The sequence below is a fragment of the Fibrobacter sp. UWOV1 genome, from assembly GCF_900142495.1.
In the GTDB taxonomy this organism is placed as follows: Bacteria; Fibrobacterota; Fibrobacteria; order Fibrobacterales; family Fibrobacteraceae; genus Fibrobacter.
Genome location: NZ_FRBA01000006.1, coordinates 1 through 57671 on the forward strand (window position 1 = coordinate 1; position 57671 = coordinate 57671).

Genomic DNA, 57671 nt, shown 5'->3' on the forward strand with positions numbered 1-57671 from the left:
ACACACGCTTCGCTCGACGCATTCTGTAAAAAATTCAGCGAACGGATACAAGACCGCTACCTGATATACACCAAGGACCTGGGCCACAACGAACAAGTGCAGCATATCCCGACCTGTTTTACCATGTTCATTTAACAAAACAATCGAGTTTATCGAGAGATTCAGTAGCGTGCAAGTGAGTGTCGCGACAAAAGGATGCAAGGCGAGATAGCGCAAAAAACTTGTTTTTGCATTATCAAGTCGCAGCTACGGATGTCGTAGACGTCAAAACGTTTGCGTTTGGGCATGACCGAACGCAGCCGTAGACGCCTTTAGGCGTCCATTTTGTAGTTCTTGCGAACGGAATTTTTCTTGTTGTTCTTGATGTTGTTGACGCCTTCGGCGTCCGCGGCGTCACTCGGTCATAGAACCAAACAAGTTTGATTCTGCGACACTCGTTTAGCACGCTTTTCTTGGACATAATAACCCTCAATGGCATTCTGTACGGAATGCCTAGTTTTTGATTTTTTGTTTAAAATTTTACAGTTTAAAAGTGGTGGTTATTCAACCATTACACAACGGACAGAAAACCCCTGAGTCTTATACAATTGTCCCCTCCGGCTATTGACAGGGGAGTTCAATTTATATATATTAGTGTTCAAATGAGCAAAAATAGTAAAAAAATCAATCCCGTGTCTATCCGCAGTTCTGCTGCCGAATACTTGACTTATGTGGCTGCCGTGGGCGGTTCCGAACAGAGCGTCGAAATGCGTTACGAAGACGAAAACGTATGGCTTACGCAAAAAATGATGGCAGAACTGTACGGGGTCGATGTGCGTACGGTTAATGACCATATTTCAAAAATTCTGGCAGATGGTGAATTGCCCAAAAATCCAACTATCCGAAATTTTCGGATAGTTCAAACAGAAGGTTCACGACAGGTTTCCCGTGAAATAATGCACTACAACCTCCAGATGATTATTGCTGTGGGGTTCAAGGTCAACAACGAGCGGGCGGTGCAGTTCCGCAAGTGGGCGGGGCAAATTGTCAAGGATTACACCATCCAGGGCTGGGTCATGGACAAGGAGCGGCTCAAGAATTTCGGGACAATCCTTACCGAAGACTATTTCGAGCGGCAATTGGAAGCCATTCGAGAAATCCGCATGTCGGAGCGGCGCTTTTACCAGAAGGTGACTGATATCTATTCGACTGCGTTAGATTACGATCCCTCTGCAAAAATCACCCGGGATTTTTTCAAGAAGGTCCAAAACAAACTCCATTGGGCGATTCACGGCCATACGGCGGCGGAACTCATTGTAGAACGGGCTGACAGCCAAAAGGAGCACATGGGGTTAAAGACCTGGGCTGCATCTCCAAAGGGCAAAATTCTTCAGTCCGACGTAATTGTCGCAAAGAATTATCTTGAAGAAGATGAACTCAAGGCCCTGGAGCTGATTGTCTCGGGTTATCTGGATTTTGCAGAAATGCAGGCCGCAAGGCACATTCCCATGACGATGGAAGACTGGGCGAGGCACCTTGACCGCATTCTTGAGGCTACGGAGCACGAACTTTTGACGAATGCGGGTAAGATTTCGATGGAAGTGGCCCAGGCCCACGCCATTACGGAATGGGAAAAATATCGCGTGGTTCAAGATAAGCTTTTCCACAGCGATTTCGACTACTTTTTGGAATTGCACGAAAAAATGGCACAGTACAAAGCGTAACTGTGCCTAAATAGCGGGGGAGTGTCGCGCGGAGATCCTTCGACTTCGCTGTGCTTCGCTCAGGATGACACTTCGTGTCATTTCCCGGAAGAGACGATGACCTTCGCGGTTTTGAGAATCTTGTTTTTGAGCTTGTAGCCCTTCTGGAACACGGTGACCACGTGGCCTTCGGGCACGGTCTCGCTGGGCTGCTGCATCAGGGCTTCGTGCATGTTCGGGTCGAATTCCGCGCCAGTCGGGTCGATTTGCTCGAGGCCTGCATCGGTGAGAATCTTTGCGAACTGGTTGTAAATCATCTGCATGCCTTTCTCGAAGGCTTCCAAATCCTGGGCCTTGTTTTCGCTCGCGAAGGCGCGCTCGAAGTTGTCCTGCACTTCAGAGAGCTTTTCAAGGAGTTTGCCGTTCGCCGTCTCGATGAGTTCGAGCTGTTCCTTGGCGGTACGGCGGCGGTAGTTGTCGAATTCGGCCATCAGGCGCAGGTTGCGGTCGTTTGCATCGGCGAGGGCGGCCTTGAGCGCGGCAGTCGGGTCTTCGGCAGCGGGTTCCGCAGGCTGTTCAGCAGATTCGGTTGATGCTTCTTTTTGGATTGCTTCGTCGCCTTGCTCCTCGCAATGACGTTCTGCGGCATCAGCCTTGTTGGCCTCGGCTTCCATCTTCATCGCGTCTTCGGCGGCCTTGAGCACGTCTGCTTCGAATTTTGCCTTTTCTTCTGCGGTCGGTTCCTGCTGATTCAAATCTTCTGCCATTTCTAAATAATCCTTTAAAAATGCCTCACATTGATATGTCGGGGCTCTGTTTTACATTTTCCGTGCCATATTTAGCAATTTTCATGCCAAGTGCAAAGATTAGAAAGTTGTTTTGTTTTGAAACATACAACGACTTTTTTACAATTATTTGAACAAAAATGCTTTTTCATGAAAAAAGAGTATATCTTTGTAAACAAAAGTTATAAGAAGGAGTCCTTATGAATACCGAAAACCAGAATCGCGGCTCGAATCCGGCTCAAATGAAGGCTGTCGGCCTCCGAATTTCGTTTATGATGGCTCTGTGGATGAGCTTTACACTCAGTATTTTTGGTACCGCGACGGCGGAACGCCCTGCCGGAATGCCACTTGCCCCGATTATTATCGGCTGGTTCGGCAGTTTTTTGCTCAGTTTTGTGGTCAGTTTTGGCATCGGGTTTGTGGTGCCCATGGGCAAGGTGAACGCCGCTCTTGGCCAAAAATTGCACCTGACGCCGCATAAAATCACGACTCACGCCATCGAAACCTTCGTTTCTAACCTGATTTACACGCCGCTCATGACGGCTGTCATGGTGACTTTTGCGTTCTTTGTGCTCATGCCGCCCGACCATAAGCCGCCCTTTATGCCCATGTTCGTGGGCTCTCAAATTGCCTGTTTTGTATTCGGCTATATCATGATTTTTATCGCAATGCCCTTTATCGCCAAAAAAGCCTTCAAATCGGCTGGAATCGGCATGCCGCCCAAGCCGTAAGTTGTTGTTAAACTTTTGGTTACAATCTAAACTTTTAAATAGATTATTTCGGAAAACCCCTAGTGAATCCAACTAGGGATTTTTTTAAATTATCCTGGTAATAACTTCATCCTTTTTAGAAGGTATTGTATGTGGAAAACTAAGGGTACGATTCGATATTTCTTGTCGATCCTTGCGATGACCTTTGTACAAATGGGCGTGTTTATTTATGCCCAGAAGATTTTGTCCGGATCGTTTGTGAACGAGGATTCGGGACAGACCTGGCAAGCGTTCATGCTGCAAATCTTCTTCCTCGCTCCCTACATTCTAATGGTGTTCTTTGCGGGGTTCTTTACCAATAGGTTTTCCAAGAACAAGGTGCTTGCCTGGTCGTCACTCATGATGACGGTCTTTGTGATTGCTCAGGCGATTCTTGTGACCTGCAATACCCCGCGTGTGGCGTTCTGGCTGTCTATTGGCTTGAGTTGCGGTTTCGCTATCCATAGTGCCGCAAAATACGGTATTCTTAAAGAGATGTTTGGCGTTCGCAACTTGAGTTTTGCGAATGCTTTTTTGCAGATTTTTGGCCTTGGCGGCATCATTTGTGCGTCTTGGCTTGCAGTGGTGGGGGTGAACCTCATTAACCTGGAATCGCTCAAGTCGTATGCGGCCGTTCACCGTATTACTTCGGAATCGCTCGTGATTCCCTGGATTTTGGCGGGTGTCGGTGTGCTTGGAACAGTGGCTAGCTTTATGGTGCCCAAGGTCAAGTACGAAAACCCGAACGTGAATATCGAGAACGTGAAAAAGCACTTGAGCCTCGGTTGGCGAGTGCCGACATTGCGCGCTTCGATTATCGCCCTTTCGATGTTCTGGGCCTTGGCTCAGGTGTTCGTGCTTATGTATCAGGATGTGTCAGGCTCCTATGCAATCGACACTATTCAGAATTACCTAGCATTCGCCTTTGTTGGCCTTATGATTGGTTCCATTATTGCGGCCACCAAGTCCCGTGACTTTATCGAGACCGGCTTTATCCCCATGGGCATGATTGGTGTATCCATCTGTATGTTCCTGGTGCCGTTCTTTGTGAACCCCATAGCCCTGGTGATTCTTTATTCCTTGACCGGTTTGTTCGGCGGTCTCTTCCTGGTGCCGGTGAACGCCTTATTGCAATACAATACGCGCCCAAACAATTCCGGTTCGGTGCTGGCCTTGGCAAACATGATCCAGGCAATCGTGCTGATCGCCTTCTTGTTCCTATTCTCCTTAATGGTCCATTACACCAACATCCGTCCGCAACTGTACTTCCTCGGAATCGCCATCGTATCGCTGGTGGTGTTTGTATGGACCATTTCGAACTTGCCGCAGGCGTTGCTCCGCACGCTTCTTAAGCTGGTGTTCAACCGCTACCGCATTCGCGTGCTTGGCGTGCAGAATATTCCGAACGAAGGTCCCGTGCTTTTGGTGGGTAACCACCACAGCTTTATCGACTGGGCCATGTTGCAGATGGCATCCCCCCGTCCGCTTTGCATTGCAAGCAACAAGGACCACTTTGAAAAGTGGTACCTGCGCGCAGTCCTCAAGCGTTTGGGCATGATCCGTATTGACAACAATAACCCCAAAGAGGCCATGGACAAAATCCATCAGGATCTTCTGGAGGGTAAAGCCGTGGTCATATTCCCCACAGGCGAGGTGTCCAAGTCCCCGCACGTGGAACCCTTTACCATTGACTATTCTTCGGCTGTCGACGAGACCGATGCAGTGATTGTCCCGTTCTACATTCAGGGCCTTTGGGGCTCCAACTACAGCTATAGCGGCTCCAACATGTACGGCGCGTCTTCGGACCGTTCCGTGACGGTTGCCTTTGGCGAGGCCATTCCTGCAACGACGCCTCCTAACGAGATTCGCGCCATTGTCCGCAAAATTTCGATTGATGCCTGGAAGTACGCTGTCAAGTTCGTGCACCCGATTGCCTCGTCTTGGATTCGTACCTGTAAGCGTTACGTGAAGCATGGTCCTGCCATTTACAGCCCCGACGGCAAGCACTTTTCGGGTTACAAGCTCATGGGTGCCGTTATGGCATTCCGCGGTCTTTTAAAGAAAAAGCTTGGCAATGATGAACAGAATATCGGTATCATGCTCCCGCCGAGCCCCGCTGGCGTCATCGTGAACCTGGTACTCTGGGTCATGGGCAAGACGAATGTGAACTTGAACTACACCTCGTCGGTCGAAAACGTCAAGTACTGTTGCGAACGCGCCGACGTGACGACGGTCATTTCGAGCAGGCAATTTATTCAGAAACTGAAGGGGAGAGGGAACGACTACTCTGAAATTGCCTCGGACAAACTTCGCATTCTTTACGCCGAAGACTTGATGAAAGAGATTCCGAAGGCAAAGATTGCCGCCCTCCTGTTCCTCTGCATTATTATGCCGAGCTGGCTCATCCGCTTTATTTTCTGCAAGCGTACCAAGATCGACGATACGGCTGTCATTGTGTTCAGTTCCGGTTCCGAGGGAACTCCGAAGGGCGTGATGCTCAGCCACAGGAACTTGATGGGTAACATTCAGCAGCTAGCCTGCATTATTAACGTAAGCCGCGGCGACGTGATGCTTTCGGAACTCCCGCTGTTCCATAGCTTTGGCCTTACGGTTACGACCCTCTTGAACTTGACCGAAGGCTGCCCGATTGTGGCAGTGGCAGACCCCACCGACGTTAAAACCATGGCCCGCGTTTGCGCCGAATTCCATGTAACCTGCCTGGTGGCGACCCCGACCTTCTTGCGTGCCTTTACGGTGAGCCGCTATGTGCACCCGTTGGTGTTCAAGTACGTGCGCATGATTATTGCCGGTGCCGAAGCCTTGCGCCCGGAACTTGCAACGGCATTCCGCCTCAAGTTCGGTAAAGAAATCTACGAAGGTTACGGCTGCACCGAAACGGCTCCGGTGGCCTCGGTGAATACCGAAAACACTCTGCATAACGACTACACGACGCTCCAGATAAATAATAAGCCGGGTACCGTGGGTCCTGCGCTTCCGGGAACACAGTTCCTGATTGTAGACCCCGAAACGAACATTCCGCTCCCGACAGGCGAAGCGGGTATGATTCTGATTGGCGGCTGCCAGGTGATGCAGGGCTACCTCAAGGACCCGGACCGCACGAACAGCGTGATTGTTAAAATCAACGGAATCCGTTACTACCGCACCGGCGACAAGGGTTACTTGGACGAAGACGGTTTCCTCACGATTGTGGACCGCTACAGCCGATTCGCAAAGCTTGGCGGCGAAATGGTGAGCCTCGGTGCCGTCGAAAAGAAGATTCAAGACACCCCGGTTCTGGAAGGCTGTGACTACCTCATGACGACCATTCCAGATTCGGCCAAGGGCGAAAAGATTGTTCTTTTGTACCAAGGCGAAAAAGACCCGAAGGACGTGATTTCGGAATTGCGTGCAAGCAACTTCCCGCCGATTATGTTGCCGTCGCTCGCATTCCAGGTCGAAAAAGTGCCTAAGCTCGGTACGGGTAAGGCTGACTTTACCACCGCGAAAAAACTCGCCAAGGAACTGGCAGGAGTAAAATAATGCGAACAAATGTGAAATGTGGAATGAGTAATTACACATCACACATTTCACACTACACATTGCAAACTAAGAAGGGCCTATGACTGAAGAAAAAGAGATCCAGGGACTGACTCCGATACGTACTGCACGAGTAATTTCGGCGCTAATCGCCCTAATGGGCATGGTGTTCTTGTTCCTGGAACGGGCGCTTGCTGCCGTGCTGCAAATGGCATCCGAAGGCGTTCAGCTTGGCTTGACTCGCTATGACAGCTTTACGGGGCGTATGGCACTTCAGAACTTCGCCGAAGATCGTCAGCTGTTCAAGATGCTTCAAGACGTTCAAGGGTTACTTCCTTCAGCAGAATCGGCCTTGACGGTTCTCTTGTTTATTGCAATCGTGTTGTTGGCTATTGCCGTGGTGGGGCTTGCTTTACCTAGGTTCTTTGTGCATATTCTTGTGACCCTCAAGCTCCTTAAATGGGAAACTGACGGTACCGAAGAAGAAGGCGAAGAAACCTCTTTTCGTGAAATAATTGCAAACATCGGGGAAATTCCGCTTAAAAAACTTGCTATCCCAGCTGCTGCGATTGTCGTTTTGGTGGGCGGTTTCGCAGGGATTCGTAGTTGCCAGGAATCGGCCAAGCTTGCTTCTGTTGATTCTGCAGTCGAAGATTTGGAACAGCATACCCTGGACTATATCAAGGCACAAAAGGCCTATTTTGGCAGGACAAAGACTGTTGGAGGGCCAAAGGCCTTGCAATTGCCGGATACTTCGTCTTCGGACTACTTTGAATACAAAGTGACTGGTGCGCGCTTTACCGCCATTTCGAGAGTGCCTATCGAGAATTGCCCTGCAGGCACCAAATGGAGCGTGTATTCCGAAGCAAAGGGCGTTTTTACCAAGGAATTGGCACTTTACAGGCAACCTCCCAAGGTTCCGGCCTGCATAAGCATTACGCCGAACTACAAGAATATTGGCCGCCCCGAAAAGAAAAAGGCCGAAGATTCGAAGGCAAAAGACCAGAAAACCAAGGATTCGACTGCCAAAGACCAAAAGACAAAAGAGCCCGAAAAAAAGTAGTTTTGCCTGTTGAACAAAATACAGCGACAGATTGTTTAATTTCGTATACAAAGGCTCGTTTTAGCTAAACGAGCTTATATTTATTTATATCGCCCGTGTGGGTGTGTTGTTTGGGAAAAATGTATGAAAATCAATCATGGTATAAATATTGCCATGGCGGTATTTTGCGCAGGTGCAGTAAGCGCGAACGCCGCCATTGAATGGGTAAATCAGTGTGCCAGTAATGGCTTTACACTGATTGCGGAATCGGATCACTTTGAAGTTTGCAAGAAGCCGACGACGGACGACGGCCAGGCGAACAACGTCTCGATTCCGAATGCGGATGCGCAGGGCGTTCTCACATCGCTTGAAAAAGTTTATTCATTCTATATCGATTCGCTCGGCTGGATGTTGCCCTTCCCGAGTAGCCCCGATAAAAAACTCAAGAGCAACATTTATGTGTTCGACAATTCCGTCATGGCGGCGCTCTACGGCGGGCAGGACTACGTGAAGGGCCTGAACAATGAATTCGGCCCCGGTATGTGGATTGGCGTGGGCTCCCTCAAGGATTACTGGGGCACATCGCACGAGTTCGCACACGGCCTGCAAGGCGTTGCGGGTTGGATGGGCAACAACAGCCATTCGGGCTGGTTCGCCGAAAGCCACGCGAACTGGATGGCGCACCAGTACAATCCGAACGATGCTCATTGCTCGGAATACCTGATTAATTATCCGTACCTGTATTACGGTTCTACGCGCGACCGCTATTGCAATTGGCAGTTCTTGGAGCACCTCAAGGAAGAATTCGGCGGCGGCCACAAGGGTGCCCACGAAGTCAACCGTATTTGGATGGAATCGATCCGCGATGGCGAAGACGGCCGCATGGAGCAGACTCCGTTTACCGCCATGATGATGGTTTACGGTTGGACGCTCGATAGCCTGAATCAGCAGTTCGGCAAGTTCGCGATGAAGAACGCGACGCTCGAGTATGCACCCGCAAAGAAGGCTTTGTATAAAAAATCCTATGGCGATTATGAATTCAAGACGCGTCGTGACGCTAGCTGGGGCGACAATTACCGCAGACACACGCGCGTGACCATGCTGAACAAGATGGAATGCGCGGCGGGCGAGAAGTGCGCGGACCGCTACATTTCGCCGAGTTATTGGGCTCCGCAGCGCTGGGGCTACAACCTGGTGCGAATCTATCCGGATTCAGCCGGAAAGGTCACCGTCAAGTTCCGCGGAATCGTGCAGGACAAGCCGACTGTGAGCGGGTATAAATGCTTTGGCGACAACACCGACCACTACATGGGAAAATCATACAACTGGTGCAATTACGCGCCCGACAAGCTGCCGGACCCGGCCTCGGGCTGGACGGTCGGGCTAGTCGCGGAGGGCGCGGACGGAACGCCCCGCTACAGCGAGATGAAGCATGGTACCGGATTCAATCTTGAAATCGAAACGAAGGCAAGCGACAAGGCATTGTGGCTTGCCGTGACGGCGACGCCGACCGAGATGCAGACGATTTTGTGGGACCAGTTCTACTACAGCGTTTACCGTTACCCGTACATGATCGAGGTCGTGAATGGCGCTCCCGAGGGCTACAATAAGGACTTCTGGAAGCCCACAAACGCCAGCGGATACACTAAGCACAGCAACGGCGGCGGTCTCGTGAGCAGCAAGGCGAAGGTTGACGCCTCCGTGTATGTGGGCCCCGACGCTGTCGTGAACGGCGGCACCGTTTCTGGAAACGCCCGCATCGAGGATTTCGCGGTCGTAGACGGCGGAACCATTAGCGGGAATGCCGTTGTCCGCGGCCGCGCGCTCGTAACCGCAGGTACCATCGGCGACGATGCCGTGCTCGAAGAAGACGCGTGGCTCGTGAGCGGAAGCATTACCGGCAAGGCGAAAGTCGGCGCGCTTTCGATTATCGTGAATACGACCGTGACCGACAACGCTCAAGTCTACGGCGTGATGTGGGCATTAAACGGCAAAAAGCTCTCTGGCACGGCGCAGTTGCGCGGCGACCTCGAAAACAACTTCGACAAGGAACTCACGAAGGGGATCTTCTACGGCATGGTCGACAACGGAATGCTTAACAATGCAAACTACGGCGCAAACCTCACGACTCCGCCTACCGATGCGACCGCAAGCCTCGACAAGGCCGTATGGTATGCCGTGGCCGACGATTCGACTGAAACGGGTCCTTCTAAATTAATCAATACTCAACGCCTGCGCTTGAATCTCGAGGACAATGCTTTCGATGTGTTCAATTTGAACGGCAAGCACCTGGGTGTCGTTAAAAATGGAACTCAAGGTCAAATTTCGCTGCAAGAATCTTTGCGCAAGGCGGGCCTGAACGCGGGCACATACCTTATTCGCGGCAAGGAATCTAATAAAATGCTCCGCGTGAACTTGCGTTAAACGGGGTTTTAGGGGTGTCCCCTAGGAGAGGAGGTAGCGAACAACGCCGTGTGAGCGAGGGGGAGACTTCCCCCTTTGTTCATTTTTTGTTATAATAATGGTTAGCATAAGAAGGGGAGCGTCGAATGCTAAAAACTGCCCTCATAGCACTGGCCTTGTTCAGTGCGGCGAGTCTTGCGCAGGATCCGAACCTGCACATTTATCTCGCGTATGGACAATCCAACATGCAAGGTGTTGCCCCGTATATCGACGCTGATTTTGAAACAAACCCCCGCTTTTTGGTACTTCGCGCCGCCGATTTTTCGGATCAGAAGGTAGGCGAGTTTTATCTGGCCAAGCCTCCAATGGGAAACAGCCAATCCATGGTCGGAATTTCGGATTTCTTCGGTCGCAAGATGGTCGAAGAACTTCCGGATTCTATCACCGTTGCCGTCGCAAATGTCGCTATTGGCGGGCAGAGCATTGACTTGTTCGACAAGGACCGTAATACGGCTTATCTGGAGAGAATGAGAAGTCACGGAACAACCTGGTGGTGGATTCCGCTTTTGAACGAATATGGGGGCGACGTTTACAGGCGTCTTGTCGAAGTGGGTAAAATTGCTAGAAAGAAAGGCGTCATCAAAGGGATCCTGTTCCACCAGGGCGAAGCGGATTACAACATGCCCGATTGGCCGCAACGGGTCAAAAAAGTTTATTACGACCTTCTTTACGATTTAAATCTGGACCCTAAAAAGACGCCCATTTTGATTGGCGAACTTGCACCCACAGGCGATTTTGGATGGCGGAATATTGCTGTAAAAATCGCGGCAGGAATGATTCCGAACGGGCATTTGATTTCTGCAGAAGGTTGCTCCGTCCAAAAAGAAACTGACCCCGTAACGCATGAAACCTTCCTATTGCATTATACCCGCGAAGGTTACAAAATTCTGGGTGAACGCTACGCTGAAAAAATGCTAGAACTTCTGAGGGAACAGACCGTAGCCGATTCTCTTGATAAGATGTACCATAAGGAATTCGTGAAACCGAAACTGTACTACGATGTCTGGAAGCAAGCTCTCTTTATCCATCTAAAGAAACACGGGAAAACATACAGCTACCAGCTAACGGGGCGTAGAAAGAACGAATAAATGCATTTTTGTACAAATGCAAACTCCATTTTTCATTTGCATTTGTTATCTTGGTATTGTTTGGTGTGGAAAAAAGGAGGTTTACATGTTTGGAAAATCCCTATTTTTAACGACGGCGCTTTGTGTCGCCGCCTTGGCTCAAGACCCTAATCTGCATATCTACCTGGCCTACGGACAATCGAATATGTCGGGGCAGGCGACCGTGACCGATTCAGATCGTCAAACGAATCCGCGCTTCCTAGTGTTGCGCGCCGGAAATCATTCAAACCAGAAGGTGGGAGAGTTTTACCCGGCGGCACCCCCGATGGGGCATAGCCAATCCAAGGTCGGCATTGTCGACTTTTTCGGTCGCAAAATGATCAAGGAATTGCCGGATAGCATAACGGTGGCCGTCGCGAACGTGGCGATTGGTGGGCAGAGCATTGACCTGTTCGATAAGGACCGCAACAAGAGCTACGTGCAGAATGCCAAGAACAAAGGCGACACCTGGTGGATTCAGTACCTAGATGAATACGGCGGCGATGCCTACAAGCGCATTGTCGAGATGGGTAAAATCGCAAAGCAGAAGGGCGTTATCAAGGGGTTCCTCTTCCATCAGGGCGAAGCGGATTACCAGATGAACGACTGGCCGAAACGAGTGAAAAAGGTCTACGACGACTTGATTGCCGAGCTGGAACTCGACCCGGAAAAGACTCCGATTCTAATCGGTGAACTTGCTCCGACAGGTGACCTCGGATGGCGTAACGACGCTGTAAAGCAGGCGGCAGACCTTATTCCGAATGGTCACTTGATTTCTGCCCAGGGGTGCCCGGCACTTAAGGAAGCCAGCTATACGCTGCACTTTACGCGCGAAGGTTACCAGACGTTTGGCGAACGCTATGCCGAAAAAATGCTGGAACTTTTGAAGGCGCAAGAACCCGAGCCTGACACGACCTCAAAAGATACCGTGAAGACGGACTCCACTCAGCAAGATTCTTCTAAAATCGATTCAGTCAAAACAGATTCGACGGCACAAGACAGCACGATTGCAATCCGCAGCTTGCCGCGCATGCAGGCCGTAGAATCTGTTCAGCCGAAGCTCTATTACGACAAAAAGGAACAGGCCCTATTCGTTCGCTTCAAAAAGAACGGGCGAGAATTTCGTTACCGCGTCACTGGTAGCAAGAACTAGGACTGAGCGATTAAAGATATAAGCAAAAAGCCCCGGATTAAATCCGGGGCTCATTTAATATTTGCTCATACCTCAAAGTGCCGAAGGCACGACCTCGTGCCTCTAGCGCTTAGCGTGTACTTGTTACACCTGCGGAAGCTGAGCGAGGCTCTTGGCGATGTCTTCATCGGTCGGGATGTAGTCAGCCATTTCGCCATCGTTGAACTTCTGGTAAGCGACCATGTCGAAGTAACCCGTGCCGGTGAGGCCGAACACGATGTTCTTGGCCTCTCCAGATTCTTTGCACTTGAGGGCTTCGTCAATCGTCGCGCGGATAGCGTGGCTAGATTCCGGAGCCGGGAGAATGCCTTCGGTCTGGGCGAAGAGCTTGGCGGCTTCGAACACCTTGGTCTGTTCCACGGACGTTGCGCGCATGAGGCCCTGATCGTAGATTTCGGAGAGGATGCTGCTCATGCCGTGGTAGCGCAGGCCACCGGCGTGGTTTGCAGACGGAATGAAGCTGGAGCCCAGCGTGTACATCTTGGCGAGCGGGCAAACCTTGCCGGTATCGCAGAAGTCGTAGGCGTACTTGCCGCGAGTGAAGCTCGGGCAGCTGGCCGGTTCCACAGCGAGAATGTCGTAGTCGGCTTCGCCACGGAGCTTTTCGCCGACGAACGGGCTAATAAGACCGCCGAGGTTAGAACCACCACCGGCGCAACCGATAATGAGGTCGGCCTTCACGCCGAGCTTGTCGAGGGCGGCCTTGGTTTCGAGACCGATCACGGACTGGTGCAGCAACACTTGGTTCAGCACGGAACCGAGAACGTAGCGGTAACCCGGCTGCTTCACGGCTGCTTCCACGGCTTCGGAAATGGCGCAGCCGAGGCTACCCGTGGTGCCCGGGAATTCGGCGTTGATCTTCTTGCCGATTTCGGTGGTCATGGAAGGCGACGGGGTGACGCTTGCACCGTAGGTGCGCATGACTTCGCGGCGGAACGGCTTCTGTTCGTAAGAAACCTTCACCATGTAAACCTGGCAGTCCAGTCCGAAGAAGGCGGTGGACATCGAAAGGGCGGTGCCCCACTGGCCGGCACCCGTTTCGGTGGTGACACCCTTGAGGCCCTGCTTCTTGGCGTAGTAGGCCTGAGCGATAGCGGAGTTCAGCTTGTGGCTGCCCGAGGTGTTGTTGCCTTCGAACTTATAGTAGATGTGTGCCGGAGTGCCGAGTGCCTGTTCAAGGAAGTAGGCGCGAACGAGCGGAGAGGGGCGGTACATCTTGTAGAAAGTGCGGATCTCTTCAGGAATTTCGATATAGGCGGTATCGTTATCGAGTTCCTGCTTGATGAGTTCATCGCAGAACACCGGCTGCAAGTCTTCGAACGTGACCGGCTTGCCGGTTGCCGGATTCAGGAGCGGTGCGGGCTTTTTCTTCATGTCGGCACGGACGTTGTACCATGCTTTCGGGAGTTCGTCTTCTTTAAGGTAAGTCTTGACCGGACCTTCAATCTTGAGCGAGTTTCTCATACTAATTCCTTTTTTGCAGGCGTAAAGCCGATAATAACGGCGTGAAATATAGTAATCTGTCGTTTCCGAATTGGCCAAGAATTGCCTTTAGGTGCGAAAAAGGACCTGTGTTATTGACAGAAAAAATTTTTTTAGTAAATTGAAAAGTATGGCTATCAATCATAACCTATTTACTGGGCAGACGGAACTAGCGGGGGAGGTCCGCGTGTCGCATGCTGGCGAGGGTGCAAAACAGCTCCCGGTCCACAGCGGTAAAAAATTCATTAGACTCCGCCCGCAATCTCAGAAGCCTAAAGTACAAAATAAACAGACCAAAGAAGTATGAGAACTCCAAAAGGTTAGTCTGTCTTTGGTCTTCCTTCGCTTTGATAACAGCTTAATACCTGTTACCAAAGCTCGGCATAATAAACAGACCAAAGAAGTATGAGAACTCCTCATTCTTTGGTTAGCATCGTTTAAAAAGCACATCGGGAAACCGGGGTGTTTTTAACAAACTATAAAAAGCGCACGTTGTCGACGTTCGGCAAAAATGATTATTCTAGCAGCAGTTCCTGCGGGATTGCCCCCTCAATTACGAGGAGCCTTCGCTTGAGGTCGAGCCCCAGGGCGTAGCCGACCAGGCTTCCGCCCTTGCCCACCACGCGATGGCAGGGGAGTATAATCTGTAATGGGTTCGCGCGGAGGGCGGCGCCCACGGCACGCGTGGCGCGGGGCTCTCCAACCGCTTCGGCCACCTGCTGGTAAGTCCGCGTTTCTCCGTAAGGAATCTCGGTGATGGCTTCCCAGACCTTCTTCTGGAAATCGGTGCCGTACACCTTGAGCGGGAGCGAAAATTCGCGGAGTTTACCCGCTAAATACAAATTAAGTTGTTGCACGGCCTTGCGGTAGGCGCGGGCCACCGTCGAAGATAGTGTCTGAACCACATCCGGCTCGGCATAGGCGCAGGCCTGAACCGAACTCGGAACGCCTTCGCCCGTATAGCGCAGGCTGCACAACCTGGATTTCTCGAACACGAAAGTCCACTGCCCCCACAAGTTGCGGTGCGCAATCGTCGTGAATCTTGAATCCGAGAAGTTCATGGTATGAATATATAATTTGACAGTCATCTGGTTGTCAAAAATGATTGTAAAAAGACAAATATGGTGCAAATCCTTAAAAAATCCCTGTTATACGACTGTTTTTATTTAAACAAAAAACAACATCATTGCCCCATTTTTTGCATTTTTCCTTCTACACTTGTCTTTTGTCGAACAATAATGTATATTTGGTATAGACAGGGTGGCAGAGCATCCACCTGAGATAAAAAAGAAAGCTCAAAATGATGACAGGGTGGTAGAGCGACCACCTGAGATAAAAAAGAAAGCTCATTAGATGAAGCCGTTTTTATATATCTATATAGAAACGGCTTCTTTTTTGTTATGCCCCAAAAAGGAAATTATGAAAAAAGAAAATATGCCTAAGGTTATGCTGCTTTCACCCTTGTTCTATGAACGATATGCAGATAATGCTGAAATTCTTGTGAAGAAAAACCGCCCCTATTTGGTGTTGCTTGTGGAATATCGATCCTTTAGGTTTGCTATTCCATTTAGATCAAATATTCAGCATACGCATGCGTATAAATTTGAAAGTGAAAAATCAAAGCGTACTTCATCGGGATTAGATTTTAGCAAAAGTGTTATCATTTTTAATGATGATGAAATCGGTATGCCAGCTCATATTGATTCACGGGAGCATACGGAAGTAATGAAGCGATATATGTTTATAGTTGAAAAGTTTCAAAAGTATATTGACGATTTTATTGATGGTTTGAAAAAGGACCCTTTGCAACCCAAATACAAGTTCTCTTCATTGACCTACTATCGTAGTTGGTTGCTGAAAGATGATTGCTTCAATGAAAAAAGAGCGACAGGATACAAGGTTTTACTACATTTCCTCGCATGGAATCTTACTTTTTTATCGGTGTTGCGGGCGTGGGCATGAGTGCCATCGCCCAGTATTTGGTTGGCAAGGGTGTTTCTATTAGCGGTTCGGACCGCCAGTTCGGTGCGGCAGAAAAGCCGCTCGTCATGAGCCAGCTTGAAGAATGTGGCGTCAAGTGCTTTCCGCAAGACGGCTCGGGCGTTGTCGCGGGTCTCTCTGCGGTGGTGGTGAGTACCGCCATCGAAGATTCGAACCCGGATCTCAAACGCGCCAAGGAACTGGGAATCCCGGTGATGCACCGCAGCGAAATGCTCGCAAAGATTTCTAAGGAAGCAAAGACCATCGCCGTTTCGGGCACCAGCGGAAAGTCCACCGTGACCGCCATGATTTACCACATTTTGCAATATGCGGGCCTCCAGCCGTCGGTCATGACGGGGGCGGGCCTCGTGAACTTGCAGAAGGAAGGCAAGATCGGTAACGCCGTGTCCGGTAAGGGTGAATGGCTCGTGGTCGAAGCGGACGAAAGCGATGGAACGCTGGTGCGCTACGAACCCGAAATCGGCCTGATTCTGAATGTGGACAAGGATCATAAGGAATTGAGCGAACTCCAGGAAATATTTCTCAAGTTCAGCCACAACATTCTCGATAACGGCAAGATTCTGATTGTAAACGATGCGCATCCGCTGGCCAAGAAGTTCAGCGCCGGTCGCGAATTCGATTTTGGCTTCGAAAACTATGTGGGCGTGCAGGGCACGGACTTCAAGTCAGTCGGCACGTCCATTCAGTTCCGCGTGCGCCACCAGGCAGAACTGGTGAAGTTCGTCGTGCCGCTTCCGGGTAAGCACAATATGGAAAACGCCTTGGCCGCAACGGCCGCCGCTCTCCGCGCAGGGGTATCGCTGCATACTTGCGCCGACGCCCTTGCGACATTCCCCGGCGTGTTCCGCCGCCATCAGATTCTCGGAACCTTCAACGGCGTGACGCTTGTTGATGACTTCGCCCATAATCCGGCAAAAATTGCCGCCAGCATCAAGAGCGCCCAGGACTTTACCGAGGGCCGCGTCATCGCCTGGTTCCAGCCTCACGGCTTTGGCCCCACGCGATTCCTGCGCAAAGACCTTGTGGAATTTATCGCGAAGACGCTTCGCCCCAAGGACTTTGACGACGACCGTGAAAACGACGTGATGTTCTTCAGCGAAATCTACTATGCCGGCGGCACCGTCACCCGCGACATCAGCGCCGGTGACCTTGCCGATGACCTCCTGCTCAAAGGCTGCGAAGCCATCTACATCGCCGACCGCAACGAATGCGCCGAAAAGATGGTGGAATACGCCCAGCCCGGCGACACGATTCTCTTGATGGGAGCCCGCGACCCGAGCCTCCAAGCCTTCGCTCAGCACGTGCAACAATTGCTCGAAGACGAAACGATGTAAGTTTTCTGCAAACGCCACACGGATTCGATTTTGCTAACGCAAAATCATTGTGAACTATTTAGATTAAACTGAGCGGTCTCTGTGAGCAACAAACGCCTCGTGTTGACGAGGCGTGGTTGCGAGAGCGAGCGCTTTGGGTACGTACTTAGTATGATTGGGTGCGAGCGGTCTTATAAGGATTCATGCTTACTCATGCAATGCAGGCTACCGCCTTCCTCAATCACGGTGCGGCAGTCCAGCCCGATGACCTTGCGGTCGGGGTACACGCTTTCAAAGTAGCGCTTGGCGACAGCGTCGTTCGGTGACTTGTACTTCGGGAAAATGAGCGCTCCGTTTGCGTAGATGAAGTTCATGTAGCTGGCCGGCAGAATTTGTCCGTCGTCGAGTTTGCGCTGCGGCGGGAGCGGCAATGTATCGACCTTCGCCGACTTGCCGTAATGGCTCTTGAGCCAGGTTTCGATCAAGTACTTCGCTTCGGTCAGAATCACGTTGTTCGGGGAGCGCTTGTCGTTAGCCTCACACATCACGATGCGATCCTTCGCCACAAAACGCGCCACATTGTCGATGTGGCCGTCGGTGTGGTCGCCGTGCAAACCGTGGGGGAGCACCAACATGTCGCGGAGCCCGAATGCCTTGCAAAGAGCCTTGACAACATTCTTTATGTCCTTCGCATCGTTGCGGTTCTTGCCCGTCAGGCAATCCAGCGTGGTAATGCCGAGACCGTCGCCGTTGACTTCGATAGCGCCGCCTTCAAAAATGTACGGGACACTCACGCCTTTTTTGTATTCAAAAATGTCGGCGATTCGTGCGGGAATTTCGTTGTCGTTTTTCCAAGGCGGAAACTTTGCGCCCCAGGCGTTAAAGACCGTCTCCGAAACAATAGTCTCTTTCCCTTTTTTCAAGAAGAACGGACCGTAATCGCGAATCCAGATGTCATCTGTCTTGATGGTAAAGAAACTGGCCGGGTAAGGGCGGTCGGCAACGGCAATTTTTTCTTCCGTCGTCAAAAAATCCTTTTTAGGAATCAGCACGTTCACAGGTTGAAATTCGCTGATCGTGCGAATCAAATTGATATAGAACTTGCGGATCATTTCTCCGCGTTCACCGTACCAGTTCTTTTTGTTGTGCGGGAATGCGAGCCACGTGGCGGCCTGTTCTTCCCATTCAGCGGGGTATCTTACAGTTGCTTTAGCCATAAAAAATCTCACGTCTGTAGGGCGAAGCCCGTTCTATTTATCGCACCAAATCTTGAGAATGTCGCCGTAAAGGTCTACGCGGCGGTCCCTGAAATGCGGCCACCAGCGGCGATTTTCTTCGGTTTCCTTCAGGTCAATTTCTACAATGCTTGCACCCAAGAAATCGGTATCGCACTTGTGAATCAAGTAGCCATCGGGAGCGGCCACGAACGACGTTCCCCAGAAGGTGAGTTCGCCTTCGGTACCGATACGGTTTGCCGAAAGCACGAAGGTGCGGTTCGCAATGGCGTGTCCGCGCATCACCGTGACCCAGCTGTCCTGCTGGCGCGGGTAGATTTCAGCCGGCTCCGATTTCATCCAGCCGATGGCAGTGGGGTAGATCAGAATGTCTGCGCCCTTCAGGCTCATAATGCGGGCCGCTTCGGGGAACCACTGGTCCCAGCAAATCAGCACGCCCAGCGTACCGGCGCTCGTCTTGATGGGTTCAAAACCGGTGTCGCCTGGAATGAAATAATACTTTTCATAGAAAGCCGGATCGTCGGGAATGTGGCTCTTGCGGTAAAGGCCTGCAATCGAACCGTCGCGTTCAAAAACGAAGGCGCTGTTATGGTAAATGCCTCGGGCGCGTTTCTCGAAGAACGGGAAAACGATGACCGCGTTGATTTCTTTGGCGATTCCCTGCCACTGCCTGACAATCTCGCTATCCTTTTCGATAGCCATGTCAAAAAAGTCGGCATTTTCTTCGAACGGAAAATACGGCGTGTGGAACATCTCGGGGAGAACGACCAGGTCGATTCCCTTGCCCTTGAGCGCAAGCGCCTGGTCCACGTACCACTGGTTATTGGTTTGGCTGTTGCCCGTCCACTTGCCCTGCAGTGTTGCTGTCTTGATTTTGTTCATGGTCCAAATTTAGATTATTATTGTTCAATTTCAAGAACCAATAGTCTTCACTATTGATGGAACTTGCGTTGAGAATCGGGTCGTTTTCCGGATCGATCATAACTACCTCAATGTGTCGCGGACAAAGCCGTCTTCTGGGGGTTCACCAAAGACTTCGAAGGTTCCCGAACCAATCACGGCCCCGTTCTTGTAAGCGATTTCGACGCGGTACTTGCCCGGGGGCGTGTTCTTCTTGCGGGTAAACGTCCTGAATCCGGATTCACGGCCGCCGTTAATCATCATGCGGCCAGAAGAAATACGGTCCGTAAGCATGTACTTGCCCGTTTTGGGGTCCTGGTAATACCACAAATATTCAAGCTCGGCCTTGAGCTTTGCCGGCGCATAGACCGATGTCAAGAAGTAGACTTCGCTGCTGTCGACGCGATGCACGCTCGGAATCTTGAGGCCAATCATTTGCAGCAAGCTTGGGTCATCTACATCGCAGCTATAGCTTGCCTTGTCAAAGTTCTGGCAGGCAATCTTTTGCTTGAGCACCAGCGGTACAGGCGGCACCCAGTTCATAATGTAAGCCACAATCAAGAAAATGCTGATGAGCGCCGGAGCCACCAGAATAGACTTCTTGCGGTGCGAAATCTTCCAGATAAACAAGCACAAGCCAAACGAAAGCACCGTGCTAATCAAGAACCAAATGAATCCGATTCGGTGAACCAAGTGCGGAATGGCAAAGTTCATGAACATGGTGCCCAAAAGGCAGAAGAACGCAAGGCTCACGCCGAAGCTTTCGTATTTTTTCTGCAAAAATTCGTTACCCACAAGTAAAATGGCAAGCAAAATTACCAGCAAGAACGAGGCGAGCGAGCCGCTACTCTTAAAGTAGCATACCACCAGGGCGCTAAACAGACCGCCAAAGAAGAATTGCACGGCCCAAGTAAAGCGCTGTTTCCAGGTTTCGCTCCATTCGCGATCCAAAAAACGGTGGCGCACGACGATTGCATTTTCGGGGATTGCCGTAGATTCGTAACCCACGTTCTTGGCGAACTTGGTGGCAGCCCCCTTCGCCTTGACAGCGGCATCTTTCGCTTCGATGGCGGCACGGCTTGCCGCTTCCTTGGCTTTTGCAGATGCAAGGGCTGCGGCCTTGGCTGTCGCTTCTTTAGCTTCCTGGGCGGCGCGGTTGGCAGCCTCCTTGGCGCGGGCGGGCGTTTTTTTTGCGATGAATGCGGCGGCCCTTCTAAAACGAGATTCTTCGATTTTTACATCTGGATTTTCGGAAACGGAATCTTCAGAAACAGGTTCTGCGGATTCAGATTTTTCTTCCGCAGGGGAGGGTGCAACCTTTGTCGCCTTCGGTGCGACTGCGGCAGGCTTCGGCTTCGCTTGCGCCTTGGCAAGCGCCTGCAAGCGTTCCTTAGTCCATCCTTCAGGGTGTTCCAATTGCGCCGAAAGCAATATCACCAAAATAAGTGCGCCGGTATAGTAGGCGAGCAAAATCAGAATATCGGTGCCATAGACCATCTGGCCTAGCGTAATGGAATCCCAGGCAAAACCGCCCAAAAAGGCTATAGCCGGAAAAAACTTCTCTAATTTTTGAACAGCGGGCTTTTCCCGCAATTTTTCAACGAATTGCATACCCATAAAATAAAAAAAATACGGCCAATGGGCTAATATTAATCGGAGCACTGGTTACCATATCAAAAAGTTTATATTTTTTAATCAAAATGGAATTATGAAGGAGGAAATCATGAAAAAACTGATTTCATTGGCAATTGCCTTATTCTTTGCCACCACTGCTCTTGCGCAAGAAGTGTATGTACCTTCGCAAGACATTTCAGAAACAGTCAAGACGGGTGCTCTTAAACAGACTGTGATGGTGGGCGACAATATTAAAGAAACAAAGATTGAGTACACCAAGGCTAAAGGCCTGCACAAAGCAGATGGCTTCACCCAGTTGGGCTTGACGGCCTCTTGCACCGCAAACGAATCTGAAAAAACAGTTGCCTGTACGGTTTCCGGACAAATCAAACGGAATCTTGTTGTTCCCACAACAATCAACCCTTATATCATTATAGAAGATGAATATGGGAAAGTTGTCATTACGGAATTCACATTCAATTTAACAGCAAGGCCTACAACTCTTAAAATTATCAAGGGTGAAGCTAATCAGTCCGTAAAGGCTGGTGAAGCCATTTCGACCATTCAAATTGAATATTACGGCATCAAAAAATTCATTTACAGCGGTAAGCCTACAGGAATCAACGTAGATAAGGATAATGAAAACCAAATCATTACTGTTAGCGGGAAATTCCCGGAAAGCACCATACCTAACGTGTATAAATTTCATATTTATGGCGTAAAGGCCGAAAACGAAAAAGACACGCTTGATCTCCTGCTTACATTCGATGTTTCCACAGACAAGCCGGTTACGGTGAGCGCTACCGAAAATAAAACGCAAAAAGTATTTGCCGGCGACTCCATCAAACCCGTCGTGTTCTCGTTTACGGGCGCAAATGATTATAAAATCATAACTGTTCCGCCTGGAAAATTTTCTTCATCAGCAGACGCTGACGACTTAACCGTAAAGGTTTGGGGCCTTGTTGCAAAAAATACACCTGATGGAATGTACACTATCGAAATTGAAGTTACTGATGGCAAAACCACCGCTAAAGCTCAAGCATCTGTTGAAGTAGAGAGCGAATCTTCTAGCAGCCAGAGCTCCAGTTCCGGAGAAGATCCTGAAAGTTCCAGCTCTGTCAGCTCCAGCTCTGAACAGACGGATCCCGAAAGTTCTAGCTCTGCAAAATCGTCTAGCTCTGAAGAAACCGTTTCTTCCAGCAGTAAAGAAACCTCTTCTAGCAGCGAAACGACGAAGCCCGCAAGCTCCAGTTCTGAAACAACGAGTTCCAGCTCCGAAAAGACCGTTTCTTCGAGCAGCAAGGAAACCTCCTCCAGTAGCGAAACGACTAAGCCTACAAGCTCCAGTTCCGAAACGACGAAACCTGAAAGTTCTGGTTCTGAAAAGACTGTTTCTTCCAGCTCCGATAAGGCAGTTTCTTCTAGCAGCAAGGAAACTTCGTCCAGCAGCGAAAAGACTGCGATTATCGCTACTGTCGTGCCGAGTTTCGAATTCGGTTTCGTCAACAACGAACTGACGGTTGTGCTGCCGAAGCCCGCAATGCTTCGCGTACAGGTGTTCGATATGATGGGCCACAGGGTTGAAACCTTCGCCGAATCGGTGGTTTCTTCCAAGAGCTTCAATCTCGCTCACCTGAACATGGGGAACTACGTGGTGCGCATTGAAAGTGAGCGCTACGCCCGTACCGCTAAGATTCTGGTGAAATAGTCCAAATTCCAAGCCAAGATAAATAAAATGAGACCCTACGGGTCTTATTTTTTTTGTACAGCAAAAATGGAATAAAATAATTCTAAATACCACTTGCTTTTTTGTGCAGTTATACTTATATTTAGTGAACAAAGGTGCAACTAAACAAAAAGGCATTTATGGACATTCGCGAAAAGTTGAATATTCTTTCGGCCGCGGCCAAGTACGACGTGTCGTGTTCTTCGAGCGGGTCCAAGCGACAAGCCCCCAAGGGTGGGCTCGGGAGTGCCTGTAGTGCAGGAATTTGCCACACTTGGTCATCGGACGGGCGATGCATTTCGCTTTTGAAGGTGCTCATGAGCAACGCCTGCAAGTACGATTGCGCCTATTGCATTAACCGCCGCAGTAACGATATCCCTCGGGCTACGTTCACGCCCAAGGAACTCATCAACTTGACGCTGGAATTCTACCGGCATAATTATATAGAGGGCCTTTTCTTGAGTTCTGCGGTGGTGGGCAGTCCTGACCGCACCATGGAAATGCTGATTCAAGTCGCCAAGGAACTGCGCACCGTCCACAAATTCGGCGGTTACATTCACCTGAAGGCAATTCCCGGTGCAAGTCGCGAGCTTTTGTACCAGGCGGGGCTTTATGCCGACCGCAGCAGCGTGAATATCGAGATTCCGACCGACAGGGCGCTACAATACCTCGCTCCCGAAAAGAATCATGCCTCGATTCTCGCCCCCATGAATTTTTTAGCCGAACGCAAGCTGGAATACAAGACGGACCATTCCCGCTATTCGCCCAAGTTCTTGCCGGCTGGTCAAAGTACGCAGATGATTGTAGGAGCAGCGGGGGAGTCGGACTTGCAAATTCTGACCCTTTCTAACGGATTCTACAAGCAGCAGCAAATGAAGCGAGTGTATTTTTCGGGCTATGTACCGATCAACGCCGACAAGCGCCTGCCTGCACTCACGACAAAGCCGCCCCTGCTGCGCGAACACAGGCTTTACCAGGCCGACTGGCTCATGCGATTCTATAAATTCGGCTACGACGAGGTGGTCGACCAGGCGCACCCGAATCTGGACCTGGAGCTAGACCCCAAGGCGGCGTGGGCACTTAGACACCCGGAATTTTTCCCCATCGACATCCAAACTGCCGACTACGAAATGCTCTTGCGTGTGCCTGGAATCGGCGTCAAATCAGCGCAATTGATCGCTTCGGGGCGCAGGTTCTCTAAAATCCGCCTGGAACACCTGAAAAAGATGGGAGTTGTACTCAAGCGGGCGCAGTACTTTATTTACCACCCGGACACTCCCGCCTGTTTGCGCAGGCTTTACCCTGAAATGGTCCGACCTTTGCTGCTCCCCAAGCCCCAGCCCTTGCAGCTAGATTTGTTCTCCAACCAACCCCTTGCACTCCCCGCTGCAGGTTAATTGCATATAATGTTAAATGTGTAATGTGAAATGAGTAATGAATAATCTCACACTACACACTTCACACCTCACACCTCACACTTCACATTTCACATCTCACATCCTTATCCCATGCTTTCCATTTCTTACGATTCAACCTTCGATGGCTTCTTGAGTGTCGTCTTCGAAATTTACCGCCAGCATCTGGAAGTGGGCGAGATTCATGGCGACCGTTGTACAGCGCCTTGCAACCTGTTTATGCAGCCCTTCCGCATCGAAACATCCGAAGAAGAAGCGGCCAGGCTCAAGCGGGCTATCGAAAACTATGCCAGCGCCGATATTTTGGAGCTATTGCATGTAGCATTCCGCTCCGAAGAAGAGGGCATCGAAATGAAGATTCTTGCCTATCTACGCAAAGTTTTTGACGGCAAGGATCCGAAATACGCCAAGAACCCGACCTCCGACGAAATGCTCCCGCTGTTCATGACTGCACGTGCCGTGCGTCACGAAGCTGGCGGAATGCTCGGGCTTGTTCGCTTCAGCAAGACATCTGACGGCACGTATTTCGCCGAAATCGAACCCAAATATGACATTTTGGACATGATTGTGGGGCACTTTCGCGGGCGATTCGCCAACGAAAAGTGGGCGATTTACGATTCCAAACGCGGTTACGGCGTGTATTACGCGGGCCATCAGCTTGCAGAAATCACCATTCCGAACCTAGATGCAGTCACCAAGGCCACTCCGCCCGACGAAATGGTCCGCCTTTGGCAGGATTATTACAAATCGATAGCCATCAAGGAGCGCGAAAACCCCAAACTTTTAAGGAGATGCCTGCCTGTTCGCTATTGGAACCACTTGCCAGAACGACAAATGAGCTCTTGTTGATATTCTTCCAACCAATTTTTTGCAGTTTTTCAAAAAAAAAGCCCCTGTTCCTGCAAATAATTGTATTTTTCTTTTGGAAATATTGGAGAAATAGTTGCTATGAATATGGTTTCGGCAAAACCTGGCTTTTTTGTACAAGATCGTTTTTTATACAGTAAAGATAACGAAAAGGTGATTCTTCGTGGAATCAACCATATGTTTATTTGGACAGACCGCGAAGGAAAAACCATTCCCGAAATAGCCAAGACGGGAGCCAATTGCGTAAGAATCGTTTGGAATACCCGCGGCCGCGTGAGCGACCTCGACAACATTATTGCGCAGTGCATTGCTAACGGAATGATTCCCATTCCCGAAATTCACGATACCACGGGCAACTGGGAACGCCTGGGCGATGCTGTCGATTTCTGGCTCCGCGAAGAAACGGTGCAGATGATTTCGAACCATCAGCAGTACTTGATTCTGAACATCGGTAACGAACCGGGTGCAGAATCCAAGTCCGCAGACGAATTCTTCACCGTCTATAATTCCATTGTCACCAGGATGCGCGCCGCCAACATCCGCATTCCGCTGATGATTGACGCCGACCAGTGGGGCCAAAGCGAAAAGAATTTGCTTGAAGTTGGCCCCAAGCTTTTGCAGGCCGATCCGGAACACAACCTTTTGTTCTCGCTGCATATGTGGTGGCCCTCGGAACGTCACGATCCGAAAGCTACGGGCTACGCTACCGTTCAAGACCGAATCCGCGGCGTGCTCGAAGCCTCCGTTGAAAAGAATTTGCCGCTGATCGTAGGCGAATTCGCTCCTGTTGCCGCAGGCGATGTCAAGGAAATCCCGTATAAGTTCATTATGGCCGAAGCCGAACGCCTGAGCATCGGCTGGCTCGCCTGGAGCTGGGGGCCGGGTAACTTCGACAGCCCCGAAATGGATATGACAGTCCATAGCTCATTCAATACCCTGGTGGGCTGGGGCAAGGAAGTCTGCGTCGATAACCCGAACGGCATCCAGAACACGAGCGTCATTCCGACATTCATTCAAGAGAAGAATTTTGATACAGGCTCCCAGGCAATCGATGCAAACCTGATCCAAAACGGCGATTTTTCTGCCGACGAACCGCTAACCAACTGGCAAGTGGACTTCTGGGGCGGCAAGGCCGACGTCAAGGTCACGAACGGCGTTGTCCGTTTTGACATCAAGAAGGCAGGCAAGGAATCCTGGAACCTGCAGTTCAAGCAGAAACTTTCGCTCCGCGAAGGTATCACCTACATTTTCAGCATGCGCGCCAAGGCCGACAAGCCCCGCACCCTGAATGTGAATATCAAGCGAGATTCCGAAGAATATACGCCCTACGCCAACGGCCGTATCCTGGACTTGAGTACCAGCTGGCAGAGCTTTAGCTGGAAGTTTACCATGAAAGAAGATTCGGACCCCGATGCCTTGTTGATTTACGATATGGGCGGGGTACCGATTTCTTGGGAACTCAGCGATATTTCGCTTGTGCAGGCCCGCAGCGTAGAAGACCGCCTCAACCGAACCTTCCAGCGCAATGTGCAGAAGAATTCGGGCTATTTTAACGCCCCGAATGGCCCCTGGGAATTGCATTTGTATTCCACCAAGGGTGAGCTTCTGGAGGTGCTCGACAAGGGGCGCGGTGGCGAAGGCATGCGCCAGTACCCCAAAATCGAACGCAGCGGAATCATGGTCGTAAAGGACCTGTCCAAATAGCGTTTCACCTGTGAATATTCCAATTTGAAATAAAAAAACTCCCATTTTTTTTTACAAATAAAGCACTTTTTCTTTGAAAAAGTGCTATTATAATACACAAAGAAGGATAATGTCACAGACATAATACACATGGAGGGCTGTTAATATGGATCTACAGGATTATGTCAATCATTTCGACTCAATGACCTGTATCATATCTGTCGAAAAAAAATCAGACGGGTCTTACGGGAAAATACGAATCGAAGTGGGAAATCCTGCATATGTTGCTTCTTTTGACAAAGCAAACGCCCCCATAGCCATGAAAGACGAGAATGGATTTGTTCCCGGATGTGAATACACGACCTATCTCCCGAAGGATTTAAACTTTGAACATTTTGTTGTAGCCAGCGCAGTCAACAAAAAACCAATGCACGCCTATATCCACCCGGACCGTTTCCCCATTTGGTTCAACATTTTCAGCCTTCCATTAAATATTGACGATCCTGACAAGTATTACTGTACCTACACCCAAGAACTCTCGACTGAAGCAAATACAGAACAGATGACGAATTTGTCTGACAAGGCAACATCGCAAGTCTTGCAGACCTGCATCAAGCTTCGTAGTTCTACGAATTTCCTGAAAACGATGGATGAAATCATCCATGATATTCGCACCGCTTGCGAAGCAAGCTATTGCTGCGTCATGCTTACTGATTTTAAAGAAAGGACCTGCAGTCTTTTAAGCGAAGATATTGCGGTAGGCGTGCCGCAACATTCTCTCAAAAATTTTTTGGACGATTCCTTCATTGAATACGCCGAAAGTTGGCTTAAAACCATTGACGGAAGCAATTGTCTAGTCATTCAAGACGAAAACGACATGAAGGAAGTCAAGCTGCGCAATCCCAATTGGTACAGGTCGTTAAAAAGCGCCGAAGTGGAAAGCCTTGTTCTGTTCCCGCTTCAGTATAATGGCGAGACGGTCGGATTCATTTGGGCGACCAACTTCGACACCAAGGATACCGACCGCATTAAAGAAACTCTTGAACTTACGACATTCTTCATAGCCTCAGAAATTGCCAACTATCAACTTCTACAGCGCCTTGAAATGCTGAGTTCGACAGACTTGTTGACGGGAGTCCTGAACCGTAACGCTATGAACAACCGAGTTCTCCGTATGGTTACCGGTCGCGAGCGCAAGCCTGAATCGATTGGCATTGTCTTTGCCGACTTGAACGGGCTCAAACCTGTTAACGACAAGGAAGGCCACAACGCAGGAGATTGCCTGCTGAAAGAAGCCGCCTTGATTCTCAAGTTGTCTTTCGAAGGGTGTGAAATTTACCGAGCCGGTGGCGACGAGTTCGTGATTATCGCCTTGGACAAACCTAGAAAAGAGATTGAATCGCGCGTCGAAAAAATCCGGAAGGACTCGGCGGACCCCCAAAATGTCAGCTTTGCGGTAGGATTTTACTATGATGACAAGGGTGGCGACATCCGTGTTGCAATGCGCGAAGCCGACGCCCTTATGTACGAAGACAAAAAACAATACTACGATCGATTCCCTGAATTAATACGAAAATGAAAAAAGAAGAATTGCAAAAATTCGTTGAATCTTTTCCGACTATGACGAGTATTCTATCGGTAGAAAAGCGTACCGATGGAAGTATCGGGACTATCCGCATCGAAGCGGGTAACCAAATCTATATCAAGTCCATGGAAAGAAAAGACGAGGACGGCAATTCCGTATTCACCCAGACTTTTGTTCCGGGCTCCAATTATGAACGGTACATGGAAAAGGAACTGAACTTCGAGAAGTTCGTTTACCAGAGCGCCATTCTGCATAAGCCGGTTCATGCCTACATTCGCCCGGAACGCTTTAATTTTTGCATCAATGAATTCTTGATGCCCGTCGATGTCGAAGACGACGAAAAGGGCTATTGCGTCTTTACCCTTGAAATCCAGCCCGAAGAAGACCTTGACACCTCCACAAGGCTTTCTTCTGAAATTTCGCAAAACGTACTCAAGGCATGCATCAAGCTGCGCGGTTCAAAGGATTTCAGGAAAACCATGGACGAGGTGATTGAAGACGTTCGCATTATTTGCAAAGCGAGCACCTGCAGCGTTTTATTGACCGACTTCAAGGAGAGAACCTGCTCCATTTTGACTTGTGCCCGAAGGCAAGACATGCCTCCGCTGGATCTTGATAGAGTATTCAACAACGAATATATCTATATCGCAGAATCCTGGATAGAAACTCTTAAGGGGAGCAACTGCCTGATTATCCAGAACGACGCGGACATGGAAATTATTCGCCAGAGAAACCCGAACTGGCACAAGACGATGATGGAAGCCGGTGTTAAAAGCCTGGTTTTGCTACCGTTGACGCACAACAACGAATTTGTCGGATTCATTTGGGCAACCAACTTTGACACATCCAGAGTCCTGCATATTAAAGAAACCCTCGAATTGGTGACTTTCTTTATCGCATCTGAAGTGGCTAGCTACAAGCTGGTGCAACGCCTTAGATTCTTGAGCAACGAGGATTTGTTGACTGGCGTGAACAATCGTAACGCCATGAACAACAGGGTGCTTCAATTTGTAAGTGGCGAAGTCAATTACAGGACGATTTCCGTGGTCTTCGCCGACTTGAACGGTCTTAAGCCTATTAACGATAACGAAGGCCACAATGCCGGCGACACCCTCTTGAAGAGCGCCGCAGAGATCTTGAAGCAGACCTTCTCGGATTGTGAAATCTACCGTGCAGGTGGCGACGAATTTGTCGTCGTGGCAATCGATGTTCCCAAGGAAAGCCTTGAAGCTAGAGTCGAAACGCTCCGCAAAAAATCCAAGGTCAAGGGCAACGTGAGTTTCGCTATCGGGTTCTACCACGACGAAAACGGGGGAGACGTCCGTAAGGCGATGCGCGAAGCCGATGCCCTCATGTACGAAGACAAGAAAGAGAACTACGCCCACAGCCGTGGGTAAGAACACAAGACCGCTCGCGCCCAATCGTACTAAGTACGTACCCAGAGCGCTCGCTCTCGCCACCACGACTCATTAAGATGAGTCGCTTGTGGCTCACACAAGACCGCTCGCACAAAACCGCTCGATTATGATACAGAATTTTGCCCTCGGATAATGTCCGAGGGTCTTTTTTGCATTAATTTATGACTAATATCAATGAATTTTGCATGCTTGTATCATGAGAAAACGTTGATTATGATTCAAAATCAACAAAAATAGACAATTTTCGTTTTTTTTTAACTTTTTGTATCATAAGCTGTTGACTTTGTTAAGAAAAGATTATATATTAAGAGACATGAAACCTGTAATGGAATATACCAGCTATCGCATTTATATTCGCGACTATTATACCGAACGCAAGGAGCGTTCCGGCTTTACATGGCGCGACTTTGCCAAAGCCGCTGGCTATTCCTCTCCGGTGTTCCTGAAACTGGTTTGCGACAGCAAGGCGAACTTGAGCGAAGCGGGTATCGAACGCGTCGCATCCGCTATGGGCCTTGTCGGTGTCGACCTGCAGTACTTCAGGCACCTGGTTGCATTCAATCAAGAAAAGTCTTCGGCCGCAAAGAAGAAAATCTTTGCCGAAATGCGCAACATTGCCAACGAAAATTCCTTTGCGCTCGTGGGCGAAGACCAGTACGACTATTATGGCAGCTGGCTGAATCCCGTACTTCGCGAAATGGCCCCGCGCCTGAACGGCGCAACACCCGCCCAGATGGCGGGGGAGCTCGTCTTTGGAAGCGATGCGGCTCACGTCAAAAGCTCTCTCAAATTGCTCGAAAAGAACGGCTTCCTCGAAAAAGACGAGCAGGGCCATTACAGCCAGAGCAATCGCTCCGTGACTACGGGCAATCTCGATGTCACCTCGCTCGCCATCCGCGAAATGCACCGCCAGATGGGCGAGCTCGGCGTTCAAAGCCTCGACCAGGTTCCGGTAGCCGAACGAGACATCTCCGGCCTTACCATTGGCATTTCCGAAACCGCCTACGAAAAAATTACTAAAGAAATCGCCGAATTCCGTCGTCGCATCAGCTCGATCGTGATGGAAGATTCCGGCGAAGAACGCGTTTACAGACTAAACGTGCAGTTGTTCCCCCTCACCAAAACCTTGCCCGGGGAGGAGCATCATGACTAGGCTTAATAAAATAGGTCTTGGCCATTGGGCTATCGCTTCTTTCGCATTCACGCTGTCTGCATGCGGTGTTTTTTGGGCTGGCGGGGTAGACGAAGAACAGAATACGGTCGCCGGAGTTAACGAAGAAAACAACACCGACATCAAACAGAATACTGACCAAAATAAATGCATCACGAGAAACGATTCAACCTATTGCGTCAGCAGTGTTGGTTATCAAGACAGTAAAGGCCCCGCTATTGATATAAATGACCCCATAAAAATTGATCCGGTGATTAATAGAGATTCTGCCAATACGGAAATCCCCACGGCCGAACCCACTTTAGGTACTCACTTTTACAATATCAAGGGTTACGTAGCCAAAGACCTGGAAACCAACAATTCTATTGAAATCGCTTTAGTCGATACCACGTTCTACGTGCAGGGCAATTCCGACGGCATGTTTGAAATTGCTGTTCCTAAAGGAACCTATTCATTCATCGTGAAGTCCGTGACATCTGAGGGAAATGTTTCGGAATCCAATTACTATTTGACTTATGGTTCCCGTATCAATGTATTAGGTCCTGTTCCGACGAGCGTGGCCAACAATGTTGACGCCGAAGATCTTGAAGCTCCACCCGTTCAGACAGTCGTGATGCCGCCTGTAACCGGCACGACTCCTGATCCGGTTGATCCCCTGCCTGACTCCGCCACAACATCTGTCCCTCCGCAAGATACGACAGACAACAATTCCGACGTAGTCATCCTCTTGCCGAACGATCCTGATTACGGTCTCGTGTATCATTGGAACGGATCCAATATGCCTGCAAACGAAAGCACTGTAAACGATTCTCTCGTCTTTGCAGAAGGTCTTGAAGAGCTTACGTTCGAAATCACTTTCAAGGTAACATCGTTCCCGGAATCGCTGCGATACAGCAAGAACGTATTCAGAAAGAAGGGCCTGTTCAACCTCGCCATTACAAAATCGGTATGCTATGTCCAGGAACCCGCTTTAGCATTCTTTATCGGAAACGGATTCGACTACAGCTCTTGCCATGACAAGGCAGTCGCATCTTCGGCAACGATTGAAGTCGGTAAAGAAATCACCGTGACCGGCGTTTGGGACGGCAAGCACGTGATGCTTTACAAGGACGGCTTCCTGATTGCCGAACAGACTCTTACCAAGATTGCCGACATCAACTACATTACCGCCGACAACATTATTGAAACGCCGTTCGTATTCGGCGACAAGGACTTGGATATCTCTATTATAGATGCGCGATTGGGGAACAAAGCGATCAGTTCTGCCGATGTCTTGTACCGGCACTATCTAAAAGGAGGCGCACAATGATGACAGAGAACTCTATCGAATTGGCCTACTTTGAGGTCAACCAACACGGCCGCCTTCTGAGCGGAAACAGGCGCTTTTGCCGCATGTTCGGTTTCGAGCCATCGGAACTGCAGTGGCATTACGTAACCGACCTGTACCGCCATGCAAGCGACTGGAACGCATTCCGCAATGACACCGTAAATGCAAGCTTCAACATGCGTATGCGCAACCGTCGCGGACGCAGTTTTGACTGCTGCATCACTCGTGAAATCATCCAGAATGCAGACGGCGAAATCGTATTCCGTAATACGGTTCACAAGGTGGGCGAGGCTCGCGGCACTCATACCTCGACCACACCACTTTCCATGGTATTTCTTACAAAGTGTGCTGACTGCGGCGCGCAGATCCGCGTGACATCCGTTGCCGAAACAAGGCTCCGCATGTTGTGCAATCAATGCGCAGCAAAGGCATTCCCGGAGACGTACTATACGAAGAGTGCCCAAATGTAGCGAGGCAATACCACGGTTTCAATAGTGCGATAGAGCCGAGCGGTCCTGAGCTGATTGGGAGTTCAGTGGGGCCAGTAAAACTCAGGGAGCGAGCAAACTGGCATACTAAAGGAGAGCAGGAAAGGAGAAAAAAAGGCGACCTCTAAGATTAGAGGTCGCTTTTTCAACAAGGATTCGTTGCTTTAACGAAATGTTTTGACGATTGCGTGGACTATGCGCCGAAAGCGTCGTCTGCAGCAGCAGATACCTGGGCCACGTTTTCGGAAGTCATTTCCGGTTCAGCGGCAGCAACGGCTTCGTTATCGAACTGTTCACCAGCCTTCTTTTCGGAAATGGAAAGCTTGCCTTCCTTGAACTTGTACATGGCGATGGTGGTCGGCTTCTTGGTAAGAGTAATATAACCCTGAGTAGCCTGCTTATTCACAAAGCGGGCTTCCTGGGCCATCATGACCACTGCGCGGAAAACGGAGCCTTGACATTGTTCGTTAGCGTAAATGTCATCAAGATAGACTCTCTGTTCTTCAGCCATCTAGGTACCTCTGAAAATGTTTAGAAGAGGGAGAGGGATTCGAACCCTCGTTACCGTGAGGTAAACACGCTTTCCAAGCGTGCGCCTTCAACCACTCGGCCATCCCTCCAGGATGTGCGCCAAATATACCATTTTATTTTTCGTTTGTCAAGCGTTTTTGGGCTTTTTTACGAAAAAAATGCATTTTTTTCTCTCGTCTTTCGTCTGTAGGCTCGAAGAGCCGTTCTTTCGTCTAGTTTAACTCGTCCCACACGACCTGCATGAGCGGCTCAATGGTTTTCGCGGTGAAGTCAAACTTGATGTTTGCGGCGGCAAAAAGCTCCGGCAAGGGGCGGCTGTCGCCCAAACTTTCGGCCCTAAACAGGTCGTCAATGGCCTTTTTCGGGTCTTTTTTGAAGTTTGCCCACACCTGGAGCGCGCCAAGCTGCGCAATTCCGTACTCGATATAGTAGAACGGGCATTCGAACAGGTGCAGCTGCTTCTGCCACATGTTGTTTCGGACATTTTCCAACCCGGTATAGTCCACGCCTGCATCGTAGCGATCCATGATCCCCTTCCAGATTTCTTCGCGGTCCTTGGCCGTATGGTTCGGGCGGCTGTATAGTTCATGCTGGAAGCTATCGATGCTTGCCACCCAGGGGAACAGCCAAATCACGTCTTCAAGTTCGCCCTCGATACTCCTGCGGATAGCCTCGGAATCGTCGCCGTAGAAGGGCTTGAGGTTGCTCATGCCGATCAGTTCCATGCTCATGCTCGCAACTTCGGCGAATTCCGAAGGCACGTCGCGATACGCCAAAATCGGCTGGTTTGCGAGCGCATACTGGTGGAAAGAATGTCCCGATTCGTGCAGCAGCGTGTAAATGTCACGGTCGGTTTCGGCCGAATTCATGAAAATGAAGGGGAGGCGGCTTTCGTCAAAGCCAATCTGGTAGCCGCCGGGAGCCTTGCCGAGCCTGCTATCGGGGTCAATCAGCTTCTTGGCCTGCATTTCGCGGGCCCACCTGCCGGCCTGCGGGTGAATCGATTCGAAAATCTGATCGACTTTTTCAATCAATTCTTCGCCGTTCTGATACGGTTTGAGGGGAGGGCGTGAAAGCGGATCCACACTCAAATCCCACGGGCGAAGCGTCTTGAGGCCCATTTTTTCGGCGCGCTTCTTGTAGATTTCCTTGAGAAGCGGAAGCACCAACTTTTCGACGCTTTCATGGAACGCCTTGCAGTCTGCAGGGGAGTAGTCAAAGCGGCGCTTGGCCAAGAAGATGTAGTCGATAAAGTTCTTGCAATGAGCGTTTTTTGCAATTTTGTTGCGAATCTGGAACAACTTGTCGAAAGAGGCATCCAAGGCATCTTTATCTTTCAGGCGGCGGTCCCACATGGTGCGGAATGCTCGTTCGCGCAAGTCGCGGTCCGTCTTTTCAAGGTATGCACCCAGCTGCTGCATGGTCTTGATTCCGCCGTCAAATTCCACGCTCATGCCGCCGGTAATTTTCTGGTAAGCCTGAACCGCCATGGTTTCTTCGGTTTCGAGCGGAATGTTTGCGGGGGAGAACAGGTCCAAAGAAACCTGCACGCTTTTGAACCATACGCCGAATTCGTCTTTCAGCAGGTCCTTGGCCGGGTGCGCCATCAATTTCTTGTTCAACTTGTCGTCGAATTCGCTCATCACAGGGTCGATATTTCCGACAAAGTCTTCGTACGCCTTGGCGGCTGCTTCATCCTGCGTATTCACAGTCATGGCCACGTAACGACGGCTAGAAACCTCTGCCAATACAGACCCAAGTTCACTCCACTTCAAGATCCAGGCACGCAGGGCGTCGGGGGAGTTCGGGATATTTTCATCGAGAAGAGTCTCGAAAAGACGGGTAACGTCTTCTACACTGTCTACATTCAAATTTTCAGGTACGAATTTTCTATTCATAAACACCAATTCTTTTATTTAAAATCCAATTGCTCCGACCCAGTCGCTTACAATGTTGTCCAAAACCGAGGTGCGGGCCTTGTCGGCAAGCGCCTGCTTTTCTTCTTGGCTGATTTTACGATCCTGGTCAAATTCGAGCGTAAAAGCTTCATCCCCTGCCTCCAGCGAGACATCCATACGGCCCACGATATGGATAACATTCACGTCCATCAGCCTGAAAATACGGCGGTCAATGGGCATTTCGGTCACCAGAATTACCGTGTTGTCTCCAGGAACGAGTTTAACCGTGTCTCGGAGTGCCACAGGAAGCTCCATCAGGGAATCTAGCACCAGGTTTGCCATCAGGCCACGAATCCAGAGCGTATCTTTGCCCGAGTTCTTGGCATTCAGGCCAACGGTCAAATGCGCCTTGCCAATCTCCTTTTCCAGGATTCCGCGGGCAAAATCCTGCACCAGGGCAATCACGTGCGGGTTCGGCAACAGGCCCTTCTTCAGGTCGTCAGATTTCGGGAAAAGATCCGGGTTGATGCTCGCAGAGTCAAGCGAGAGCGATTCAAACTCGAGCTTCGTTTTAGAAAGAATATCTGCCGCCGACAGTTTCTTGGTCATTGCACAACTGGCGAGCAACGATGCCAAAATGGAGATTCCAACAATCTTCAACTGAGTCGACGAAATTCGTTTCATATCGACAATATAATAAAATGGATTTAACGTTATGATCCATCCAGACCTCCCCGCAGTTTTTCCGTGACTTATTATTGCCGATAATGTAGATTATGTAAACTAAATAATCGCTAAAGATATCACACTTTTTTTCATTTTTGTGCGATATTCGTGAAATTTGAGTATATTTTCAACATACAAGTTATTCGAGGAGAACAAATCCGTTTTATGCGAGTTCTGTTATTTATTGCTTCATTGTTTCTTGTTTTGACAGGATGTACGAATCCGACACAAAAGTACCATCCGTTTGACAAGCCCGAGTATAGCAAGGGCGAAATTGTCAAGTACGAAGATGCCAAAATCAACACCAGATACAGAAGTGATTTTGCCTACGAAATCAAAACTCCCGGCAGCGAAGACAGCGTAAAGTTCTATACCGCTAATCATTTCTGTTACGATCCCCAAAACAGGAATATCGTTGTTCCGCTCAAAGACCGTAATGGTTTTGAGATGACTTCCCCCGCGGATGGCCTTTTTATTGCCATCCCTAGGGATAGCGTTACCCTATGCAAAAACGGCGTCAGGAACAACTCTGATTTTGCAAGAAACCATGCACTTCACGGATTCACCTATGGTGCTATTGTTGGAGGCGCTATTATGGGTTTAGGAGCTTTAGCAGCGGCCCCGATTTTCCTCTTTTATTCCGAAGGAGCAGCCAATGTTGGCTTAATAATCGTGGGAATGGTTGGCGTAGGAGCAGGAGCAGGAGGTCTTTTCGGGACAACTGTTGATTTGGGCTACAACGGAAAGGCCGTGGAAGAATTTCAAGAAAGTTGTTCGGCTTATTTCACCGAAGAAGAACTTGAAAAATACCTCAACGATAATCTTTGCTACTAGGAGAATTATATGAAACACATTACACTTGGCGTTCTCCTTTTTGCAACCACATTCGTATTCGCACAAGAAAATTCCGAACAGCCGCAGCTTGAAGATTCTTCTACCGAAGAGGCCGTATCTACAGATTCCTCGGCTACTGAAGATTCAGCCTTGGCACAAACCGCTACTCTAGAAACCGCATCGGAGCTATCCCCCGCTGACGAAGCATTACCTGAACGTACTCTAGAAGGTTACCGCATTATCCGAATCCAGAAAACGGAAACCAAGGCGTACAAGGATAGCGTCAAAAAAGTTGAAAGACAAATCGAAGAAGATAAAAAGCCTACGATTCCCTTCCGTTTTGAAGTCGGCCTATTGGCCTCTATTGGTGCAAAAGAGCTATTCGGCAGTGACCGATACGCCTATTACGATCGAGATAGAACAAGCAAGGAAATTGAACCGGTTACATTATTCCATGGTTATCCTGTCAACGTGGGTCTAATTGCTACAATTCCCTTGAACGAAGCTACCGTCGCCATTAAAGTCGGAGCCCTCTTTGAATACACAAATCTCATTCATAACGAAGACTTTTTCCTGAAAACAAACGATTCCGACGAAAGTCCTTGGTTTGAAGAAAAAAAACGTGAGCCGGAACATGGAAATATCTCCCAAATGCGCGTGAGTTTCCCCCTGCTGTTTGCGCTAAAGGGACGAACTACCCCGGCGATGTTTGAAGTCGGTTCCAAAATATCCATTCCGATTCAAGATAAATACAAATCCGTTGATTTTGTTGACCATAACTTAAGACCTGCTGTCGATGCAGCGCTTCTCATCGGAGGGTCATTCATCATCAATAAGTATTTCACATTAATGACTCATATTGAAGCTCAGTGGAGCGAAATTTACGATGATGAACTGTTTGTCGGTGTTTCGGACATCAGTCTTTTAGGCATCCACGTCGGGTTAGTATTCACACCGTTCTAAACGTAAAAGATACGTCTATAACAACGAACTGTTTGTCGGCGTTACAGATATCATGTGTCTAGCTTATAGAATCGGCGTACTCTTTACACCTTTTTAATCATTAGAGCCCCTAATCCAAAATCCTGTTTAAAAAAAATAACACCCTTTGCCGGGTGTTTTTTTATAGTTTGGAAATATGATTAGGAAAATCTTTCTTGCAAGCGCTCTCGTGGCAAGTACAGCTTTTGCTTCATGGGATCTATTCCCCGTTCTTGGTAATCATAAAGGTCAAGCCAAGATTGACGCCGGATTACAAACATACGAATATACCCGCCATGATTTCGGCATATTGGAAACAGCTGCCAGTGCCCGATACACCGTTATTCCGAAGCTAGAGCTTGCACTCGGTGTACCGTACCGTATCATGACCCAAGACAACGGAAACGAACAAGATATGGACGGCCTCGGAAACATCGGATTGTCGGCACGTTACCAGTTCTTGTCTTCTATGAACGCTTTTACAGACGTGTTTATTCCCGTGGGCGATGATTCCTATAACGAAAAAGGAGCGTGGGGATTCAACGTTGGCGCGCAATATTCCGTAGAATTCAGCCAGATGCTCAATTTCGGTTCCGAACTCGGGATCAATTTCGAAACTAAAGGCGATGACCACGAAGCGCCCGTATCGGTATTTGGCGCAGCTGAACTTGATTTTAGACTTTCGCCGCAATTTACCCCATACATCGGGACAAACCTTGCCGTAGGCATTGGTGCATTCAAGCATTACGATTTCCTGGTATCTCATGGTGGTGGCGAAGTATATATTGAGCCGTATTTTGGTGGGACATACGATATCAACCATCGTATTTCACTTGATGTCTCGGCTTCTTTTGGCAATTGGGTTAATGCGGACGATAAGCCCAGCGTGATAACAACCGCTAGCTTGGCCCTCTTGTTTAATTTCTAATAGACAAATTGAAAAACTTCTAATAGCTAATTTAGGACCGGTCGAGCGAAGGTCTTTTCTTTCGTTAAAAAACAACGATTTTTGAAAAAAAGTGAAGAATTGCTTGACACGAATCCATAAATAGTATATATTTGTGCAGTGAACAGATGTTTATTGCTATGGTACAGGCATGATTGAACGAATTCGCGGAATTTTGGTTGAAAAGTCCCCCACTTTCGTGGTTGTGGACGTGAACGGCGTGGGCTACGGTGTAAATATTTCGGCCTACACTGCAGGCAAATTGCCCGAGGTGGAAAGTGAGGTTACGCTCTACACGAACCTGGTAGTGCGCGAAGATTCCATGACGCTGTTCGGTTTTGCCGACAAGACCGAGAAAGATACCTTTATCATGTTGCTCGAAGTGAACGGCGTAGGTCCGAAGCTTGCCCAACGCATTTTGAGCGGCAGCTCCCCCGCTGACCTCTTGAACATGATCGCCAGCGACAACAAGAGCGCCCTCGGCAAGATCAAGGGGCTCGGCAAGAAAACCTGCGAACAGATGGTGCTAACACTCAAGGATAAGGCGGGAGCCATGATGCAGGCCCTGGGCGATGTCGAAGGCTCTGGCATTACAGGTATGGGCGCACTCACCGGCCCGAAGATGGAGGCGGTTCTTGCCTTGCATACGCTAGGCGTGAAGGATCCGGCTGCAGAAAAAGCCGTGATGAAGGCTGCAGAAATCTTGGGTGATTCTGCGGATGCCGCAACGCTTATCCCAGAGGCTTTGAAGTATCTTTAAAAACGTCATTGCGAGCGTAGCGAAGCAATCCACAGAGGATGAGAATGGACGACCAGCGTATTATTTCTCCGGAACGCCGGACGGGCGACGAAAGCGATATCGAACGCACTCTGCGTCCGCCTAGCCTTGACGAATTTACCGGACAGAAGAACATCAAGGAAAGCCTTTCGATTGCGATTGAAGCCGCCAAGCATCGCGGCGATTCGCTGGACCATTGTCTTTTTTGCGGGCCTCCGGGACTTGGCAAGACGACTTTGGCCGGAATTATCGCTAAAGAAATGGGCGTGAATATCCATATTACAAGCGGTCCGGTGCTTGAAAAGGCGAGCGACCTGGCGGGACTTTTAACGAGCCTGCAAGAGAACGACATCTTGTTTATCGACGAAATTCACCGTCTGAACCGCGTGGTCGAGGAATACCTCTACCCCGCTATGGAAGATTTCAGGCTTGACATTATGCTGGATTCCGGGCCGGCGGCTCGCAGCGTGAACTTGCCGCTGAAGCATTTTACGCTGGTGGGGGCGACAACCCGCAGTGGTCTTTTGACTAGCCCGCTACGCGACCGATTCGGTTTGCAGTACCGCCTGGAACTCTACGATGAAGATGACATCAAGAGTATTCTGATGCGCAGCGCGAAGATTTTGAACGTGGGGCTCGAAGAAGATGCCGCCAGACTTTTGAGCGGACGCTGCCGTGGAACGCCCCGAATTGCAAACCGCGTATTAAGGCGTTGCCGAGATGTGGCGCAGGTCCGCGGTACAGGCGTTATCGACTTGATGTCGGCGAGCAAGACTCTTGAAATGCTCGGTATCGACGGCGAAGGCCTCGACCACATGGACCGCAAAATTCTCTCGATGATTATCGACAAATTCGGCGGTGGCCCCGTGGGGCTGGGCACCATCGGGGCTGCGCTCGGCGAGGAGCCAGACACCCTCGAAGAAGTCTACGAGCCGTATTTGATTCGCAAGGGGCTCCTCGCGAGAACGCCGCGTGGCCGTACCGCCACGCGCACCGCCTACGAGATGCTTCACAAGTCGATTCCGAAAGCACTAGCCGAATCCAGTGCGCAAGAATCGCTGAATTTGTAATTTTTGAGTACCTAAAAACTTCATAAACAAACCATTGTATGGGAACTTTTGTCCACATAGCAGTTATGGACGTGCTCCCAAGTCGATATGTTTTTCTGCAGAATAGTTATGCAACGAATCAATAGCGTCATAATCGACCTATTAATGTATTTTTTATGTAAATCGATTTTTTCATTCCTTAAATAAAATGCATTTACTTACAAACAACATGTTTTATGTAATTTATTGTAAAAAAAACATAGAAATGAACATTTGTACCAATTTATAATTTGCAAATGTAGTATATTTATCAAACCATATACTAGAAGGAGATCAAAATAAAAAAAAAGTATTGTAGATGCAAACTTTCATTTCCATTCCAAGGAGGAATTCAAGTATCTGTAAACTCATCAACAGATAATGGAGTCACAATGACTCCAATAAATAAGTTAGAAGACCTAAAAGAATTCACGAACGATCCTAGTGTTAAGATTAGGCAAGTCTTTTTCTGTAAATTCATGCACAAAAAGCAGATTTTTCCATTTCCTTCTCGGTTAAGTAAGCTTTTTCTTCCATCCATTCCTCGTGTTGTTCCATCAATAGCGAGCCGATGAGCCTCTCGCACGATTCTGGATTCGGGAAGACGCCTACGACTTTTGTCCTCTTCTTGATTCCCATTCGGCTTTGGTATAGTAGTAGAATTATAACATGAATTACTTCATTTGCTTTATAGTCATTTTTCTTGTTAGTTGCGCATGTCAGGATCCACGCGGATGCAATGCATCTAATGGAATCGGAAATGCGGCTAATCGAACTAGATTAGTGCAAGAAGGAAGGGATTATCAGACATATCACAATACCAAAATGCCTCTTCCCCCTAGCAATTCTGACAACAAACAAAACAAAATGCCTCAGCTACAAATTAACCATGAGATAGACAGCCTCGTAATAAATGATAGACTTGATTTAAATAACTTATAGAAATCAAGGGAAATAATCAGACACTTAGGCCCCGGCTGTTTTACCGTCTTTTTTTTCTGAGTAGAGAGCGAAGCAAATAAAGCGAAAGACATTTATCGTGGTGAAGACTGTTTTTTTCCTATTTCGCACAATTCTATCGATACACTTGTAATGTTTTGACATCTGCAGGCGTTGTAACGTCTGCATTTTCTTTATAAATTCATTATTGGTGATGAGGATGTGTTAATTGGAGGCATGATGCATCTTAAAACGACTCTTTCCGTTCTCGCAATCGCGGCGGTAGCAACCATGGCACAAAACAAAGCATATTCTGGCGCAGAACTCTACACTCTGAAAGAAGTTGAATATGGTAAGTTTGAAGCCCGTATGAAGATGGCTGCAGCCTCCGGTACTGTCAGCTCCATGTTCCTCTACCAGAACGGTTCTGAAATTGCAGACGGACGCCCCTGGGTGGAAGTTGATATCGAAGTTTTGGGTAAAAACCCGGGCAGTTTCCAATCTAACATCATTACCGGCAAGGCCGGTGCACAGAAAACAAGCGAAAAGCATCATGCCGTAAATCCGGCTGCAGACCAGGCATTCCATACCTACGGCCTCGAATGGACTCCTAATTATGTCCGTTGGACTGTCGATGGAGTCGAAGTCCGCAAGACCGAAGGCGGCCAGGTAAACGACCTCAAGGGAACGCAGGGCTTGCGCTTTAACCTCTGGTCTTCCGAAAGTGCTGCTTGGGTCGGCCAGTTTGACGAATCCAAACTTCCGCTTTTCCAGTTCATCAACTGGGTCAAGGTTTATAAGTACACTCCGGGCCAGGGCCAGGGCGGTAGCGACTTTACGCTCGACTGGACGGACAACTTTGAGAATTTTGACGGCTCCCGTTGGGGCAAGGGCGATTGGACCTTCGAAGGCAACCGCGTAGATCTCACCGACAAGAACATCTATTCCAGGAACGGCATGCTGATTTTGGCCCTCACCCGCAAGGGTCAGGAAAACTTCAACGGCCAGGTTCCCCAGGATGCTGCAGGCGATGCAGAATTCAATGGCCAGGGCCAAAATCCCCAGTCTTCGAGCAGCGTTACCCCGAGTTCCTCGAGCGTGGCCTCTTCTTCTAGCGTTACGCCAAGTTCCAGCAGCCAGTTCACTCCGCCCAGTTCCAGCAGCGAACAGGAAACTGGCATTCTCCAGAAGCGCGCCAAGCTCCAGAACAAGGAAATCCGCGGAACGGTCAACGCTAAGGGCGCTCGCGTGAACCCGAACAACAAGGCCAACTATCAGGTTGACTTCAATTTCTAGAAACCATTCATCCAACCCCCAAACAACCCCGACCTGCGCAGGAACCTCCCCTGCGCAGGTCTTTTGTTTAGAGACTGCTCGGCTCTATTGCGTACATCAAAATGTGACGTCGCCTCGCTCCCACCTAAAGGTGGCCATGTACACTAAGGCCTTACCCAAAGGGCATAACTCCACTAAGTGCTAAAGCACTAAGAGTCGTATAAAAGGCCAAGTGTCCAAAGGTCGCCAACACGGCTCGCTTTCGCCGAGCCGCTTTGGGCTCACACAGACCGCAAATTCGCCGTAAATTTATTACTTTTCCAACATGAAACAGCGGATTATCAAGGCTTTGCTCGATATGAACTTGAACGATGGCGACAGATTGCCGTCGGTTCGTTCGATGATCAAGAGTTTCGGAGCATCGTCTGGCACTGTTCAGGCGGCGCTTTCTGAATTGGAATCCGCCGGAAAAATTTGCAAAATTCAGGGAAAAGGCTGTTTTTGGGGAAATACCCCGCTGAAGAACATGGTTCCGTACGTGCACGAGACGGTTTCGGAAAAGCTGTCCAAGGCATTCGAACGCGACTTTGCGCAAGGATTTATTAAGCCTTCACAACCGCTACCGCTTTCAAAAGAACTTTCTGCCCGCTACAATGTTTCGCAGGGCACGCTCCGCAAGTTCCTAGAAGAAAAGGTCGCACGCGGAATCCTGAAAAAGGAAGGCCGCCAGTATGTCTTTTACCGCAAGCAGCAGCAAAGAGACGAGGCTCCCCTCAGCGAACTCATTTTCGTGACGCGATGCAACAGCTGGGGCGGATTCAGCGCCGAAAGCGAACGCGAACTGGATTTTTTGCGCCTCGTTTACAAGACAGCCGGTAAAAACCATTACAAACTCACCCTGTTCGGCATTAACGACGCCACGGGCAAACTCATTGACCGCAGCGGCAAACCCTGCAAACTTTCGGAACATCCGAACGCTGTGGGGGCAGTACTTTCGACGCTCCTGGTGCAGAACTTCAGGCCGCTTCTGACGTTTTTCGCCGACGCCAAGTTCCCCGTGGCCGTATGGTGGGAACACCCCATCGATGCCGTGCCCAAGAGTTTTTTGCGCAAGGACAACTGGATATTCTTCAACTCCACCTTCGGCAAGAACCCCGGCAAAGAAATCGGCCGCTACCTGCTGGGCCTCGGAGTCACCGAAGTCGGGTATTTTTCTCCGTACCACAACAGTTCCTGGTCCAAGGACCGCTTGACCGGCCTCGAAGAATCGGGTCTGGTGGTACACCCCTACGTGGACGCCGAATTTGCTAGCCCCTGGGATTACAAACAAATTGCCCGCAAGAAAGTCGAAAAGCTCTCCGTAGAAATCATGGCACGCAGCCTAGAAAAGGAAAAACTCAAGACGCTCGCCGAGCGCGCCCTTGAATTCCAGGCGGCAAACGGCAACAACATGCCCTGGATTTGCGTAAACGACGAAGTCGCGGGAATCTTCATGGAAATGGCCGAAGAAAACAACATGGAAATCCCGCAGCCAAACATCGGGCCGACCTACATCGCCTTCGACAACTCCATGGAAAGCTACCTGCTGCGCATTCCGTCTTACGACTTCAATACCGACGCGCTCGTGGAGCAAATTTTCTACTACATCAGCAGCCCCTCGGCCTTCGATGGTATCAAAAAAATCCACCACATCCTCGGGAACGTGGTGGAGAAGTAAATAGTAAATAGTAGGAAGTAGACAGTAAGTGGTTGACAGTCTACTGTAGCCTTGTTTGCGATTTTCGCCTTGCTACTTTACTTATTCTTATTGACAATCAGGGTCTTGGCCTTGAAGGTCTTCTTGTCAATCCACTTGACCATGAGCGACACCTTGTTGTCCTTGTCGAGGGCGGCCCAGTACTTTTTGAGCGTGTCTTCGGCGTTGTCAAAAATCGGCATCAGTTTCGGAAAGCCGTTGAAAGACGGAATCGGGCTGCCGTCGGTTTCGTAAGTGCTGATGAAGTGACCGAGACCCGGCAGAGCCTTTTCGTATTCAAACGTCATGCGTTCGCAGCCGGCTTCTTCGCTGTTGTTGCGGCTCTTGAGAATGGAGAGCTTGTACACAGCAGGCTGGGCGTTCTTGTAATGGATGCCCGAGATGCGCGGCGTGAAGTTCGGGGCGTCGTCTTCGTACTGGCGCGTAGCGAGAGCGCTTTCGAAGGAGCCGCCGAGCTTGATGGCGTTATAAATCGTATCGGTCTGGTCACCGTTGGTGATGATCTGCACGTCGGCCGTGTGGCGGGCCGGGTAGTAGATAATCAGGTGCGGGTCGGTGAGCTTGGATTCATCGAAGGCCTTCGTCTTCATGAAGCCGGTCTTCGGTTCGATTTCGAACACGCGGTTGCGGCTGTTGACGCTGCGGCCCATAATCCAGTAGACCTGCACGTAGGACTTGCCGTCGGCGCTTTCGCCGAGGACAATGCCACGACCGGGATAAGGGTTATTGGAGAGGGCCTTGAAATTCTGTTTTGCTTCGTCTGTGTAGGACATAGTGATTAGTAAATAGTGGTTGGTGATTGGGAAATTTTATCGCTTCGGATTGTAATTGTTCATTAAGACCATCGCAACAGCGACACAGAGCATCACGACGCTGCCGACAATGACTTGCTGGCGATGGTTGTATTCGCGCTTAACGTAGGTCGGATTTTCTTCATTGAGTTCCTGGAGCGTCGGACCCTGATTCAGCTTGGTCGAGTCAATGCCATAGAGTTCCGCCGCTTCTTCGTCGGTCATGTTCAGCGTACTGACATAGGCGCTGTCGTACTTGTCGAGCTTGTCTGCAGCAACCGCAGGAATCGCAAGAAATAGGGCGAGGAGAACAGCAAAAACAAGGCGCTTCGGCGAGCTCAGCGACCTTGTTATCAATTCCGAATTCCGAAATCCGAACTCCGAATTATCCATTATTCCTTCGCGAGCTTGTCGAGGATCTGGTTCACGAGGCCCGGGTTGGCCTTGCCGCCGGACTTGCGCATGGTCATACCCACGAGGAAGCCCTTCAAAGCAACCTTACCTGCCTTGAATTCGGCGAACTGGGCAGCGTTTTCGGCACAGACCTGTTTAACGACTTCTTCGATGGCAGCGGTGTCGGTCACCTGCACAAGGCCCTTTTCCTTCACGATGGCTTCGGGATCCTTGCCAGTTTCGAACATCTCGGCGAAGACCGTCTTTGCAATCTTACCGTTGATGGTATTGTCGGCAATGAGGTTCACGAGCTTGCAGAGGTCTTCGGGCTTGATCTTGAGGGCGCTGAGGCCGCCTTCCAGTTCCTTCACCTTAGCGAGGAGTTCGGTAATCACCCAGTTGGCGAGCATCTTGCCGTTCTTGCAGTTCTTCGCGGCGGTATCGTACCATTCGCTCACGTCGCGGTCTTCGGTCAGCACCATGGCATCGTATTCGGAAACACCGAAGTCGTCCATGAAGCGCTTGCGGCGGGCATCCGGCAGTTCCGGAAGCGTGCGGCGGATTTCTTCCACGAAGGCAGGGTCGGTCACGAGGCGGACCATGTCCGGTTCCGGGAAGTACTTGTAGTCGTGGGCGTCTTCCTTAGAGCGGATGACGATGGTCTTGTCCGCATTGGGGTCGTAACGCTTGGTGCACTGTTCCACTTCCTTACCGGCATCGAGGGTCGAGGCTTGCAAGTTCATTTCGCAGTACAGGGCCTTTTCGAGGTTCGTAAAGCTGTTCAGGTTCTTGATTTCGGCGCGGATACCGAACGGAGCGTCTTCGCTAGCACGGAGCGAGATATTGCCGTCGCAGCGCATGTTGCCGTTTTCCATGTTGGCGTTGGAAACGCGCGTGTATTCGAGCGTCTGCTTGATCTTCTTCAGCACGAGCACGGCTTCTTCGGGGCTACGGATATCCGGTTCGGTCACGATTTCGCAGAGCGGGGTGCCGCAACGGTTCGCGTCAAAGTGGGATTCGGTCGGGCTCATGTCGTGGATGAGCTTACCGGCGTCTTCTTCCATGTGGATACGGGTAATGCCCACGCGCTTCTTGGTGCCGTCTTCCTTGACAATCTCGAGCCAGCCGTTCTTGCAAATCGGGTGGTCGTACACCGGAAGTCCGCCCGTCTGGGTAATCTGGTAGCCCTTCGGCAGGTCCGGGTAGAAGTAGTTCTTGCGGGTCCACATCGCGTTCAGGTCGATTTCGCAGTTCAGGGCTAGCCCTAAGCGAATGGCGTATTCCACCGCCTTCTTGTTCGGCACGGGCATGGCACCCGGCATACCGAGGCAAACGGGGCACACGTGCTTGTTCGGGGTCGTATTCACTTCGATTTCGCAGCCGCAGAACATCTTGGTTTTAGTTGCGAGCTGACAATGGATTTCAAGACCGATAACAGGACAATAGTTGGACATGATATCTCCGATAATTTTTACGCTGAAAAGATAGAAAAAGTAGGAAGTAGGAAGTAGGCTGTAAACAGTGGTTTGTGGTTAGGATAATAACAATCTTGTAAAAAAAGAACTATTATTCTAAATTTTTAATATGCGTTTTGAAGTTCACCCTGTAAATCCGCAAGCGAGAATCGTGAAGCTTGCCGCAGCCGCCCTCGAAGACGACGGTCTTGTTCTCTACCCCACTGAATCTGGTTACGCGATTGGCTGCAACGCCGAATCGCCCAAGGCCATCCACAAGCTTTATGCCCTCAAGAAGCCGATGAAGAAATTCTTCATGGCGCTCATCATTCCGGACATTCGCAAGGCGACCGACTACGCCCGTGTAGACAACTTTGCATTCAACATTATGAAGCCTCGCGTGCCTGGGCCGTACACCTTCATTCTGCCGGCTGACCCGCACATCGCCCGCCGCCTGGATGTCAAGCGCCCCGAAATCGGCGTGAGAATGCCGACGCACCCGTTCTTCAAGGAACTTTTCCAGCATTTCGACAAGCCGATTCTGAGCACGGCCGCCAAGCTCACCGAAGAAGACATGTACGAGCCCGACGATATCTGGAAAACCTTCGAGCATTCCGTTGATATGATGGTCGACTGCGGCCCCATAGAAATAAACCCGACCAACATTATCAGTTTGATTGGGGATCAAGTCGAAGTGATTCGTGGCGAGTTGCTTGATCCGTAACGCTCCGGCCCGCTGTCATGCCGGGCTTGACCCGGCACCTCCTTTGATGCATGAATAGGGAGAAGTTTCTCCCTGGTTCGCACTTCGTTGCTCTCCACCCTCTCTAGCGGGGACACCCTGCAACGCCCCAGCAGCAAAGCCCACGGCTCCAGAAAGTGAGCTCGCCGATTTACTTTCCTCCGCCTTTGGGCATGCCACTCTAGATGTCTTCCCGCACTCGGTGCGGGATCTCCTTTGATGCATGAAAAAGGAACGCTCCGTCTCTGCCTGCACCGCACGCCATCAAGACCGTTCGGCTCTATCGCAAAAAAGAATAGTCGATTTCGCCTCACTCTCGCCACAGCCCCAGCTTAACGCATGGGGCTTTTCGGCTCACATGGCCGTTCCGGAATGTTCGCTTAGCGGCCAGGCATTCGCCGTCGCTTTTCTTCTTAGACATATAACCCCTATAGCCTTTTCGCAAAAGGCATTGTTAATTTGTTTAAAATCTTGTTATAATTAGTAGTTCTTCACGCAACGGATGGAATGAGCAAATTTATACTTAGAGCGAGAATTACCTCGCGTCATATCACGACTCATAATATTTACATGATGAGCCTTTTCGACTTCATCTCCGTCCTGTTCAGGAAGCCAGAAAAGAGTCTGCTGCGTTATATTGGTAAAATGTTCCTCTCCACTTGGTGTATGTTCCCAATACCCGACAGGCAATATTGACATTCCGTACTTATTTTTACTGCCGAAGTAGGCAACTTTCGAGCCCATTTCATAAGTCAGTGAAGAACTTCCGCCACTTGTTTCAGCCAAAATGACCCATATATCCTCATTCATTATATGCCACCCCTCTGGGCATATTCCCTGATGTTGGAGAAAATAGGGATCTCCGTCAAATTTTTCATTTTTATTGCTATAATCGAATTTATTCGGGCATTTCTCTGAAGCAATGGAGACGCTGTCGCATACAGCGGGGAATCCCATCGCATTACTCCAAGTATAAAGGCCTCCCCAGCCATTCTCGCAGTACCAGGAATCATCATCATAGCAATACTTGGCCCCATTCTCTTGCACAGTACCGCCCGAAACCTTCTCACCATAATTCAAATTCTCAGCAAAAATGGTAACAGAATCAACTCCACGCATGTGGTATTTATAGTCAATCGTAATAGTTTTATATTTCTGTCCATCGCGCGGGTCAGTGAATTCGCCGTACTCCACGTCCGGATTAAACTGTTCCGTCATGTCATAATAGCGGCTGCTACTAGACCTATTTGCATTCTCCATGGAATCAAGATTAAGCCATTGCCCTCCATGGCAAATCATTTGATGATCGGTCCCAATCCAATAAGTTTCCCCCTCACAGTCTTCCGTACATTCAGCTAGGCACTGATACTTTTTAGACAAGGAGCTGGAAGACTCCCCCGCACTACTCGATGCGCTCGTATTCTTGCCGGAACTTGAAGATTTTGCGCTGCTGCCTCCAGCCGACGAATTTACGCTGGAGCTCGATTTCGCAGAAGACGAACTGTTCGTCGATGAGGACGAGACGCTGCTGCTGGATTTGTCTCCATTGCCGTCACTGGTCCCGTCGCCGCTGCTCAGGATTTCGCTAGACGAAGATTCCTTTTCCGGTTCAACGAAGCTGCTGCTGTCATCATCGCCACAGGCGACGAACAAAACAGCAGAAAGCAACAACGCAGCAAAATATTTCACAGAAGACCTCCAGTAACCACAATCGTTTTTGCCAAATGTAATAATGATTTCGACAAATGTGCAAGCCGAGCGTCGCGACAAAGCTTGCTTTGGCATGACCGAGGCGAACATTTGGTACAGGAACGTAGTGACTGTACAATCAGTGTGACAATAAAGCAATCCTTAGCTGACATCAATGGAGATCCCACCTTGGTGGCCATGCGCACTAAGCACTAAAAGTGCTAAGTGCTGTCCGCCCGGCTTACGCCGGGAAGACAGAGAGGGCATTAAATAATTACACCATAGCGGCGCTGAAGTCGGCCTTGGTGCAGAGGGTTTCCTTGCCTTCGGCATCGACGGTCAGGAGTTCGCCGCTGTACTTGTAAATGCCGTGGCGGGCCATGATGAGCTTGGCCTTCAGGACAATTTCGGCCTTCGGGATCACCGGAGCGCGGAAACGGCAGTTTTCGACCCCCATGAATGCCGGGCGCTTGCCCGTAGTTTCGGCTTCGCGACCGATCATGGTGAGGAGCGTGGCGGCCTGGGCCATGGATTCAATCTGAATCACGCCGGGGAGCACCGGATTGCCCGGGAAATGTCCCTTGAGAAAACCTTCTTCGCCGGTCAAGTGCCACTTGGCAACGATTTCCATGTTTTCAGCATCGAGGGAGAGGATTTCATCGACAAAGGCAAACGGGGCCTTCTGCGGAAGCACGCTGTGGACGACTTCGGCATCGTAGAGGATTCCATCGACGTTAGACTTGGGTAAAGATTCCAGCATTGACATAAGGAATGATTTTCTCCATGATTTGATGGTGGGACACATGCCCACCGTTGGTGATTTCGATTCTGACCCTCGGAAGGGCCGGACAGATAAAACTCAGGTCTCCAATCAAATCTAGTATTTTATGCATCGCAGGTTCGTTTGCGATGCGGAATTTGGGCGAACAGGCGCTGTTTTGAGCCGCGCAATCCCCCGCTGCGAGCAGGAGTCCGCAAGATTCATCGACTCCGGCGAGGAGCCCTGCCGCACGGGCGCGCTCCAGTTCCACCTGGTGAATGAAGGTGCGCGCCATGAAAATTTGGTACAAGTTCTCGGGCGAATAAATGGAGACGGACGCCGCCGACTTCAGGTCGTAACCGTCGCGGGCCACATTGCGATCGAGCACGTATTCGACTTCGAAAGTTTCCGCCGGCGTAATGCGGACATGGCCGTGGATTGCCGCGTCGCCTTCGGCTCCTCGCAATGACGTTCCGACGGCATGCAAGTTCCACTCGGCATGAACAGGGGCATCGTAAAAGACGAGTTCTTCGGGCGCTCCGCAGATTTTTCGCATTTCGCAGAAAAACGGAATCGCAGAACCGTCCATCATCGGGACTTCGGGCTTGGCCGCATCAGAGAGTCGCACGTTAAAGCGCCGGTGCGGCCACATCAGGAACACGGGTGCCAAATGCTCCGGCGAAAGCAACTGCAGCGAAGGCTCCCCCGCCGCAGAATCCGCCGAGTCCTTCAACCTATAACCGGCGGTACGTTTCGCAAAAAATTCAAGTTCTTCAAAACAATGACACGCGTCGCTGCGATAAAAAAGCTTTTCGCCCACATACCACGCCACAAAAGGAACCTTCTGCGGATCCTTTTCCAGCGGCTCGACAGAAACCGATGTCGAACCAAAGCTTAAGCTGGGGGATTTAAATTCACACACATTACTCATTACGAGCTACAAATATAAAATAAGAGACCCTAGCTTTCGATTAGGATGACACAGATGCAATGTGAAATGTGTAATGACAAATGAGAAATGTGAAATAAATAATCTCTCATCACACACTTCACATTACACATCCCTAATCACTGTCTACTTCAATTTTTTTTTCGCCATCATGCGGAGTTCGACCATTTGACGACGCCAGATTTCGATGTCAATCGCCGGGAACCCAGCAACGGTCTTGCCAGCGGGAACACTCTTGGTCACGCCCGCTTTCGCGGTCACAATCGCATTCTTGCCCACGGTCAAGTGCCCCGCCGCCTTGGCTCCGCCCGCGAACTGTACGCCGTCTTCGAGAATCGTCGTGCCGCCGAGCGCCGTCTGCGAGGCCATGTAAATGTTGTTGCCTAAAACGCAGTTGTGAGCAATCTGCACCATGGAATCCAAGTGGCAATTGTCGCCGATGGTCGTCGGCGAAATGAATCCGGCCGCCACGACCGTATTCGCACCAAAGCTACAACGATTCCCAATGCGGACGCCCGCAAAATGCGGCACCATACGTCGTTCACCTTCGTGCTCGTAAAATCCGAACCCGCGGCTACCGACCACGACGCCTGCCTGAAAAATGCAACCCTCGCCCACGATGACATTCGGGTAAATGGTCACGTTCGATTCCAGGCGGCAGCCTCGCCCGACACTTGCACCTCGCATTACCACGCAGCCGGGCCCGACAAAGCAACCTTCGTCGACAAAGCCTTCCACAACTGCCGTCGGGTGAATCCACGGGCCGGTTTCGCCATAGTCCACGCCCATGTAGTCGCGGTCAAAATGCACGCCCGATTCCATATTGTCATTAAAGCCATTGCCCTCGAAACGTTCCAGGAACTTGACCATGGCATGGTAAGGTTCTTTGACGGCGACAATGTTCTTTGCGTTCGGGAAAATCTCGGCGAACGAAACCTCGCCCGATTGCACCGCTGCAGAAGGCACAAACAAGAGGCCGGCAGCCGTCTTTTTCAAATCATCGTTCGAAGGACCGTTTGCATGCGTCACACTCTCGACGCGACCCACCCAGAAACTCACGTCGTTTTCGCGAGCCTGTGTCAGTGCAGCAAAGCCTGTTAAAGTAACCTCTGGCGACTCGCGCAAGACGTTACATTCCATCGATTCTGTATTGCGTAAAAATTCAAGGACTTCGGCACAGCAAACGGAGAACATTATTCCCCCAGCGCCATAATCTGCACCTTGCAGGCAAAGTCAATGTCTACATGGCCGCCAAGTTTACCGCTCAAGTCTTCGCCATCGAGCTGCAAAAATTCGTCTTCGGCAAATTCTAACTTAAGCGACCTGGCCTTGCGGGTCTTGATAAAATACTTCTTGACTAGATTCCCGATGACAGGCAAGTTCCCGACCGCAATAGCCAGCAAGAACCTGAACATGTTCGGCACGCATACGATTTCAAGTAGACCATCGGCCATATCCGACTTGTAGAAGGGATTGGCTCCGCTCGCAAAGCTCGGAATGTTGCCGACAATCACGGTGCGGTGGCCGTCCAGAATTTTTTGCCAGCTGCGGCCCTCGGCATCTACAAACGAAAGCTTACCCTTTTTAAGATGGTAAGAGCGGTCCGCAAAGAAACTCTTCACGTAATGCAGTTTGTTCACCAGCACAGAATTCGAATTGAATTCGCCGTTGGCGCGGGCGCGGTTAAAGTCGTGAGCGATTCGGGCATCGATACCGCCCGAAAAATAGTTCGCAAAGGCAAGTTTCCCGTTCACCTTCCAGATATCGAAAGGGCGCGCCTTGGCTTGCAGCAAGCGACGCACCAGGAACAAGAGTCCCTTGTCTACATAGGGCTTGTAAAGGTTCAGCACGCGCGCAAGGTCGTTGCCAGTACCCAGCGGGATCAGGCCGATTTTTACGGACTTCGCGTATTCCGAAGAGACCATGACCGAAAGGACAGAAGACACGGTGCCATCGCCACCGACGGCCACCAGTTTTTCGGTATTGGCAAGAGCGTCCCTGATCTGATTGTCTAACCCATCGATATTGGTAAATTCAGCCTTCCATTGGTCTTCCGTATAATTCAAAGAAGACATGATTTCGGGCAAATACTGGTGAATCACCTTGCCCTGGCCGCCGCCACTAATCGGATTAATGAGAAAGACAAACTTATACATCACAGCTAAAATATAATTATATAAAGAATCAGGTCTAAAGCAAAGTTTTTTGTAGCAAAAAAGCGTTAAGAGTTTCTCAACTCTTCTTTAATTGCCAAATAATGCTCCGCATTTTCGTGGAATTTGCGGATTTCGTCTTCGGTCAGTTCACGCACCACATGGGCCGGAGCACCCACAATCAAGCTGCGTTCCGGGAATTCCTTGTTTTGCGTCACCACGGCACCGGCTGCCACCACGCTGTTCGACTTGATGTGTACGCCGTCCATGAGGATTGCACCCATGCCAATCAACACGTGGTCGTCAACATCGCAAGCATGCAAAATGGCATTATGGCCCACGGTCACGTCGTCGCCCACATGCACGCCGACTCCTGTCGAAAGATGCACGGTCACATTATCCTGGATATTGGTTCGCTTGCCAATGCGAATTTCGGCGAGGTCTGCACGGATAACCGTATTGTAAAAAACGGACGAATCGTCGCCAATTTCTACATCGCCAATGACTTTGGCACCTTCCGCGATAAACACGCGTTCGCCAAGAACGGGCTTTTTACCTTTGTATTCAATCAAACTAGCCATAATTACAATTTATAAAAAAGTAGGCAGTAGACAGTAGGAAGTAGACAGTTTTTTTTATGGATAGAATCATTTGACTCGCTACAATGGTATAAATCAAGCGACTTTAGGCCTAAGACGTATGAGTAAAAATTATATTGTTCCACATGTCAGATTTCTTACAAAACATATTTGATGCGCAGGGTGAAAACCGCTGGAAAATTGCACAGTCAAGCGTGAAGGAACGAATCGCCAAGTTGGTTAAACTCCGCAAGGTCATTGTGGCCCGACAGCAGGAATTTTATGATGCCGTATGGACCGATTTCCACAAGCCGAAAACCGAAGCCTGGCTTACCGAAGTCTACCCTGCCCTGCAAGAAATCGACCACACCGTGAACCACTTGCCCGATTGGGTCGAAGATAAAGACGGTAACTTTAGTCTTCTGTTCCCGCTGAATTCAAGCGTGAGCCATTTTGAACCCAAGGGCCGCGTGCTGATTATGGCACCGTGGAATTACCCGTTCTTGCTTTTTATTTCGCCGGTCGTCGCAGCCGTCGCTGCCGGCAATGTGGTGATAGCAAAGCCGAGCCACAAGTCGCCGCATGTTGCCGAAGTCCTGGAATCAATTATTAAAGAAGCTTTCCCGCAAAACGAAGTCGCCGTTGTGCAGGGCGCAGGTGCCGAAATTGGCGACCAGTTGCTCGCCCTCCCCTTCGATCATGTGTTCTTTACCGGAAGCCCGAACGTAGGTGCCCATGTGGCAGAACAAGCGGCAAAAATTCACGCCGGAGTCACGCTTGAACTCGGCGGAAAATCGCCGGCAATCGTTCTGGATGACGTGAACATCAAGGATGCCGCAAAGAAAATCGCCTGGGGCAAGTGCCTGAACGCAGGCCAAACCTGCATCGCTCCCGACTACATGCTTTGCCCGCAACGTTTAATGCAACCGCTGGCCGAAGCCGTTGCAGACAACATAAAGAAAATGTACGGCGAAACCGAAGACGCCCGCCGGAACTCCGAGATTTTTGTACACATCGTTGAAAGCCGCACCGTCGAGCGCCATCAAGCGCTCATCAAAGACGCCTTGGATAACGGAGCAAGCGCAGTCATGGGCGCGCAATTCAGCCCCGAAGACATCGAAAACCGCTACACGCCCGCAACCGTACTCACGGGAATCACCGCCGACATGCGCATTATGGAATCCGAAATTTTCGGACCGATTCTCCCGATAATTGCCTACGAAAATCTCGACGAGGCGATTCAATTCGTGCAGAACCGCCCGAAGCCGCTCGCGCTTTATATTTTCGGAAAGTCCGAAGCGAAAATCAACGAAGTCATCGCCAGCACGACCTCGGGCTCTACTTGCGTGAACCACTGCATTTTGCAAATCGAAAATCTGTCGGTTCCTTTTGGCGGAGTCGGCATGAGCGGCACCGGCAATTACCACGGAATTTATGGCTTCAAGACTTTTAGCCACGAACGCAATGTAATGCGACAAGGCGCATTAGACACCATGACGTTCCTTTACCCGCCGTACCATAAAGAAAACGAAAAAAAACTGCGTGCAAGAATTCAGAATTTGGTCAAGAAAATATTATAATGTGTAATGTGTGATGAGTGATGAATCATTTCACATTCCTCATTCCACATTTCACATTAAGCACGGTCTAGTGACCGACGTACAGGCGCTTCATTTCGTCGGAAATAGCCATGGGGCGGCCGCGTTTCATGTCGACAAGCACCCACTGGGTTTCCGATTCAAAAATCACCTTGCCGTCAGAGACGCGTTCAAAGCGGCACTTGCGCAAGCTTGCCACTTTACCGTAGGCGGCGACCCACGTGGTGCCACGGATTTCGTCGCCGAGGAACGCCTGGTTCTTGTATTCCACGTGCTGCACGTGAATCATCCAGCCGGCACCCAGTTCACGCATCAAGGCTGTGCCGCCCACCTGCTCCGAATGAGCAATGGCAATGTCCTGAATCCACTGCACCGACCATACGTTATTGAAATGATGATTGTCGTCAATCATTTCGGGCGTCACCTTGAACACCTGCGTAAATTGCATCGGGTCAACCGTTTCTTCCATCGCAATCGCCATAAATACCTACTCGTCTGCTAAATTCTTGATCAAGTTCGGGAGCGCAAGTTCAAACTTGACTCCATACCAGTGAGACTTGTCTTCATAAGTCTTTTCGATGCATTCCAGCACAAAGTCCGCCGCAATTCGGGCTGCATCGACCATAGGACGACCGCGGAGCATGGCTCCTACAAAAGCCGAGGCATAGCAGTCGCCTGTGCCGTTAAAGCCCTTGGTAATTTTCTTGTGCTCGTAGTAATTGAATTCCTTGCCGTCGTAAAGCATGACACCCGTATAATCCGGACGGAATCCGACACCAGTCAGCACCACCGACTTGGTGCCCAGTTCGCAGAGTTTTTTGCAAAGCAGTTCGACCGTTTCGCGGTCAATATTTTCGCTGTACTCCGTATCCGTGAGCATGCAAGCTTCGGTCATGTTCGGGAGCAAGACATCGGCATGGGCGCACAAATCCTTCATGGCATCGACAAATTCCATATTGAAGCCGGGGTAAAGCGCCCCGTTGTCGGCCATGGCAGGGTCGACTACCCGAATCGCACCATCGACACCGTTCGTGTCCATGATGTGCTTGACCATGTTAATTTGCTCGATTGAACCCAGATAACCGGTATAGAACGCATCGAAGCGGATATCAGCCACGCGCCAGTGTTCGCTAATCGGCAACATTTCTTTAGTCAAGTCCTGGAATGTCCAGCCTGTAAAGCCGCCCGTATGGGTCGAAAGAATCGCCGACGGCAACACAGCCGTCTCTACACCGCACGCAGAAATAATCGGCAGCGCCACCGTGAGGGAGCACTGTCCAAAGCACGAAATATCTTGAATCGTAAGGACTCGCCTGTACATGCCCCAAATATAGAATTGCAAAGCCCCCTTTTTTTTGATTAAGTTATATTTACGACATTACAACAAGGTGTTTTGGGTCCTCCTTGGTCTGGACCAATTACAGGAGTTTTGTATGGAATGGAATGATTTTACGAGCCTTACGTCAGAAGACATGCGTGCCATTTGGGATTTCAATACCAAAGACCCGTTCTCGATTTTAGGTTTGCATCCGCTGAATACGGACCGCGGCGTCAAAACGGTGATTCGCGCATACCAGCCGCAAGCTAGCTTTATTCGAGGTGAATCTTGCGACGGCGAGTTCGAGTTCGACTTCATGAAACTTGGCAACACGGGATTCTTCGAAGCGATTCTCGACAAGGAATACGAACCGTTCTTTTACAACCTGATTATCAAGCAGGACGACGGCAACGAATACACGCTCACCGACCCGTATGCATTCCTCCCTGTACTTAGCGACTTTGACCGCCACTTGATTTCGAGCGGCACGCACTACGAGCTTTATCGCAAGCTGGGCGCAAACCTTGTTGAACACCAGGGCTTTAAGGGCGTGCATTTTGCCGTCTGGGCTCCGAACGCCCACGCCGTTTCCGTGGTCGGTAGCTTTAACAGCTGGGACGGCCGCCGCCACCAGATGCGCATGCTCGGCTCCACTGGCATTTGGGAAATCTTTATTCCGAACATTGGCGAAGGCGAACTCTACCGCTTCGAAA

The 57671-nt window shown here is 50.0% G+C and carries 49 protein-coding genes, 1 tRNA gene and 1 pseudogene (1 of these 51 running past the window's edge); 29 read left to right on the forward strand and 22 right to left on the reverse strand.

Features of this window, described 5'->3' with window-relative positions:
• Positions 1-641: 641 nt before the first annotated feature.
• The gene (locus BUC02_RS09280) at positions 642-1703 is read left to right on the forward strand and encodes a virulence RhuM family protein (RefSeq protein WP_073321784.1); all 1062 of its coding nucleotides are present in this window, start codon (positions 642-644) and stop codon (positions 1701-1703) included.
• Positions 1704-1780: 77 nt separating this feature from the next.
• Here the strand turns inward: BUC02_RS09280 and grpE are convergent, their stop codons facing one another.
• Positions 1781-2449, reverse strand: coding sequence for a nucleotide exchange factor GrpE (gene grpE, locus BUC02_RS09285; RefSeq protein ID WP_073321787.1), 669 nt, complete (start codon positions 2447-2449; stop codon positions 1781-1783).
• Positions 2450-2667: 218 nt separating this feature from the next.
• Here grpE and BUC02_RS09290 point away from each other — a divergent pair, with 218 nt between their 5' ends.
• The 6 genes from BUC02_RS09290 (at position 2668) to BUC02_RS09315 (ending at position 12517) form a co-directional block, all read left to right on the forward strand.
• Entirely contained in the window at positions 2668-3198 is a 531-nt protein-coding gene (locus tag BUC02_RS09290) for a hypothetical protein (protein WP_073321790.1), read from the forward strand.
• Positions 3199-3327: 129 nt separating this feature from the next.
• The gene (locus tag BUC02_RS09295; RefSeq protein WP_073321793.1) at positions 3328-6756 is read left to right on the forward strand and encodes an MFS transporter; all 3429 of its coding nucleotides are present in this window, start codon (positions 3328-3330) and stop codon (positions 6754-6756) included.
• 79 nt (positions 6757-6835) lie between these two features.
• Positions 6836-7816, forward strand: coding sequence for a hypothetical protein (locus tag BUC02_RS09300; protein ID WP_139261090.1), 981 nt, complete (start codon positions 6836-6838; stop codon positions 7814-7816).
• 123 nt (positions 7817-7939) lie between these two features.
• Positions 7940-10219 carry a DUF6055 domain-containing protein gene (locus BUC02_RS09305; protein WP_254794173.1) on the forward strand — a complete coding sequence of 760 codons (2280 nt, stop codon included), beginning with the start codon at positions 7940-7942 and terminating at the stop codon, positions 10217-10219.
• A gap of 125 nt (positions 10220-10344) precedes the next feature.
• Positions 10345-11346 carry a sialate O-acetylesterase gene (locus tag BUC02_RS09310; RefSeq protein WP_073321802.1) on the forward strand — a complete coding sequence of 334 codons (1002 nt, stop codon included), beginning with the start codon at positions 10345-10347 and terminating at the stop codon, positions 11344-11346.
• 85 nt (positions 11347-11431) lie between these two features.
• On the forward strand, positions 11432-12517 hold the full coding sequence (locus tag BUC02_RS09315) for a sialate O-acetylesterase (protein WP_073321805.1): 1086 nt from the start codon (positions 11432-11434) through the stop codon (positions 12515-12517).
• A 123-nt stretch (positions 12518-12640) separates the two neighbouring features.
• Here the strand turns inward: BUC02_RS09315 and BUC02_RS09320 are convergent, their stop codons facing one another.
• Together BUC02_RS09320 and BUC02_RS09325 are read right to left on the reverse strand one after the other, a co-directional pair.
• On the reverse strand, positions 12641-14020 hold the full coding sequence (locus BUC02_RS09320; protein WP_073321808.1) for a TrpB-like pyridoxal phosphate-dependent enzyme: 1380 nt from the start codon (positions 14018-14020) through the stop codon (positions 12641-12643).
• 533 nt (positions 14021-14553) lie between these two features.
• Entirely contained in the window at positions 14554-15126 is a 573-nt protein-coding gene (locus BUC02_RS09325; protein WP_254794175.1) for a methylated-DNA--[protein]-cysteine S-methyltransferase, read from the reverse strand.
• Between the two features lie 331 nt (positions 15127-15457).
• Here BUC02_RS09325 and tenpIN point away from each other — a divergent pair, with 331 nt between their 5' ends.
• Positions 15458-16000 (forward strand): type III toxin-antitoxin system TenpIN family toxin, encoded by a 543-nt coding sequence (tenpIN, locus tag BUC02_RS09330; RefSeq protein ID WP_139261091.1) that lies wholly within the window; start codon positions 15458-15460, stop codon positions 15998-16000.
• Entirely contained in the window at positions 15958-17373 is a 1416-nt protein-coding gene (gene murC, locus BUC02_RS09335) for a UDP-N-acetylmuramate--L-alanine ligase (protein WP_073321818.1), read from the forward strand. The genes tenpIN and murC overlap by 43 nt, the downstream gene beginning before the upstream one ends.
• 170 nt (positions 17374-17543) lie before the next feature.
• On the opposite strand, the gene BUC02_RS09340 is transcribed toward murC, so the two are convergent.
• The 3 genes from BUC02_RS09340 to BUC02_RS09350 form a co-directional block, all read right to left on the reverse strand.
• Positions 17544-18569 (reverse strand): agmatine deiminase family protein, encoded by a 1026-nt coding sequence (locus tag BUC02_RS09340; RefSeq protein ID WP_073321821.1) that lies wholly within the window; start codon positions 18567-18569, stop codon positions 17544-17546.
• Between the two features lie 33 nt (positions 18570-18602).
• The gene (locus BUC02_RS09345) at positions 18603-19469 is read right to left on the reverse strand and encodes a carbon-nitrogen hydrolase (protein WP_073321823.1); all 867 of its coding nucleotides are present in this window, start codon (positions 19467-19469) and stop codon (positions 18603-18605) included.
• A 102-nt stretch (positions 19470-19571) separates the two neighbouring features.
• Positions 19572-21098, reverse strand: coding sequence for a DUF2914 domain-containing protein (locus BUC02_RS09350; protein WP_139261092.1), 1527 nt, complete (start codon positions 21096-21098; stop codon positions 19572-19574).
• A 112-nt stretch (positions 21099-21210) separates the two neighbouring features.
• On the opposite strand from BUC02_RS09350, the gene BUC02_RS09355 reads away from it, so the two are divergent.
• The 9 genes from BUC02_RS09355 to BUC02_RS09395 all read left to right on the forward strand — a co-directional run bounded on the left by BUC02_RS09355 (position 21211) and on the right by BUC02_RS09395 (position 32763).
• Positions 21211-22809, forward strand: coding sequence for a T9SS type A sorting domain-containing protein (locus BUC02_RS09355; protein WP_175549831.1), 1599 nt, complete (start codon positions 21211-21213; stop codon positions 22807-22809).
• A 158-nt stretch (positions 22810-22967) separates the two neighbouring features.
• Entirely contained in the window at positions 22968-24224 is a 1257-nt protein-coding gene (locus BUC02_RS09360; protein ID WP_073321832.1) for a putative DNA modification/repair radical SAM protein, read from the forward strand.
• A 111-nt stretch (positions 24225-24335) separates the two neighbouring features.
• Positions 24336-25091: a TIGR03915 family putative DNA repair protein gene (locus tag BUC02_RS09365; RefSeq protein WP_073321835.1), complete on the forward strand. Its 756-nt coding sequence runs from the start codon at positions 24336-24338 to the stop codon at positions 25089-25091.
• A gap of 105 nt (positions 25092-25196) precedes the next feature.
• Positions 25197-26813: a cellulase family glycosylhydrolase gene (locus tag BUC02_RS09370; RefSeq protein WP_256375152.1), complete on the forward strand. Its 1617-nt coding sequence runs from the start codon at positions 25197-25199 to the stop codon at positions 26811-26813.
• A 244-nt stretch (positions 26814-27057) separates the two neighbouring features.
• Positions 27058-28371, forward strand: coding sequence for a GGDEF domain-containing protein (locus BUC02_RS09375; RefSeq protein ID WP_254794177.1), 1314 nt, complete (start codon positions 27058-27060; stop codon positions 28369-28371).
• Complete coding sequence (locus BUC02_RS09380; protein WP_073321844.1) at positions 28368-29774, forward strand: GGDEF domain-containing protein; 1407 nt, start codon at positions 28368-28370, stop codon at positions 29772-29774. The genes BUC02_RS09375 and BUC02_RS09380 overlap by 4 nt, the downstream gene beginning before the upstream one ends.
• Before the next feature lie 334 nt (positions 29775-30108).
• Positions 30109-30948, forward strand: a complete 840-nt coding sequence (locus BUC02_RS09385) for a TIGR02147 family protein (protein WP_073321847.1) — start codon at positions 30109-30111, stop codon at positions 30946-30948.
• Positions 30941-32275, forward strand: coding sequence for a hypothetical protein (locus tag BUC02_RS09390; RefSeq protein ID WP_073321850.1), 1335 nt, complete (start codon positions 30941-30943; stop codon positions 32273-32275). The genes BUC02_RS09385 and BUC02_RS09390 overlap by 8 nt, the downstream gene beginning before the upstream one ends.
• On the forward strand, positions 32272-32763 hold the full coding sequence (locus BUC02_RS09395; RefSeq protein ID WP_073321853.1) for a PAS domain-containing protein: 492 nt from the start codon (positions 32272-32274) through the stop codon (positions 32761-32763). Before BUC02_RS09390 ends, BUC02_RS09395 begins: the two co-directional genes overlap by 4 nt.
• Before the next feature lie 211 nt (positions 32764-32974).
• Here the strand turns inward: BUC02_RS09395 and BUC02_RS09400 are convergent, their stop codons facing one another.
• The 4 genes from BUC02_RS09400 to BUC02_RS09415 form a co-directional block, all read right to left on the reverse strand.
• Positions 32975-33292, reverse strand: coding sequence for a hypothetical protein (locus tag BUC02_RS09400; protein WP_073321856.1), 318 nt, complete (start codon positions 33290-33292; stop codon positions 32975-32977).
• Positions 33293-33316: 24 nt separating this feature from the next.
• Positions 33317-33401, reverse strand: a tRNA-Ser gene (locus BUC02_RS09405).
• Positions 33402-33524: 123 nt separating this feature from the next.
• Positions 33525-35210 (reverse strand): M3 family oligoendopeptidase, encoded by a 1686-nt coding sequence (locus tag BUC02_RS09410; RefSeq protein WP_073321859.1) that lies wholly within the window; start codon positions 35208-35210, stop codon positions 33525-33527.
• A gap of 18 nt (positions 35211-35228) precedes the next feature.
• A complete protein-coding gene (locus tag BUC02_RS09415) occupies positions 35229-35894 on the reverse strand; it encodes a hypothetical protein (protein WP_139261093.1) in 666 nt (221 codons plus the stop codon).
• Positions 35895-36101: 207 nt separating this feature from the next.
• On the opposite strand from BUC02_RS09415, the gene BUC02_RS09420 reads away from it, so the two are divergent.
• From BUC02_RS09420 to ruvB, 5 genes are all read left to right on the forward strand, one after another.
• Positions 36102-36770, forward strand: coding sequence for a hypothetical protein (locus BUC02_RS09420; RefSeq protein ID WP_139261094.1), 669 nt, complete (start codon positions 36102-36104; stop codon positions 36768-36770).
• Positions 36771-36779: 9 nt separating this feature from the next.
• Positions 36780-37733 (forward strand): hypothetical protein, encoded by a 954-nt coding sequence (locus BUC02_RS09425; RefSeq protein ID WP_073321868.1) that lies wholly within the window; start codon positions 36780-36782, stop codon positions 37731-37733.
• A 175-nt stretch (positions 37734-37908) separates the two neighbouring features.
• On the forward strand, positions 37909-38679 hold the full coding sequence (locus BUC02_RS09430) for a transporter (protein ID WP_073321871.1): 771 nt from the start codon (positions 37909-37911) through the stop codon (positions 38677-38679).
• Positions 38680-38848: 169 nt separating this feature from the next.
• The gene (ruvA, locus tag BUC02_RS09435) at positions 38849-39457 is read left to right on the forward strand and encodes a Holliday junction branch migration protein RuvA (protein WP_073321874.1); all 609 of its coding nucleotides are present in this window, start codon (positions 38849-38851) and stop codon (positions 39455-39457) included.
• A gap of 44 nt (positions 39458-39501) precedes the next feature.
• Entirely contained in the window at positions 39502-40545 is a 1044-nt protein-coding gene (gene ruvB / locus BUC02_RS09440; protein ID WP_073321877.1) for a Holliday junction branch migration DNA helicase RuvB, read from the forward strand.
• Positions 40546-41040: 495 nt separating this feature from the next.
• Here ruvB and BUC02_RS15875 read toward each other — a convergent pair.
• Positions 41041-41196 (reverse strand): annotated as a pseudogene (locus BUC02_RS15875) (transposase); the annotation flags it as partial.
• Positions 41197-41739: 543 nt separating this feature from the next.
• On the opposite strand from BUC02_RS15875, the gene BUC02_RS09450 reads away from it, so the two are divergent.
• Together BUC02_RS09450 and BUC02_RS09455 are read left to right on the forward strand one after the other, a co-directional pair.
• Positions 41740-42798 carry a glycoside hydrolase family 16 protein gene (locus BUC02_RS09450; protein ID WP_371340991.1) on the forward strand — a complete coding sequence of 353 codons (1059 nt, stop codon included), beginning with the start codon at positions 41740-41742 and terminating at the stop codon, positions 42796-42798.
• Between the two features lie 304 nt (positions 42799-43102).
• Complete coding sequence (locus tag BUC02_RS09455; RefSeq protein WP_073321879.1) at positions 43103-44494, forward strand: GntR family transcriptional regulator; 1392 nt, start codon at positions 43103-43105, stop codon at positions 44492-44494.
• A gap of 77 nt (positions 44495-44571) precedes the next feature.
• Here BUC02_RS09455 and BUC02_RS09460 read toward each other — a convergent pair whose 3' ends face one another.
• Genes BUC02_RS09460 through gatB form a run of 3 tightly spaced genes read right to left on the reverse strand, consistent with a single transcriptional unit; the run spans position 44572 to position 47171 of the window.
• Positions 44572-45306 carry an IMP cyclohydrolase gene (locus tag BUC02_RS09460; RefSeq protein ID WP_073321882.1) on the reverse strand — a complete coding sequence of 245 codons (735 nt, stop codon included), beginning with the start codon at positions 45304-45306 and terminating at the stop codon, positions 44572-44574.
• Between the two features lie 36 nt (positions 45307-45342).
• Entirely contained in the window at positions 45343-45717 is a 375-nt protein-coding gene (locus BUC02_RS09465; RefSeq protein ID WP_073321884.1) for a hypothetical protein, read from the reverse strand.
• Positions 45717-47171, reverse strand: a complete 1455-nt coding sequence (gatB, locus tag BUC02_RS09470) for an Asp-tRNA(Asn)/Glu-tRNA(Gln) amidotransferase subunit GatB (RefSeq protein ID WP_073321887.1) — start codon at positions 47169-47171, stop codon at positions 45717-45719. Before gatB ends, BUC02_RS09465 begins: the two co-directional genes overlap by 1 nt.
• Before the next feature lie 130 nt (positions 47172-47301).
• Between gatB and BUC02_RS09475 the strand changes: the two genes are divergently transcribed.
• Complete coding sequence (locus BUC02_RS09475; RefSeq protein ID WP_073321890.1) at positions 47302-47895, forward strand: L-threonylcarbamoyladenylate synthase; 594 nt, start codon at positions 47302-47304, stop codon at positions 47893-47895.
• A gap of 498 nt (positions 47896-48393) precedes the next feature.
• Here the strand turns inward: BUC02_RS09475 and BUC02_RS15695 are convergent, their stop codons facing one another.
• On the reverse strand, positions 48394-49212 hold the full coding sequence (locus BUC02_RS15695; protein WP_073321893.1) for an FISUMP domain-containing protein: 819 nt from the start codon (positions 49210-49212) through the stop codon (positions 48394-48396).
• Between the two features lie 124 nt (positions 49213-49336).
• Between BUC02_RS15695 and BUC02_RS16200 the strand changes: the two genes are divergently transcribed.
• Positions 49337-49618, forward strand: a complete 282-nt coding sequence (locus tag BUC02_RS16200) for a hypothetical protein (RefSeq protein ID WP_073321896.1) — start codon at positions 49337-49339, stop codon at positions 49616-49618.
• 258 nt (positions 49619-49876) lie between these two features.
• On the opposite strand, the gene BUC02_RS09490 is transcribed toward BUC02_RS16200, so the two are convergent.
• From BUC02_RS09490 to BUC02_RS09510, 5 genes are all read right to left on the reverse strand, one after another.
• Positions 49877-50368: a 3-hydroxyacyl-ACP dehydratase FabZ family protein gene (locus BUC02_RS09490; protein ID WP_233144358.1), complete on the reverse strand. Its 492-nt coding sequence runs from the start codon at positions 50366-50368 to the stop codon at positions 49877-49879.
• Positions 50337-51293 carry a UDP-3-O-acyl-N-acetylglucosamine deacetylase gene (locus BUC02_RS09495; protein WP_073321899.1) on the reverse strand — a complete coding sequence of 319 codons (957 nt, stop codon included), beginning with the start codon at positions 51291-51293 and terminating at the stop codon, positions 50337-50339. The genes BUC02_RS09490 and BUC02_RS09495 overlap by 32 nt, the downstream gene beginning before the upstream one ends.
• 144 nt (positions 51294-51437) lie before the next feature.
• Positions 51438-52505 (reverse strand): UDP-3-O-(3-hydroxymyristoyl)glucosamine N-acyltransferase, encoded by a 1068-nt coding sequence (locus BUC02_RS09500; RefSeq protein ID WP_073321901.1) that lies wholly within the window; start codon positions 52503-52505, stop codon positions 51438-51440.
• The gene (locus BUC02_RS09505) at positions 52505-53467 is read right to left on the reverse strand and encodes a diacylglycerol/lipid kinase family protein (RefSeq protein ID WP_073321904.1); all 963 of its coding nucleotides are present in this window, start codon (positions 53465-53467) and stop codon (positions 52505-52507) included. The genes BUC02_RS09500 and BUC02_RS09505 overlap by 1 nt, the downstream gene beginning before the upstream one ends.
• A 65-nt stretch (positions 53468-53532) precedes the next feature.
• Positions 53533-54045, reverse strand: a complete 513-nt coding sequence (locus tag BUC02_RS09510) for a gamma carbonic anhydrase family protein (protein ID WP_073321907.1) — start codon at positions 54043-54045, stop codon at positions 53533-53535.
• A 143-nt stretch (positions 54046-54188) separates the two neighbouring features.
• On the opposite strand from BUC02_RS09510, the gene BUC02_RS09515 reads away from it, so the two are divergent.
• Positions 54189-55622, forward strand: a complete 1434-nt coding sequence (locus BUC02_RS09515; protein WP_073321910.1) for an aldehyde dehydrogenase family protein — start codon at positions 54189-54191, stop codon at positions 55620-55622.
• Positions 55623-55689: 67 nt separating this feature from the next.
• Here BUC02_RS09515 and BUC02_RS09520 read toward each other — a convergent pair whose 3' ends face one another.
• Both BUC02_RS09520 and BUC02_RS09525 read right to left on the reverse strand, forming a co-directional pair.
• Entirely contained in the window at positions 55690-56121 is a 432-nt protein-coding gene (locus BUC02_RS09520; protein WP_073321913.1) for an acyl-CoA thioesterase, read from the reverse strand.
• A gap of 6 nt (positions 56122-56127) precedes the next feature.
• On the reverse strand, positions 56128-56961 hold the full coding sequence (locus BUC02_RS09525; RefSeq protein WP_073054503.1) for a pyridoxamine kinase: 834 nt from the start codon (positions 56959-56961) through the stop codon (positions 56128-56130).
• A gap of 112 nt (positions 56962-57073) precedes the next feature.
• Here BUC02_RS09525 and glgB point away from each other — a divergent pair, with 112 nt between their 5' ends.
• Positions 57074-57671, forward strand: the start of a protein-coding gene (glgB, locus tag BUC02_RS09530; RefSeq protein ID WP_217653076.1) for a 1,4-alpha-glucan branching protein GlgB. 1619 nt of this gene lie beyond the right edge of the window; the window shows 598 of its 2217 coding nt (coding positions 1-598); the start codon lies at positions 57074-57076; its stop codon lies off the right edge, out of view.

Excerpts from the sequence above, each read along its gene's own strand:
- BUC02_RS09320 (WP_073321808.1), bottom strand. The coding sequence starts at position 14,020 with ATGAGAAACTCGCTCAAGATTGAAGGTCCGGTCAAGACTTACCTTAAA.
- BUC02_RS09310 (WP_073321802.1), top strand. The coding sequence starts at position 10,345 with ATGCTAAAAACTGCCCTCATAGCACTGGCCTTGTTCAGTGCGGCGAGT.
- BUC02_RS09410 (WP_073321859.1), bottom strand. The coding sequence starts at position 35,210 with ATGAATAGAAAATTCGTACCTGAAAATTTGAATGTAGACAGTGTAGAA.
- BUC02_RS09290 (WP_073321790.1), top strand. The coding sequence starts at position 2,668 with ATGAATACCGAAAACCAGAATCGCGGCTCGAATCCGGCTCAAATGAAG.
- BUC02_RS09380 (WP_073321844.1), top strand. The coding sequence starts at position 28,368 with ATGAAAAAAGAAGAATTGCAAAAATTCGTTGAATCTTTTCCGACTATG.
- BUC02_RS09515 (WP_073321910.1), top strand. The coding sequence starts at position 54,189 with ATGTCAGATTTCTTACAAAACATATTTGATGCGCAGGGTGAAAACCGC.
- BUC02_RS09450 (WP_371340991.1), top strand. The coding sequence starts at position 41,740 with ATGATGCATCTTAAAACGACTCTTTCCGTTCTCGCAATCGCGGCGGTA.
- BUC02_RS09305 (WP_254794173.1), top strand. The coding sequence starts at position 7,940 with ATGAAAATCAATCATGGTATAAATATTGCCATGGCGGTATTTTGCGCA.
- BUC02_RS09500 (WP_073321901.1), bottom strand. The coding sequence starts at position 52,505 with ATGTTCTCCGTTTGCTGTGCCGAAGTCCTTGAATTTTTACGCAATACA.
- BUC02_RS09510 (WP_073321907.1), bottom strand. The coding sequence starts at position 54,045 with ATGGCTAGTTTGATTGAATACAAAGGTAAAAAGCCCGTTCTTGGCGAA.
- BUC02_RS09365 (WP_073321835.1), top strand. The coding sequence starts at position 24,336 with ATGCTTTCCATTTCTTACGATTCAACCTTCGATGGCTTCTTGAGTGTC.
- grpE (WP_073321787.1), bottom strand. The coding sequence starts at position 2,449 with ATGGCAGAAGATTTGAATCAGCAGGAACCGACCGCAGAAGAAAAGGCA.
- BUC02_RS09315 (WP_073321805.1), top strand. The coding sequence starts at position 11,432 with ATGTTTGGAAAATCCCTATTTTTAACGACGGCGCTTTGTGTCGCCGCC.
- BUC02_RS09300 (WP_139261090.1), top strand. The coding sequence starts at position 6,836 with ATGACTGAAGAAAAAGAGATCCAGGGACTGACTCCGATACGTACTGCA.
- BUC02_RS09355 (WP_175549831.1), top strand. The coding sequence starts at position 21,211 with ATGAAAAAACTGATTTCATTGGCAATTGCCTTATTCTTTGCCACCACT.
- BUC02_RS09325 (WP_254794175.1), bottom strand. The coding sequence starts at position 15,126 with ATGACTGTCAAATTATATATTCATACCATGAACTTCTCGGATTCAAGA.
- BUC02_RS09360 (WP_073321832.1), top strand. The coding sequence starts at position 22,968 with ATGGACATTCGCGAAAAGTTGAATATTCTTTCGGCCGCGGCCAAGTAC.
- BUC02_RS09430 (WP_073321871.1), top strand. The coding sequence starts at position 37,909 with ATGATTAGGAAAATCTTTCTTGCAAGCGCTCTCGTGGCAAGTACAGCT.
- BUC02_RS15695 (WP_073321893.1), bottom strand. The coding sequence starts at position 49,212 with ATGATTTGCCATGGAGGGCAATGGCTTAATCTTGATTCCATGGAGAAT.
- BUC02_RS09395 (WP_073321853.1), top strand. The coding sequence starts at position 32,272 with ATGATGACAGAGAACTCTATCGAATTGGCCTACTTTGAGGTCAACCAA.
- BUC02_RS09295 (WP_073321793.1), top strand. The coding sequence starts at position 3,328 with ATGTGGAAAACTAAGGGTACGATTCGATATTTCTTGTCGATCCTTGCG.
- BUC02_RS09345 (WP_073321823.1), bottom strand. The coding sequence starts at position 19,469 with ATGAACAAAATCAAGACAGCAACACTGCAGGGCAAGTGGACGGGCAAC.
- murC (WP_073321818.1), top strand. The coding sequence starts at position 15,958 with ATGGAATCTTACTTTTTTATCGGTGTTGCGGGCGTGGGCATGAGTGCC.
- tenpIN (WP_139261091.1), top strand. The coding sequence starts at position 15,458 with ATGAAAAAAGAAAATATGCCTAAGGTTATGCTGCTTTCACCCTTGTTC.
- BUC02_RS09505 (WP_073321904.1), bottom strand. The coding sequence starts at position 53,467 with ATGTATAAGTTTGTCTTTCTCATTAATCCGATTAGTGGCGGCGGCCAG.
- ruvB (WP_073321877.1), top strand. The coding sequence starts at position 39,502 with ATGGACGACCAGCGTATTATTTCTCCGGAACGCCGGACGGGCGACGAA.
- BUC02_RS09455 (WP_073321879.1), top strand. The coding sequence starts at position 43,103 with ATGAAACAGCGGATTATCAAGGCTTTGCTCGATATGAACTTGAACGAT.
- gatB (WP_073321887.1), bottom strand. The coding sequence starts at position 47,171 with ATGTCCAACTATTGTCCTGTTATCGGTCTTGAAATCCATTGTCAGCTC.
- BUC02_RS09490 (WP_233144358.1), bottom strand. The coding sequence starts at position 50,368 with ATGTCAATGCTGGAATCTTTACCCAAGTCTAACGTCGATGGAATCCTC.
- BUC02_RS09460 (WP_073321882.1), bottom strand. The coding sequence starts at position 45,306 with ATGTCCTACACAGACGAAGCAAAACAGAATTTCAAGGCCCTCTCCAAT.
- BUC02_RS09400 (WP_073321856.1), bottom strand. The coding sequence starts at position 33,292 with ATGGCTGAAGAACAGAGAGTCTATCTTGATGACATTTACGCTAACGAA.
- BUC02_RS09350 (WP_139261092.1), bottom strand. The coding sequence starts at position 21,098 with ATGCAATTCGTTGAAAAATTGCGGGAAAAGCCCGCTGTTCAAAAATTA.
- BUC02_RS09420 (WP_139261094.1), top strand. The coding sequence starts at position 36,102 with ATGCGAGTTCTGTTATTTATTGCTTCATTGTTTCTTGTTTTGACAGGA.
- BUC02_RS09495 (WP_073321899.1), bottom strand. The coding sequence starts at position 51,293 with ATGAGTAATGTGTGTGAATTTAAATCCCCCAGCTTAAGCTTTGGTTCG.
- BUC02_RS09525 (WP_073054503.1), bottom strand. The coding sequence starts at position 56,961 with ATGTACAGGCGAGTCCTTACGATTCAAGATATTTCGTGCTTTGGACAG.
- BUC02_RS09390 (WP_073321850.1), top strand. The coding sequence starts at position 30,941 with ATGACTAGGCTTAATAAAATAGGTCTTGGCCATTGGGCTATCGCTTCT.
- BUC02_RS09475 (WP_073321890.1), top strand. The coding sequence starts at position 47,302 with ATGCGTTTTGAAGTTCACCCTGTAAATCCGCAAGCGAGAATCGTGAAG.
- BUC02_RS09425 (WP_073321868.1), top strand. The coding sequence starts at position 36,780 with ATGAAACACATTACACTTGGCGTTCTCCTTTTTGCAACCACATTCGTA.
- BUC02_RS09465 (WP_073321884.1), bottom strand. The coding sequence starts at position 45,717 with ATGGATAATTCGGAGTTCGGATTTCGGAATTCGGAATTGATAACAAGG.
- BUC02_RS09415 (WP_139261093.1), bottom strand. The coding sequence starts at position 35,894 with ATGAAACGAATTTCGTCGACTCAGTTGAAGATTGTTGGAATCTCCATT.
- BUC02_RS09385 (WP_073321847.1), top strand. The coding sequence starts at position 30,109 with ATGAAACCTGTAATGGAATATACCAGCTATCGCATTTATATTCGCGAC.
- ruvA (WP_073321874.1), top strand. The coding sequence starts at position 38,849 with ATGATTGAACGAATTCGCGGAATTTTGGTTGAAAAGTCCCCCACTTTC.
- BUC02_RS09340 (WP_073321821.1), bottom strand. The coding sequence starts at position 18,569 with ATGGCTAAAGCAACTGTAAGATACCCCGCTGAATGGGAAGAACAGGCC.
- BUC02_RS09280 (WP_073321784.1), top strand. The coding sequence starts at position 642 with ATGAGCAAAAATAGTAAAAAAATCAATCCCGTGTCTATCCGCAGTTCT.
- BUC02_RS09370 (WP_256375152.1), top strand. The coding sequence starts at position 25,197 with ATGGTTTCGGCAAAACCTGGCTTTTTTGTACAAGATCGTTTTTTATAC.
- BUC02_RS09520 (WP_073321913.1), bottom strand. The coding sequence starts at position 56,121 with ATGGCGATTGCGATGGAAGAAACGGTTGACCCGATGCAATTTACGCAG.